Annotated in this window: 53 protein-coding genes and 1 riboswitch (1 of these 54 only partly in view); of the genes, 20 read left to right on the top strand and 33 right to left on the bottom strand. The window is 43.4% G+C overall.

The window, feature by feature from the left end; translation table 11 throughout:
* The 3 genes from CFE23_RS08940 to CFE23_RS08930 form a co-directional block, all read right to left on the bottom strand.
* Positions 1-467: the 5' end (the start) of a TonB-dependent receptor plug domain-containing protein gene (locus CFE23_RS08940; protein ID WP_291086877.1), read on the bottom strand. The gene continues 1768 nt to the left of window position 1, outside the view; 467 of the gene's 2235 nt are visible here — the first part of the coding sequence; the start codon lies at positions 465-467; its stop codon lies off the left edge, out of view.
* Between the two features lie 73 nt (positions 468-540).
* Positions 541-1446, bottom strand: coding sequence for a FecR domain-containing protein (locus CFE23_RS08935; RefSeq protein WP_291086875.1), 906 nt, complete (start codon positions 1444-1446; stop codon positions 541-543).
* 3 nt (positions 1447-1449) lie between these two features.
* Complete coding sequence (locus CFE23_RS08930) at positions 1450-1968, bottom strand: sigma-70 family RNA polymerase sigma factor (protein ID WP_291086873.1); 519 nt, start codon at positions 1966-1968, stop codon at positions 1450-1452.
* Between the two features lie 298 nt (positions 1969-2266).
* Here CFE23_RS08930 and CFE23_RS08925 point away from each other — a divergent pair, with 298 nt between their 5' ends.
* The 3 genes from CFE23_RS08925 (at position 2267) to CFE23_RS08915 (ending at position 6162) form a co-directional block, all read left to right on the top strand.
* The gene (locus tag CFE23_RS08925) at positions 2267-3667 is read left to right on the top strand and encodes a LamG domain-containing protein (protein WP_291086871.1); all 1401 of its coding nucleotides are present in this window, start codon (positions 2267-2269) and stop codon (positions 3665-3667) included.
* Between the two features lie 187 nt (positions 3668-3854).
* Positions 3855-5192, top strand: coding sequence for a signal recognition particle protein (ffh, locus tag CFE23_RS08920; protein WP_291086869.1), 1338 nt, complete (start codon positions 3855-3857; stop codon positions 5190-5192).
* An 85-nt stretch (positions 5193-5277) separates the two neighbouring features.
* Positions 5278-6162: a tetrahydrofolate dehydrogenase/cyclohydrolase catalytic domain-containing protein gene (locus CFE23_RS08915; RefSeq protein WP_291086867.1), complete on the top strand. Its 885-nt coding sequence runs from the start codon at positions 5278-5280 to the stop codon at positions 6160-6162.
* Here CFE23_RS08915 and rluF read toward each other — a convergent pair.
* From rluF to CFE23_RS08895, 4 genes are all read right to left on the bottom strand, one after another.
* Positions 6159-7103: a 23S rRNA pseudouridine(2604) synthase RluF gene (gene rluF / locus CFE23_RS08910; protein WP_291086911.1), complete on the bottom strand. Its 945-nt coding sequence runs from the start codon at positions 7101-7103 to the stop codon at positions 6159-6161. The genes CFE23_RS08915 and rluF overlap by 4 nt on opposite strands.
* 191 nt (positions 7104-7294) lie before the next feature.
* Positions 7295-8137, bottom strand: a complete 843-nt coding sequence (locus CFE23_RS08905; RefSeq protein WP_291086865.1) for an alpha/beta hydrolase — start codon at positions 8135-8137, stop codon at positions 7295-7297.
* Between the two features lie 34 nt (positions 8138-8171).
* The gene (locus CFE23_RS08900; RefSeq protein ID WP_291086863.1) at positions 8172-8954 is read right to left on the bottom strand and encodes a C4-type zinc ribbon domain-containing protein; all 783 of its coding nucleotides are present in this window, start codon (positions 8952-8954) and stop codon (positions 8172-8174) included.
* A 3-nt stretch (positions 8955-8957) separates the two neighbouring features.
* Complete coding sequence (locus CFE23_RS08895) at positions 8958-10052, bottom strand: Nif3-like dinuclear metal center hexameric protein (RefSeq protein ID WP_291086861.1); 1095 nt, start codon at positions 10050-10052, stop codon at positions 8958-8960.
* A 52-nt stretch (positions 10053-10104) separates the two neighbouring features.
* Between CFE23_RS08895 and lpxK the strand changes: the two genes are divergently transcribed.
* Entirely contained in the window at positions 10105-11112 is a 1008-nt protein-coding gene (gene lpxK / locus CFE23_RS08890) for a tetraacyldisaccharide 4'-kinase (RefSeq protein WP_291086859.1), read from the top strand.
* Positions 11113-11150: 38 nt separating this feature from the next.
* On the opposite strand, the gene CFE23_RS08885 is transcribed toward lpxK, so the two are convergent.
* The gene (locus CFE23_RS08885; protein ID WP_291086857.1) at positions 11151-15938 is read right to left on the bottom strand and encodes a glycosyl hydrolase; all 4788 of its coding nucleotides are present in this window, start codon (positions 15936-15938) and stop codon (positions 11151-11153) included.
* A gap of 233 nt (positions 15939-16171) precedes the next feature.
* Here CFE23_RS08885 and CFE23_RS08880 point away from each other — a divergent pair, with 233 nt between their 5' ends.
* Positions 16172-16987, top strand: coding sequence for a purine-nucleoside phosphorylase (locus CFE23_RS08880; RefSeq protein WP_291086855.1), 816 nt, complete (start codon positions 16172-16174; stop codon positions 16985-16987).
* On the opposite strand, the gene CFE23_RS08875 is transcribed toward CFE23_RS08880, so the two are convergent.
* The 5 genes from CFE23_RS08875 to CFE23_RS08855 form a co-directional block, all read right to left on the bottom strand.
* Positions 16984-18474 carry an ATP-binding protein gene (locus CFE23_RS08875; protein ID WP_363331577.1) on the bottom strand — a complete coding sequence of 497 codons (1491 nt, stop codon included), beginning with the start codon at positions 18472-18474 and terminating at the stop codon, positions 16984-16986. The two genes, CFE23_RS08880 and CFE23_RS08875, sit on opposite strands and share 4 nt — an antisense overlap.
* Before the next feature lie 34 nt (positions 18475-18508).
* A complete protein-coding gene (gap, locus tag CFE23_RS08870; RefSeq protein ID WP_291086853.1) occupies positions 18509-19510 on the bottom strand; it encodes a type I glyceraldehyde-3-phosphate dehydrogenase in 1002 nt (333 codons plus the stop codon).
* Positions 19511-19688: 178 nt separating this feature from the next.
* Positions 19689-20558, bottom strand: a complete 870-nt coding sequence (gene lipA / locus CFE23_RS08865) for a lipoyl synthase (RefSeq protein ID WP_291086851.1) — start codon at positions 20556-20558, stop codon at positions 19689-19691.
* 75 nt (positions 20559-20633) lie between these two features.
* Positions 20634-21041 carry a hypothetical protein gene (locus CFE23_RS08860; protein ID WP_291086849.1) on the bottom strand — a complete coding sequence of 136 codons (408 nt, stop codon included), beginning with the start codon at positions 21039-21041 and terminating at the stop codon, positions 20634-20636.
* Positions 21038-21265: a hypothetical protein gene (locus CFE23_RS08855; protein WP_291086847.1), complete on the bottom strand. Its 228-nt coding sequence runs from the start codon at positions 21263-21265 to the stop codon at positions 21038-21040. The genes CFE23_RS08860 and CFE23_RS08855 overlap by 4 nt, the downstream gene beginning before the upstream one ends.
* 132 nt (positions 21266-21397) lie before the next feature.
* On the opposite strand from CFE23_RS08855, the gene CFE23_RS08850 reads away from it, so the two are divergent.
* Positions 21398-22357: an ion channel gene (locus tag CFE23_RS08850; protein WP_291086909.1), complete on the top strand. Its 960-nt coding sequence runs from the start codon at positions 21398-21400 to the stop codon at positions 22355-22357.
* Positions 22358-22408: 51 nt separating this feature from the next.
* On the opposite strand, the gene CFE23_RS08845 is transcribed toward CFE23_RS08850, so the two are convergent.
* Both CFE23_RS08845 and CFE23_RS08840 read right to left on the bottom strand, forming a co-directional pair.
* A complete protein-coding gene (locus CFE23_RS08845) occupies positions 22409-22948 on the bottom strand; it encodes a YceI family protein (RefSeq protein WP_291086845.1) in 540 nt (179 codons plus the stop codon).
* Between the two features lie 12 nt (positions 22949-22960).
* Complete coding sequence (locus CFE23_RS08840) at positions 22961-23329, bottom strand: hypothetical protein (protein WP_291086843.1); 369 nt, start codon at positions 23327-23329, stop codon at positions 22961-22963.
* A gap of 89 nt (positions 23330-23418) precedes the next feature.
* Here CFE23_RS08840 and CFE23_RS08835 point away from each other — a divergent pair, with 89 nt between their 5' ends.
* The gene (locus CFE23_RS08835) at positions 23419-23811 is read left to right on the top strand and encodes a hypothetical protein (protein WP_291086841.1); all 393 of its coding nucleotides are present in this window, start codon (positions 23419-23421) and stop codon (positions 23809-23811) included.
* Between the two features lie 36 nt (positions 23812-23847).
* Positions 23848-24687, top strand: a complete 840-nt coding sequence (locus tag CFE23_RS08830) for a DUF5777 family beta-barrel protein (RefSeq protein WP_291086839.1) — start codon at positions 23848-23850, stop codon at positions 24685-24687.
* A gap of 74 nt (positions 24688-24761) precedes the next feature.
* Here CFE23_RS08830 and CFE23_RS08825 read toward each other — a convergent pair whose 3' ends face one another.
* The 7 genes from CFE23_RS08825 to CFE23_RS08795 form a co-directional block, all read right to left on the bottom strand.
* Positions 24762-27650, bottom strand: coding sequence for an FG-GAP-like repeat-containing protein (locus tag CFE23_RS08825; protein WP_291086837.1), 2889 nt, complete (start codon positions 27648-27650; stop codon positions 24762-24764).
* Between the two features lie 78 nt (positions 27651-27728).
* The gene (locus CFE23_RS08820; protein WP_291086835.1) at positions 27729-30209 is read right to left on the bottom strand and encodes an FG-GAP-like repeat-containing protein; all 2481 of its coding nucleotides are present in this window, start codon (positions 30207-30209) and stop codon (positions 27729-27731) included.
* 27 nt (positions 30210-30236) lie between these two features.
* The gene (locus CFE23_RS08815; RefSeq protein WP_291086833.1) at positions 30237-31382 is read right to left on the bottom strand and encodes a hypothetical protein; all 1146 of its coding nucleotides are present in this window, start codon (positions 31380-31382) and stop codon (positions 30237-30239) included.
* A gap of 150 nt (positions 31383-31532) precedes the next feature.
* Positions 31533-32078, bottom strand: coding sequence for an acyl-CoA thioesterase (locus tag CFE23_RS08810; protein ID WP_291086831.1), 546 nt, complete (start codon positions 32076-32078; stop codon positions 31533-31535).
* Positions 32078-33448 (bottom strand): DNA recombination protein RmuC, encoded by a 1371-nt coding sequence (gene rmuC / locus CFE23_RS08805; protein ID WP_291086829.1) that lies wholly within the window; start codon positions 33446-33448, stop codon positions 32078-32080. The genes CFE23_RS08810 and rmuC overlap by 1 nt, the downstream gene beginning before the upstream one ends.
* A 258-nt stretch (positions 33449-33706) precedes the next feature.
* Entirely contained in the window at positions 33707-33976 is a 270-nt protein-coding gene (locus tag CFE23_RS08800; protein WP_291086824.1) for a hypothetical protein, read from the bottom strand.
* Between the two features lie 285 nt (positions 33977-34261).
* Positions 34262-34612 carry a hypothetical protein gene (locus tag CFE23_RS08795; protein ID WP_291086822.1) on the bottom strand — a complete coding sequence of 117 codons (351 nt, stop codon included), beginning with the start codon at positions 34610-34612 and terminating at the stop codon, positions 34262-34264.
* 107 nt (positions 34613-34719) lie between these two features.
* On the opposite strand from CFE23_RS08795, the gene CFE23_RS08790 reads away from it, so the two are divergent.
* From CFE23_RS08790 to CFE23_RS08780, 3 genes are read left to right on the top strand one after another with little or no spacing between them, the layout of a single operon-like run.
* Positions 34720-35286, top strand: coding sequence for a pseudouridine synthase (locus CFE23_RS08790; protein ID WP_291086820.1), 567 nt, complete (start codon positions 34720-34722; stop codon positions 35284-35286).
* 42 nt (positions 35287-35328) lie between these two features.
* Positions 35329-35778: a tRNA (cytidine(34)-2'-O)-methyltransferase gene (locus tag CFE23_RS08785; RefSeq protein ID WP_291086818.1), complete on the top strand. Its 450-nt coding sequence runs from the start codon at positions 35329-35331 to the stop codon at positions 35776-35778.
* A gap of 43 nt (positions 35779-35821) precedes the next feature.
* Positions 35822-37438 (top strand): class I SAM-dependent methyltransferase, encoded by a 1617-nt coding sequence (locus tag CFE23_RS08780; RefSeq protein ID WP_291086817.1) that lies wholly within the window; start codon positions 35822-35824, stop codon positions 37436-37438.
* Between the two features lie 12 nt (positions 37439-37450).
* Here CFE23_RS08780 and CFE23_RS08775 read toward each other — a convergent pair whose 3' ends face one another.
* The 5 genes from CFE23_RS08775 to CFE23_RS08755 form a co-directional block, all read right to left on the bottom strand.
* Positions 37451-37927 carry a DUF1572 domain-containing protein gene (locus tag CFE23_RS08775; RefSeq protein WP_291086815.1) on the bottom strand — a complete coding sequence of 159 codons (477 nt, stop codon included), beginning with the start codon at positions 37925-37927 and terminating at the stop codon, positions 37451-37453.
* 227 nt (positions 37928-38154) lie between these two features.
* The gene (locus CFE23_RS08770; RefSeq protein ID WP_291086813.1) at positions 38155-38655 is read right to left on the bottom strand and encodes a hypothetical protein; all 501 of its coding nucleotides are present in this window, start codon (positions 38653-38655) and stop codon (positions 38155-38157) included.
* Positions 38656-38695: 40 nt separating this feature from the next.
* The gene (locus CFE23_RS08765; RefSeq protein ID WP_363331574.1) at positions 38696-39487 is read right to left on the bottom strand and encodes an ABC transporter ATP-binding protein; all 792 of its coding nucleotides are present in this window, start codon (positions 39485-39487) and stop codon (positions 38696-38698) included.
* Positions 39484-40500 (bottom strand): iron ABC transporter permease, encoded by a 1017-nt coding sequence (locus tag CFE23_RS08760; RefSeq protein WP_291086811.1) that lies wholly within the window; start codon positions 40498-40500, stop codon positions 39484-39486. The genes CFE23_RS08765 and CFE23_RS08760 overlap by 4 nt, the downstream gene beginning before the upstream one ends.
* Complete coding sequence (locus CFE23_RS08755; RefSeq protein WP_291086809.1) at positions 40500-41642, bottom strand: ABC transporter substrate-binding protein; 1143 nt, start codon at positions 41640-41642, stop codon at positions 40500-40502. The genes CFE23_RS08760 and CFE23_RS08755 overlap by 1 nt, the downstream gene beginning before the upstream one ends.
* 179 nt (positions 41643-41821) lie before the next feature.
* Positions 41822-42012, top strand: a riboswitch (cobalamin riboswitch).
* 25 nt (positions 42013-42037) lie between these two features.
* Between CFE23_RS08755 and CFE23_RS08750 the strand changes: the two genes are divergently transcribed.
* Together CFE23_RS08750 and CFE23_RS08745 are read left to right on the top strand one after the other, a co-directional pair.
* The gene (locus CFE23_RS08750; protein ID WP_291086807.1) at positions 42038-43873 is read left to right on the top strand and encodes a TonB-dependent receptor; all 1836 of its coding nucleotides are present in this window, start codon (positions 42038-42040) and stop codon (positions 43871-43873) included.
* Between the two features lie 3 nt (positions 43874-43876).
* A complete protein-coding gene (locus CFE23_RS08745; RefSeq protein ID WP_291086806.1) occupies positions 43877-44908 on the top strand; it encodes a DUF5074 domain-containing protein in 1032 nt (343 codons plus the stop codon).
* A gap of 49 nt (positions 44909-44957) precedes the next feature.
* Here the strand turns inward: CFE23_RS08745 and CFE23_RS08740 are convergent, their stop codons facing one another.
* Positions 44958-46433: a S41 family peptidase gene (locus CFE23_RS08740; RefSeq protein WP_291086804.1), complete on the bottom strand. Its 1476-nt coding sequence runs from the start codon at positions 46431-46433 to the stop codon at positions 44958-44960.
* Positions 46434-46546: 113 nt separating this feature from the next.
* On the opposite strand from CFE23_RS08740, the gene CFE23_RS08735 reads away from it, so the two are divergent.
* From CFE23_RS08735 to CFE23_RS08720, 4 genes are all read left to right on the top strand, one after another.
* Complete coding sequence (locus CFE23_RS08735; protein ID WP_291086802.1) at positions 46547-47059, top strand: sigma-70 family RNA polymerase sigma factor; 513 nt, start codon at positions 46547-46549, stop codon at positions 47057-47059.
* Entirely contained in the window at positions 47046-47486 is a 441-nt protein-coding gene (locus CFE23_RS08730; RefSeq protein ID WP_291086800.1) for a hypothetical protein, read from the top strand. The genes CFE23_RS08735 and CFE23_RS08730 overlap by 14 nt, the downstream gene beginning before the upstream one ends.
* Before the next feature lie 66 nt (positions 47487-47552).
* Complete coding sequence (locus tag CFE23_RS08725) at positions 47553-48080, top strand: DUF4252 domain-containing protein (RefSeq protein WP_291086798.1); 528 nt, start codon at positions 47553-47555, stop codon at positions 48078-48080.
* Positions 48080-48616 (top strand): DUF4252 domain-containing protein, encoded by a 537-nt coding sequence (locus CFE23_RS08720; RefSeq protein ID WP_291086796.1) that lies wholly within the window; start codon positions 48080-48082, stop codon positions 48614-48616. The genes CFE23_RS08725 and CFE23_RS08720 overlap by 1 nt, the downstream gene beginning before the upstream one ends.
* Before the next feature lie 46 nt (positions 48617-48662).
* Here CFE23_RS08720 and CFE23_RS08715 read toward each other — a convergent pair whose 3' ends face one another.
* From CFE23_RS08715 to CFE23_RS08695, 5 genes are all read right to left on the bottom strand, one after another.
* Positions 48663-49106: a sterol desaturase family protein gene (locus CFE23_RS08715; RefSeq protein WP_291086794.1), complete on the bottom strand. Its 444-nt coding sequence runs from the start codon at positions 49104-49106 to the stop codon at positions 48663-48665.
* A 1-nt stretch (position 49107) separates the two neighbouring features.
* Positions 49108-49947 (bottom strand): phytoene/squalene synthase family protein, encoded by an 840-nt coding sequence (locus CFE23_RS08710; RefSeq protein ID WP_291086792.1) that lies wholly within the window; start codon positions 49945-49947, stop codon positions 49108-49110.
* A 6-nt stretch (positions 49948-49953) separates the two neighbouring features.
* Complete coding sequence (locus CFE23_RS08705; protein ID WP_291086791.1) at positions 49954-51420, bottom strand: oleate hydratase; 1467 nt, start codon at positions 51418-51420, stop codon at positions 49954-49956.
* A gap of 55 nt (positions 51421-51475) precedes the next feature.
* Positions 51476-52375 (bottom strand): MerR family transcriptional regulator, encoded by a 900-nt coding sequence (locus CFE23_RS08700; protein ID WP_291086790.1) that lies wholly within the window; start codon positions 52373-52375, stop codon positions 51476-51478.
* Between the two features lie 161 nt (positions 52376-52536).
* Positions 52537-53310 (bottom strand): helix-turn-helix transcriptional regulator, encoded by a 774-nt coding sequence (locus CFE23_RS08695; RefSeq protein ID WP_291086788.1) that lies wholly within the window; start codon positions 53308-53310, stop codon positions 52537-52539.
* Between the two features lie 77 nt (positions 53311-53387).
* Between CFE23_RS08695 and CFE23_RS08690 the strand changes: the two genes are divergently transcribed.
* From CFE23_RS08690 to dnaE, 3 genes are all read left to right on the top strand, one after another.
* Positions 53388-54125 (top strand): hypothetical protein, encoded by a 738-nt coding sequence (locus CFE23_RS08690; RefSeq protein WP_291086784.1) that lies wholly within the window; start codon positions 53388-53390, stop codon positions 54123-54125.
* On the top strand, positions 54125-55618 hold the full coding sequence (locus tag CFE23_RS08685; RefSeq protein ID WP_291086782.1) for a DNA polymerase Y family protein: 1494 nt from the start codon (positions 54125-54127) through the stop codon (positions 55616-55618). Before CFE23_RS08690 ends, CFE23_RS08685 begins: the two co-directional genes overlap by 1 nt.
* On the top strand, positions 55618-57671 hold a 2054-nt coding region (gene dnaE / locus CFE23_RS08680), incomplete at its 3' end, for a DNA polymerase III subunit alpha (protein ID WP_291086781.1). The genes CFE23_RS08685 and dnaE, both read left to right, overlap by 1 nt.

Genomic DNA, 57671 nt, shown 5'->3' with positions numbered 1-57671 from the left:
CCATTCCACAGAAAGAGGTTCTGATCGTGTGTCCCACCGCGGATGTTGATGTTGGTAACGGTTTCATCTGCACTGTAGATTCCGGGAATCTGCTGCATGGTCTGTAACACGTCGGTGTCGGTAAGGCCGGGAAGGATTCCGAGTTTTTTTGGTTTAATCAAATAGGCTCCGTCCGCCTTTTTAGAAATTCCAGTGGTGAGGTATTTTTCAACCGCCACTTCATCAAGCGATACCCTGACTTCCTTTTCCGGAGGTGGCACTTCCACTACCGGCTTTTTGGAAACGGTGATGTAGACGCCTGCAACAACTTCAAAGTGAAGATCGGTGCGATTTTCAAGGTAAAAAATTTTTTTTGCTAACGGTAACGCCGGGTTTGGTGGGAAAATCGACACATTGGCGACTTCTTCCTCTATGAAATTAAAGTGAACGCCATACGCTTTCTCAATATCGCCGAAAATCGTTTTCAAAGGCTGTTTTTGCTGGGCGAAAACTGATGCCCAACACATCAAAAAGAATGCGCATACCAACAGCCCTTTTTTTTTAATCATTCCTTTCCAGGATTATTTCTGATTTTCCGTTCTTTTTATAGTGAATCCCAAAAGTTTTGCTGATAATTTCCAGTGCGGTGTCCAACCTGTTGGATGGAATTAATCCGATGAACGTCTGATTTTGACTTACTCCTGGATCGATTTTTATTTTGATGTTGTACTGACGCTCCATTTCAGCCGCAATACCGTCGAGTTTTTCATATGCGAAAGCCATTTCTCCATCCATCCATTCCGGCCTTTCGGCAGTGTTCGCCGGAACTGCAACAGCATTTCCATCTTCAAAAGCAACTTTTTGTCCTTTGGTGATCAGGATGGTATTTGTGCCGCATTGTACGCGCACTTTTCCTTCAAAACAAGAAACCTCAAAACGATTTTCCCTGGACCGGACATTGAATTGTGTTCCTACGACAGTCACTGTTCCGGCAGTGGTAATCACGTCGAATTTCTTTCCTTTAGCTACTTTGAAAAATGCTTCGCCATTGAGATTCAGCTTGCGGTGGTCTGCCCAATCGTCGCCGTCAAAGTCGGCATTAGAACCTGCATTAAGTATCACTTCCGAGTGATCCGGAAGCTCAAAAGCCGTTTGTTTTCCAGCATCTGCGTAAAATTTCTCCGGTGTGGACTGACGCATGGCAAACCATATCCCAAGGCCAACAACCAGCACCGCTGCCACACGTAGGAATAAGTGACTTCTTTTTAGGGAAATTACTTTAGGCTTTTTCGCGGCAATGACGTTTTGATACATCATGTCCTGATCAAATCCAGGCGTTTCCAGCTGTTGCGAATAACGCGCGATTTTTTCATACGAACTGAACTCGGGCGTTTTCTCAAAAGCGATCCGTTCCTGTTCCGTCATTTCACCGGCCAGCCATTTGGCTAAATCGTGTTCCTGCTCCATAATCTAAATGTTATCTATTTCTTTTCTCAGCGATACCAATGCGCCGCTGATTCTTTTTTCTACAGCTTTTATGCCGATGCCGAGCATTTCGGCGATTTCGGAATATTTTTTTCCGTCAATCCGATTCAGCAGGAATGCTTCCCGTTGCGAATCGGTGAGGTTGGCAATGGCTTTCTTAAGCTTTTCACCAAATTCATCATGCTCCATCACATAGTCCGGACTTTCCTCAGAAATACCGCTTTTGCCCGCACTTTTGGAGTAATTAAGAACGACCTTCTGGTGTGCTACCAAATTAAGCGACGCATTATTAGCAATCGTGTAGACATAAGCCTTCGCTTTTTCAAAAGGCACGGACCTGCAATTTTCCCAAAGCTTTATAAAAGCATCCTGCGCGATGTCATTGGCGTGTTCTTCATTCCCGTATTTGTAAAACAGATAATTCCTGACTGCTTTGATATTTGACCGGAAGAAAGCGGAAAAAATCCGTTCCTCGCAAACACCGGCAGTTTTAGTTTCGTCCATTTAATAATTACTTTGAAAAGCAAAAATATGGTATATAACAGTTCAATTTTGATTTACCCTAATTTTCATTGCGTTTTTTTGAGCGTTCTGCGCTTGGGTTTTCCTTGTCGGAAAATTTTTCAATTTGGGAAGGCAGTAGCCCGGATGAAAGCGGCATCCTTTTTTTTCATTTTTTTTGAAAAAAAAGATATAGCATACAGCCGGAATAAGCTCCTGAAAAAAGAAAGCTGATAATCCCAAATATTTATGGTAGGGTTTTTTTGGGTAAAACTGTTTGGTGAATAATTAATGCGTACTAATGAAAAGGATTTTTGCGTGGATATTGTTTATTTCAACTTTTGCCGCAGTTTCGATCGCGTGCCAGGAGGATGAAAATGCAATGGTGCAAAACCCGCAGAACCTGAGCAGCAACTCGCAGCTGACGTCATTGTTGCGGCGTGTTGCAGAAGCTACTGCTGGGGATAACGTGATTGACAGTACTTCGTGCTTTTCCGTTAAAATGCCTTTTACAGTGAATATTGCTTCAGGGCAGGGACAAAATGTGGTCAATTATTTTGTCGACGTTACGGATGCGGCGTCATTGGGTGAATTAAAGGCAACAATCGCCGGATTTGAAGGTGAGGATCATTTCAGTTTGGTGTTTCCGGTCACGATTGTCTATAATGACGGGAGTCAGTTGGTTGTAAATGATGCCAATGAAATGCACCAGCGGAAAACAGAATGTGATGCAGGAAATCCAGCCAATCTCACCATTCCGTGCCTTTCGGTTGTGTATCCGGTAACCGTTTTTAGCTACGACAGTAATTTTCAGGTTGCTGACACTTTTACTTTTGACAACGACAGTATGCTGCTTGCTTTTCTCGACAGCCTGCAGGCGGATCATTATTATGCAATTGATTATCCGGTGCAGGTGACTGTTGGCGGAAATATAATAGAAATTGGGAATAATGCAGCGTTCCTATCAGCGATGCAGTCTGCGATAGAGACTTGCAATCCGGTGGAGACTCCCTGTGGTAATCCCGGCATACTGACCGATAGCCTAATCATATATATGCCAATTGCGGACGAGGCGAAGGATTTGATCAGCGGACAATACGCCTTGAGCAATGACAATTTTCCTGCTGTTTTTTCAGAGGATCGTGACGGAAATGCTCACGGGGCAGTGTCTTTTTCTGGTGCTCCTTTGGACTATTTAAAGTTAATGTCGACAACAGGGAATAATATTGAGCAGGGTCCGGTTTCGTTCAGTCTTTGGTTTAAGATGAACAACACGAACCCGTCCGATTTTGAGCATTTGCTTGAAAAATCAGATGGTACTTCCGCCGCTCAGAACGATTTTGGCCTCGCGGTTTATGACCTAAACAGGCCCTTGTTTTATACGAATCTGCAGCAGATTTATAATGTTTGGGATGGTTCCTGGAATGTCGATGCTGATAATGCCGGCTGGCATCATCTCGTGGCGACGGTAGAAACAGGCAGTGTTCAATCCAAGATAAAATTGTATCGTGATGGTAATTTCATAGGAGCATCGCAAACGCCGCAGGGTATGTTTGTCAATTCACAGGTGTTTGATTACTATTTTGGAAGGAACTTTAAAGGTTCGCTCGATGATATCAGGGTGTACAGCAGGCTGCTCAGTGCGGCTGAAGTCCAGATTTTGTTCGAACTCGAAGGCGACATCAATACGTGCGTTAATTAGTAGTTTATATTTTTTGGTTTGTTTTGAAAACCAGCCTCGGTTAAAGGCTGGTTTTTGTTTTTTATGACAATTTTCATAGCTGTTGTTTTTAAATCGATAAAAACGTGTGAAGCGGTTTTTTTTGTTGGTCATGCTGTTTTGAGGATCGACAGGATTACGCTATCTTTGCGCCTTTAATGATAAAATTATGTTTGATAATTTAAGCGAGAAACTCGATAAAGCTTTTCATATCCTGAAAGGACACGGAAAGATTACGGAAATTAACGTTGCAGATACCCTTAAAGAAGTACGTCGCGCCCTGATTGATGCGGATGTCAACTTTAAAATTGCCAAAGACTTTACCACTACAGTTAAAGAGAAAGCGATTGGCCAGGATGTATTGACAACGTTACAACCGGGACAGTTGCTCGTAAAACTTGTTAAGGACGAGCTGACCGAATTGATGGGAGGCGATGTTGCTGGAATTAACCTATCGGGCGCGCCAACAGTAATCCTGATGTCAGGACTACAAGGTTCAGGTAAAACGACCTTTTCAGGAAAATTAGCGAATTATCTTAAGACAAAAAAGAATAAAAAGCCGCTTTTGGTCGCGTGTGATGTGTATCGTCCGGCGGCAATCAACCAATTGCATGTGGTTGGAGACCAAATTGGGGTTGAAGTATATTCCGAGTTGGGCAACAACAACCCTGTAGAAATTGCTCAGAATGCAGTCAAGTATGCAAAGGAAAAAGGATACAATGTTGTGATTGTCGATACCGCAGGTCGTCTTGCTGTTGATGAGGAGATGATGACGGAGATTGCCAATGTGCACCGGGCTTTAAATCCGCAGGAAACTTTGTTTGTGGTGGATTCGATGACTGGACAGGATGCGGTGAACACTGCGAAAGCATTTAACGATCGATTGAATTTTGATGGCGTCATCCTTACTAAGCTTGACGGTGATACCAGAGGTGGGGCGGCATTGACCATTAAATCGGTAGTGAATAAACCAATCAAGTTTGTCGGTACCGGTGAAAAAATGGAAGCCATTGACGTGTTTTACCCCAGCCGTATGGCAGAGCGGATTCTCGGAATGGGTGACGTTGTGTCGTTGGTGGAAAGGGCACAGGAGCAGTTTAATGAAGAAGAAGCTAGAAAATTACAAAAGAAAATCGCGAAGAATGAATTTGGTTTTGACGATTTCCTTACCCAAATCCAGCAGGTAAAGAAAATGGGTAATATGAAAGACCTCGTGGGAATGATTCCCGGCGCTTCCAAGGCCATGAAAGATGTTGAAATTGAAGACGATGCTTTCAAGCATATTGAAGCCATAATTTACTCAATGACGCCGGTAGAAAGAAAGCGGCCAGCCATCATCGACATGAAGCGGAAAACAAGGATTGCAAAAGGATCCGGACGAAAGATTGAGGAGGTCAACCAGCTTATGAAACAGTTTGACCAGATGAGCAAAATGATGAAAATGATGCAGGGCCCGGGAGGTAAAAACCTCATGAAAATGATGGGCGGCATGAAAGGAATGAAATAACGAGTTAGGGTTTAAGGTTCAATGCGAACTTTAGGCCCTAAATCTTTTTACAAATAATCTGACCAAAGCAACCAACGAATACAAGATGATACTACTAGACGGCAAAAAAACTTCGGAAGAAATTAAGAAAGAAATTACATTGGAGGTAGATGGCATGAAAGCGCGCGGTGAAAAGGTGCCCCATCTGGCCGCCGTAATCGTTGGAAACGATGGCGCCAGCCTCACCTATGTCGGGAGCAAGGTAAAAGCCTGCGAACGCGTTGGATTTGAGTCGACCATGGTTCGCATGCCAAGCACAACCTCGGAAACGGAATTGTTGAAGAAAATCAAGGAACTCAATGAAAACGATGCTATCGATGGATTCATAGTGCAGTTGCCTTTGCCAGATCAGATTGATACACAAAAAGTATTGATGGCTATTGATCCCAGCAAAGATGTCGATGGCTTCCATCCCGAGAATTTCGGAAAAATGGCGCTGGACATGACGACTTTTATTCCGGCAACACCGTTTGGAATTTTGGAGTTATTGGAACGGTATAATGTTGAAACGAAAGGAAAACATACTGTTGTAATTGGCAGAAGCCATATCGTTGGGCGGCCAATGAGTATTTTGATGGGCAGGAAGGGATTTCCTGGTAATTCCACGGTTACACTAACACACAGCTATACCAAAAATATCGCTCAGATTACCACGCAGGCGGATATCATCATTACGGCATTAGGAGTGCCAAATTACCTTAAAGCTGAAATGGTGAAGGATGGTGCCGTAGTCATTGATGTGGGTATCACGCGGGTTGCCGATGAAACTGCGGAAAAGGGATATGTGATCACTGGTGACGTTGATTTTGAGAACGTCAGCAAAAAAGTGTCGCATATTACACCGGTTCCAGGTGGTGTAGGACCAATGACCATTGCGATGTTGTTAAAAAACACGCTTCTCGCCAGGGAACAGCGTCGCGCAAGATTCTAGTAATCGTCTTTCTTTTTATATCTCGGGTCGTCTTTCTTTATAAATTCGACTTTCGGTAGCGGTTTTTTCTGCGAAAATTTTGAATTTGAAACGGTCCGCTGATTATCATTTTGCGTGGTTTCCGTTTTTTTAATGATGATCGGTTTGCGTTCTGTAGGCGTTATCTTTTGGTTATTGTCTCTTGATTCTTTCTTCTCAAAGAACTTAGGTAAACTCGCTTCTTCAGTCTTGCTGGAAGGCTCAATCAATTGGTTCAGTTCTGTTATTTCCGCCTCAGAGAGGTCTCTGTAACGTCCTACGGGGACATCAAGTGTAATGTTGATGATCCGTATCCTTTTTAACGTGATGACTTCATAGTCGAGGTATTCGCACATGCGGCGGATCTGGCGGTTTAATCCTTGTGTCAGGATAATCCGGAACGTAAATTTATCGATTTTTTCGACGAGACATTTCCGGGTAACGGTGTCCAGAATGGGGATACCATTGCCCATACGCTGCACAAAACGTTCAGTAATAGGTTTGTTTACGGTAACGATATATTCTTTTTCGTGGTTGTTGCGTGCGCGCAGGATTTTATTGACGATATCGCCGTCATTGGTCATGAAAATCAGGCCTTCACTCGCTTTGTCGAGCCTTCCGATTGGAAATATGCGTGTAGGATAGTTGATGTAATCGACGATATTTTCGCGTACTTCGAGATTCGTCGTACACTCAATGCCAACGGGTTTGTTGAAGGCGAGGTAAATCGGTTTCTGGTTTTTCTCCCGGATTAGCTTTCCATCAATGCGGATTTCGTCGTCGTAAGATACTTTTGCACCCATTTCAGCGACCGCGCCATTAATGGTTACACGTTTTTCCTCAATCAGCTTGTCGGCCTCACGGCGCGAGCAAAATCCGGTTTCGCCGATGAATTTATTGATGCGTCTCAGGTTTTCTTCCATCCGACAAAGGTAGTAAAGGGATTTTAATTTGGAAACGGTTTGCGGATCGAACACAAAATCCTTAACGCGGTCCTGAAGGTTTGGGAGTGCGGCATCTTTTTTATGGACCACATGCAAATAAAAAGAAACAGTATTGTCCAATTGAAAGCGAAAGCTTTAAATGAAAGATACCGAGCTTGTCTCGTAAGGGATTATGTTTCCAAAAAATCAACAATCTTTTGGTATAATGCGTCATCGTGCAGGCTGTGTCCCAGTCCTTTAGTCTCAATCAGCTGCGCGTTTTTCCAGGAACCGGCGATTTTCTCTGCCTCGGAAAACGCGACGACAACATCTCCGGTATCGTGTACAATCAATCCGTCAATTTCAAGTGTTTTTGCGAATGTTGTTGCTGAGAATTCCGAAACAGACATGTTGAAATGGGCGATTAAGTGATTTTCAAGGAGCGATACAGACCGTTTGTTCAGGCTTAATAGGGTAATGTATTGATCGATGATGGTCTGTAAGTCTGATGGTGCACCAAGAATCACCAGTTTTTTAATCGAAGTGTTCTGAAATTTATACTGGTGATAGATCGTGGCAGCACCGCCGATGGAATGGCCGATAATGGCTTTCGGTTGGAATGCGCTGACGGCCTCACGAATGAACTCGGCGTATCGCGGGACATTAAATTCCTTTTCCTTGGTCATGCCATGTGCCGGCGCATCAATCGCAACCACCGTGCAGCCGGTTTTTTGAAGGAATTTCAGTAGTTTTTCCCAGCGCGCAGCGTTGCTTTCCCAGCCATGAACGAGCAGGATGGTGTTCTCATTGCCTTGCCACGAATAGCTTTGGAATGTGTATTTATCAAAACGAAATTCTCTTTTTCTGGCTTTTTTCAATACTTCCGGAAGATTTTCTGAGCTTAATTTTCCGGTACGCGGTTCACTGAAAAAGCGGTAGGCCAGTCGTTGTGCTTTTTTCGGATAGACGAGGCTTAAGAAGTTGATGTAGCCTCCGATAGACTTGGTGAGTAGAAAAAGTTTTAATTTTTTCATATAAAAAAACCCCCGTTTCCGGAGGTTTGAATTTTTATTGGAAATCGGCAAAAAGCTTTTCCATTTTTTCTTTTTCTTCGTCAGCGAGTGCACTGTCCACTAAGATTCTTCCGGAATGCTCATCGGTAATGATTTTTTTCCTTGAAGCAATTTCCACTTGTGTCTGTGGCGGGATTGTAAAGAACGAACCCGCTGATGCGCCTCTTTCAATAGAAACGACTGCAAGACCATTTCTTACGCTGCTGCGGATCCTGTTATAGGCAGTCAACAATCTTTCCTCGATTAAAGCAGTGTATTCAGCTGATTTTTGAGAAAGATAAGCTTCTTCTTTCGAAGTTTCAGCCATGATTGCATCAAGCTCTGACTTTTTATGGTCCAGGTGTGTTTGTTTTTCCTCGAGTTTCTCAGCAGATTGCGAAACGATCTGTTTTTTGTATTCGATAGACGCTTTCATTTCCTTAATTTGCTTTTCAGCCAATTGGATTTCAAGCTCCTGGAATTCCACTTCTTTGGTCAAAGAATTAAATTCCCTGTTGTTGCGGACACTTTCCTGTTGTTTTGTATACTTTTTGATGGCTTCTTTATGCTCATCGATGGCATTTTTCTTTGCTTTAATCTGGTCTTCGATGACATCAAGTTCAGATTTCAATTTTTCAGAACGAGATTTTAACCCGGCAACTTCATCTTCAAGATCTTCCACTTCTAAAGGAAGTTCCCCCCTTACATTCCTGATTTCGTCGATACGGGAGTCAATAAGCTGTAAATCGTAAATTGCCCTTAACTTGTCTTCAACACTCAATTCTTTTGTAGTCGCCATATATTATAAGTACTTAACTGGATTTGTATTTTCTTCTGATAAAATGAATGCAAAATTAGGCATTTTTTTGATAAGATAATCAACAATATAATTTTTTGTATAGCGCTCACTTTCGAAATGTCCGATATCGGCTAAAAGCAGCTTTCCTTCGGCTTCATAAAACTGATGGTATTTAAGGTCAGCGGTCAGGAATGCATCGGCGCCGGCGCGGATGGCATGCCCGATTGCAAAGCTTCCGGAGCCGCCAAGCACGGCCACTTTGTGTACATTTTTATGGCGGAAAGCACTGTGGCGAATGCCGTCGGCACCCATTTTATCCTTTACGAAATGCAGGAAATCCATCTCATTATAAGTTGTCTGCAATTCGCCAATCATACCTAAACCAATGTTTTGGTGGTGGTTTTCCAATGAATAGATTTCGTAAGCGACTTCTTCATAAACATGGTTTTCAAAAAGCGTCTTCAGGATTTTGGATTCCAGGTGTTTTTCAAAAATGACTTCGATTTTTATTTCGGGCGTACGCGTCGGTTCGCCTTTTTTGCCAATGACAGGATTGCTGTCTTCATTTCCCTGATAGGTGCCGATACCATCTGAGTTGAAGCTGCAATTTTCATAGTTTCCGATGCTTCCTGCGCCGGCAGCGAATAATGCATTGCGCACTTTGTCGGCGTTTTCAGCAACAGTATACGTGACGAGTTTTCCGATGAAATTTTGTTTTGGTACCAAAATCTTCGTGTTCACCAACCCTAAGGCGTCACAGAAGATTTTATTCACGCCCTGTTGGTGGTTGTCCAGCGCCGTATGTACTGCGTAGATGGCAATATCGTTTTTAATGGCCTTAATCACAGTGCGCTCAACGTAGTTTTTGCCTGTGATTTTCTTAAGCCCCGCAAATAGTATCGGATGGAAGCAAACGATGAGATTGCAATTTTTAGCAACGGCTTCATCAACCACGCTTTCGAGCGCATCGTGACAGATAAGTGCGCCTGTAGCTTCGTTTTCTGCGGCTCCTATGAGCAGCCCGACATTGTCAAAATCTTCGGCGTAGGCGAGTGGTGCCATTTCTTCCAGGACAGAAAGGATTTGTTTTATCTGCATAATTTTAAAACGTACTAAAGTATCCAAAGATAAAATATTCTACTTTCGTGAAATGGATTTGCTGCGAAAAATACTATTTCCGTTTGCCATACTTTATGGATGGATTACCGGCATCAGGAATTTTCTTTACGATATCGGGTTGCTGAAATCAGTTTCTTATGGCGTACCGGTAATTGCCGTCGGGAACCTTAGTGTGGGCGGCACGGGGAAAACACCACAGATTGAATACCTGATCCGCCTGCTTTCGGCACAATACAAAGTGGCAGTTTTAAGCAGGGGATATAAGCGGAAGTCAAAAGGTTTTGTGTTAGGCGATACAAATGCCAATGCAGAAATCCTTGGCGATGAACCATTCCAATACCATCAGAAATTCCCCGAAATCTATGTCGGTGTGGATGCGGATCGCAGAAATGGAATTGAACAATTGCTGAAATTAAATCCAAAACCGGATGTGATTTTGCTGGATGATGCGTATCAGCATCGAAAAGTAAAGGCAGGATTTTACATTCTCTTAACAGCTTATGGTGATTTATACGCTGATGATTATATGCTGCCAACGGGAAATCTTCGTGAGGGCAGGAGCGGAACAAAGCGTGCCGATGTCATCCTCGTGACGAAATGCCCGATTGGACTCTCTATTAAAGAGCAGGATGGTATTCGTGAACGCTTGCGTACTGACCATAACCAAAGCGTCTTCTTTACTTATATCGATTACGACGATAGGGTTTTTGGACAAGCCAAGGTACTTCCTGTGTCCGATCTGATTAAAAGGGATAAAACACTTGTCGCCGGAATTGCAAAGCCGCAACCATTTTTTAAGCACCTACAGCATGATAAAGATACCTTGTTGACGTTTCCTGACCACCACCATTTTTCGAGCGAGGACATCGATAAAATAAAAAAATCGGCAGGTGATAAACTGATTATCACTACAGAAAAGGATTATGTCCGATTAAAAGACAAGTTGCAAAGTGACCAGCTTTTTTATCTTCCGATTCAAACCGCGTTCTTTTCCGGTAGTGCGGACTTTGACTCCAAAATAAAAACGGCCATGAAATAATTCACAGCCGTTTTTTGCAAAAACTAACTAATTAACATTTACTTTATCATCAGTTTCCTTGTTATAAAGTTGTCGCCGATGTATATTTTTAAGATATAAAGTCCGCTCGAAAGATCTTCGATATGGATTGTATTATGGCCATTAAGAGATTTTGTTATCTTACTTCCCAATACGGAATAAAATTCGATTTTAGAAACAGGAAGTAACGAGGAATCGATATTTAAAATATTATCCGCAGGGTTAGGATACAAAGTTACGAAGGCGTCTAAAGCTGGATTTTCGACACTTAACGCACAAGTATCTCCAACTGTATAGCTGAAATATTTTGTTACTGCCAAGCCACCTGCGAATGCAAATTTAACGCCATAGCTGATGGTAGATCCCAATGCCTGACCCGTAATCGTTTTAGAGAACTGCAGTCCGCCGATATTGGTCATCGGGGTCTCCGAAAACGGGGTTTGGCGCCATAGATAGGCGATTACGCCCGATTTGTCCGTGTCGAGCATTTCGAAAGTGATCGTCACATCGGTGCCATTGGTTACAAAAGCATAGTGATAGCCGGTGGAAAAAGCGCCCTGCTGTGCGTCATCACTGGTGCCGGAACAGGCGGTGCTTGTATCCAATGCGGTTGTCGCTTGCAGGATTATGGAATTGTTTGCTGCGTTATTGCCTGATGCGTCGCTGGCATCAATACTGAACGTATAAAGTGTTGCTGGCGCAAGGTTCGTAATCATCAGTGATTTCTGGACACCGGAAAGGCTGTTTACTGAGGTTGAATTGGCACCATAGGATACATTGTAAGTAACACTTCCGGAATTGTCGGTTCCATTTAAAAGGAGCTCAATGGCAGACGCGGTAACAGTACCAATTGATGCCGTGAAATTCAACGGTGCCTGCGTGTCCGGACCGCCGGAACCGCAATCGCTGCCAACGACGTAGGTGAAATACTTTGTTACAGAAAGACCACCGGCAAATGCAAATTTACACGCATACGTTATGGTTTGTCCCAGCGTCTGGGCCGATAGTGTTTTTGAGAAAGTCAGGCCTGATGTATTGTCCATTGGTGTTTCAGTAAATGGGGATTGTTTCCACAAATAGGCAACCACGCCTGTTTTATCGGTGTCCAGCAATTTAAACGTGACCGTTACATTGTTTCCGACGGTTTCAAAAGTGGCGTCATAGCCTACGGAGAAGGACCCCTGCTGTGCGACGTTCGATGTTTCCATACAGGACATCAGTTCTGAAACCGTGACGCTGATGGACTGTGAGGTGCTTTGCGCCGTACCATTGTCTGTCGCTACGGCGGTAATGGTATGCGTTCCTACCGAAGCGTTTGTCCAGTCAAAACTGTACGGAGCAATCGAATCTTCTCCGAGCAGCGTCGCGCCGTCAAAGAAAGCAACAGCAGTAACATTGCCATCGAGATCGGCTGCAATGGCATTGATGGAAATCGGAGTGCCTTCAACGTATGTCGCATTGTTTAAAGGCGAAGTGATTGAAACCGTTGGTGCGGCATTTCCACTCGAGGAAACCAATATCAGTACTTCGTCGGAATCGGAATAAGTACCGTCACTAACAGTAAGTTGGCATTTATAGATCCCCTCGATTAAGTTCGAGATTACAGGTGACGCTATTGTATTGTTATCAAAGCTGATGACCGATGGACCATAAACCTGTTCCCAGTTAAAGGTGAGGGACTGGCCCTCCGGGTCATTGCTCAACGAACCATTTAATGATGCCGTTGTATTGGGTAAGACCACCACAACATTTTCCCCGGCATTTGCAACAGGTGGCACAAATGCTAATGGCGCAGCATAAGCAAAAGCCATTGCGCCAAGGTTGAACTCGCCATTGACGGCAGAGAATCTTAAAATGTGTTCGCCTTGTGTCAGCGGTATATTATTGATTAGTTTATTTGCCCAACTGTTCCAGTTTCCGGTTGCAGGCAGGCTGACATCGGCGGTAACAGCTACTCCATCGACTTCAAAATGAAACGGTCCGCCGCCATTTGAGTTTCCTGATGCATAACGAAGCGTGGCGTTATACAAGCCGGAAGTCTGTACATTTATGGAATATTCCATCCATTCCCCGGCAGTGATCCAGCCCACTGTGTTGCCTTCGTTCGTGTCTACCGTAGCGTCGACATATTCAGTGGCGCGATAACCCCCTTCATTATTCTGCGAAGAATCATTGTACGAAATGTTTTGCCCGATACCACCTTCAAATGCATCATAATTTCCTGGCTGGATGGTTCCCGGAATCGGGAACGGTGCGCCTAAAAACGGAACCTGTTCTCCAACCTGAACCTGGATGATGTTGGTAACATTAAATGAATCGCCCGAATAGACTTTAGCGTACATGCCGTGCATGCCCAACGTCAGGTTTGCAGCCTGCATTTCGTATGGTGCGGTAGTGTCTTCACCGATTAAATTTGCACCATCGAAGAAAGCCACTTTTGTTACTCCGGATCCCGTGGTTACCGCAGTAAGGTGGACGCTTCCATTCGGGTACGCCTGATAGAAATCGGAAGACAAAACGCCGTTCACATCAGTATCCCTGCTGGTTGCCATAGAATTGGCAGGAACATGTAATATATAGCCATCTGAAAAGCTAACGTCGATAGCAGAATCTCCATAATTATGTGCGACATAATTTGTAACGCCATTCGTTGTAAATGTTGCCGCTATGGGGTAGTTGGCTGTGATATTCACATTTACGGTGCCTAAAGCATTCATCGAGTGCAACCAGTGGTAGGTTTGTGCATCCGATATGCCAAATTTCAGTTCCCTATCAGGATAAGAGTCGTACAAATTGATTGCTGCCTGCGGATTGATGAAGGAAAGATATTCCCAGTACACATCATGCCAGAGGTTTGCGTTGGCTTCGTTGCTTAGAATTCCGGTGTTTGCTGAAATTTCATTCCAAAGCGATTGGACATAGGTTTGGTTTTGTCCCAAATACAGCGACCCACCGTGAATCGGGTACATTTCTATCCCGTATGCTGCTGCGATGTCTCCCGTCCAGAATGTCTGGTTGTCGTAGCCATTTCCCCAGACCCTCGAAGCAAGGCTGTATCCGTAACCAGGTTTAAAAGTCCGGTGGTTTACATCAAACCAATATTCTTCGATGGCGGTCTGTTCTGTGGTATAAATATAAATTCCCAAGTCCCTGATGGCTGTATTTTCTGTAATCGTGCCCCAATGAATCAGCGAGGAAGCGAACTGCATGCTTTCAGAAGTGGACTCCTGGTCGTTTCCGAAAGGAAAAGTGGCAAAACCGTTCGCCCAACTGTGGCCGGCATATGGGCTGAAGTTCCTCAAATAAGGAAACATCGAATCGTTCCTGTCGCTTGACGCGGCGTCCCGAACCAACATATTAATCATCGGGCCCCATTGCGCTGCCCAGCCAGGCTCAAATTGTTCCATAAACGCCGCAGCATGGATGAAATAGCCCCAATGGAAATGGTGGTCATTGATATTCGAATCCTGTCCGTGGCCGGCTGGGTATCCGATTATTGTCGACCAGGTGCTGTTGTAATAAAACAGGAACGCCACCTCACCCGATTGGGGTTTGAGCCAATCTTCGAGCCTTTCTTTGATTGTTGCTACGATTTTATTCCGTGCTTCGGTATCGCCCATTTCGTCGGCAACCCTGGCTGTTTGTATCAGGCGGTTCATCACTTGTCCTTCGTTATAGGAATCCGTCCAGGTGGCAAGGCCGTCGTTTTCAATCTGGGAAATTTTGGTGTCCAGCTTCGCTGGATTGAACCCAGGGCTGTAATTATCAAGATAAGGGAGTGTCGGCAAAATACCTTTAAATGTATTTTCGACAGTAAACGTATTGCCATCAAGGGTTTTTATTTCCCCCCTGATGGAACTGTAACTGTAACCACCTGGCTGTGCTGATGCTGATGCAAGATGGGCCCATTGGTGTGGGAGCAATCCCAGCAGCACATTCGTTTCAATACCTTCTTTGACGTCAGTCGTAACGTTGAAAGTAGTGGTCATTTTTGCCGTAGCCTGATCGTAATTCCAGGATGAGGTGGTGTTTGTTGGGAAAACGTAAGCATATTTTTTATATTGGTTTGCTACGGTAGTGATGTCACTCGCACTTGGCGGAATGTAAGCCATCGACCAATAGTTTTTGTTGTTTAGTGTTGAGGTGTACACATTTCCAGCCTGCGTCCAAACACTTCCGACTGGTGCATACACTGCAAAGTCAGCGCCCTGATGTGAATTCGTGATCACGAGCATTTCGTTGTTTATCGTGACGGTGCCTTCTGTAATGGTTAATTGGGCAACATCTGTTGTGTTTTTGGTAAAATAAATAAATGGCATCCCAATTGCTGCAGTGGCCTCGAACTTGTGTGTGCCGCCAGCCCAATTCATGGTGACGGTCCAATCTGAATAGTCCGCTACTTTTGTAATGGAAGAACTTAATCCGGTGACGCCTATTGTAATCGGTAATGCATCATCAAACGGCTGGCTGGCGCCATTCGGTGTTGATGTTGGTACAATGTAGCTTACGACAAGGCCTTCATTTACTGTGCGCATCGCCAACGGGTAATTAAAAAGATTCGCCGCGTGGTTCTCTTTCAGTAGTGCCGACCACCAGTCGTTTGTGGGAACAGGCTTCCCGATGGCGTTACCCGTAATTTGCGGAGAACCGGATGGGAAGGCATTTCTGCCGGCCGAGTCTGTTCCGGGGAATGTATTGGTGTATCCTCCGCTTCCGACGGTGGTGAATTGCGCATGCAGGGACACAGCCAGCATCAGACAAAAAGAGAGTATTATCGCTTTAATGTTTTTTTGGTAATTATTTAGCATAAGTTTTTTATTTCCTGCAATTTACGGTGGGATATTTAAGAAATATGGAATTGTGTACATATATAAACCATACAGCATGCGTTTTGGCGCTGCAATAAAGTATATATCAACTATACTTTACCCATACAAGAGACCAAAGGCCTATTTTTAATTACCGTAATTGATTCTAACAAAATTGTGGGTCAGATGAATAATATTTGTATAATTTTGGAAGCGTTAATAATTATGAAATCATGTGGGAAAAAGTACAGGAAACGGTAAACTATATCAACGAAAAGACCAATCAATTTACTCCGGAGTATGGAGTAATTCTAGGATCGGGACTTGGTAGCTTTACTGATGATATCGAAATTAAATATACAATTCCGTATACGGAAATTCCGAATTTTCCCGTGTCCACGGTACAGGGACATAAAGGCGCTTTGGTATTCGGTACAATAGGCGATAAAAAGGTTGTGGCGATGCAGGGCCGCTTTCATTATTATGAAGGCTATGATATGAAACAGGTAACATTTCCTGTGCGTGTGATGAAGTATATCGGAGTCGAAAAGCTTATCGTTTCCAATGCGTCCGGAGGCGTCAACCCAAACTACACTGTAGGTGCTGTTGTAATATTGCATGACCAGGTCAATTTGCTCCCGGAACATCCATTACGTGGTGTTAATGATGAACGTTTCGGACCTCGTTTTGTGAATATGAGTGAACCATTTTCGGTAAAGATGATTTCGAAAGCCAAAGAAATTGCGTCCGTACTGGGCATTAACGTTCATGATGGAATATATCTTGGGTTACAGGGTCCGACATTTGAAACGCTGGCGGAGTATAGGATGGTAAAGGCGCTGGGTGCGGATTGTGTGGGCATGTCCACTGTTCCGGAAGTGATTGTCGCCCGTCATATTGAATTGGAAACTTTTGGCATATCTGTTATTACGGATATGGGTGATGAAGAAAGTATTGGCACAATTACCCACAAAGAAGTCCTTGAAGCGGCCCAAAAAGCCGAACCTCTTGTCAGAAGCCTGATAAAAACACTTATTCTGGAGTATTAGACTGGATTTTCCTTTTGAATGTATTCCGCAATCGTTGCGAAGAATTTCTCTGGTTCAAAAGGTTTTGTGATCACTTCATTCATTCCGTAAGACAACAGCATTTCTCGGTTTTCAAGTAAGGAAATGGCAGTAAGGGCAATGATTGGCGTTGTGGGATCAAACTCGCGGATTTGCTGCGTGGCAATTGTTCCATTGATGCCCGGCAAATGTACGTCCATTAAAATCAGGTCATAACGGTTTTTTTGAGTGACCGATACGGCGTCTTCGCCTGTTTCAACAATATCGCACAGCATTTGTTTTTTTTCCAAAAGCCTCCTCGTAATCATTTGATTGATTTTATTGTCTTCAACCAGCAGGATTTTTTTTGCAATAAAATCACTGTCATTAAAATCGTAACATGGAGCAGGCTGTTTCATTCCTTCTTTAAAATCGAGTGTAAATGAGAAAATAGTGCCTTGTCCGATTTTGCTGGAGAGGTTAATGCTTCCGCCCAAAATGATAATCAGGCGCCTTACGATGGCGAGGCCTAGGCCTGTTCCACCATATTTCCGATTAATCTCAATTGATCCCTGCGAAAAGCTTTCGAATACGCTTTCCTGCTTGTCTTTCGGAATGCCGATTCCAGTATCAGAAACTTCAAAGAACACTGTGGCTTTGCGGTTTTCGGACTTCAATAATTTTATTAGGACGTGAACGGTGCCTTTTTCCGTAAATTTTATAGCGTTATTTACAAGGTTAATGATGATCTGTGAGAGTTTTGTTGGGTCGCCAATCAGGTTTTCCGGGATGTCCGGATCAACCTCAAGCACAAATTTATTGTTGTTATTTTGCGCCTGTTCCTTCATGGAATGGTGGATCCCGGTAACCAGTTCCTTGAGGTTAAAATCTATTTTTTCGACTTCAATATTCTTGGATTCGATGCGGTTGATTTCAAGAATCTCATTGATGTAATTCAGGAGGTAGTTCCCTGAAAATTTAAGGGAATTCAGGTAATCTATCTGTGAAGGCTTTGGTTCTTCCTCAATGAGCAGGTGCGTGATCCCGGTGATGGCATTCAATGGTGTCCGTAATTCGTGGCTTACAGTCGATAGAAATTCAGATCTTGCCGTTGAAGCACGTTCCGCTTTTTCTTTCGCGAGTAACAGTTCGCTGTTCTTTTCCTGCAAAAGGGCGTTAGTCTGTTTGCGGATAATGTTATTTCGATACAACGAAAGGCTTAACAAGGAAAGAATCGAGATTAATGCCAAACTTAAAATGCTGACCAGTTTCGAAAATTTACTACTCGATACGACATCCTGATTTTTAGAGACTTCTTCAGGTTTCAGGCTTTGGGGTGTAGTGATGGAAGGCGAAAAAGTATCCTTTTTTGCGGCTGTATTCTCGGCTAAAAGCAAATGGATCGAAGTATTTTCTTTCCGTTGGGTAGCGGCAGAAACATCCCAACTGCCACAAAAAATAAAAAGTAAGAAAATAGTTATTAACCTCATTGCATTGTCCCTTGTTAAAGGCAATAAATATAAATTATTTCTTAAACAAAATCCCAATTAAATCGATAATTCTTGAGGAATATCCGACTTCATTATCATACCATCCGACTACTTTAACCATTTTGTCAATTACGGACGTGAGCTGCGCGTCGAAAAGACAGGAATTGCGGTTGCCAATCACATCGACTGAGACGATGGGATCTTCGGTATAGGCAAGAATCCCTTTAAGTTCGGTATCGGACGCATTCCTGAAGGCGGCATTAATTTCTTCAATACTGACTTCCCGTTTTACGTAGCATGTAATGTCTGTCAGGGAGCCGTCAGGCACAGGCACCCTGATGCCGCTCCCGCCAATTTTACCATCATATTCCGGAAAAATTTTGGTCAATGCTTTTGCTGCGCCCGTTGTTGTGGGCACTATCGATTGTGAGGCGCCGCGTGCCCTGCGAAGGTCTTTGTGGGGTTGGTCATGCAGACTTTGGTCGGTTGTGTAGGAGTGAACGGTAGTGATGTAGGCTTGTTCAATACCACAAAGGGCGCTGATGACTTTAATCATGGGTGCCGCATTGTTCGTTGTACAGCTTGCATTTGAGATGATGGTTTCGCTGCCGTCGAGGATGTCTTCATTTACGCCAAGTACTACGGTTTTGATGTTGTCTACTTCAGATGGTGCTGAAAGGATGACTTTTTTAGCGCCGGCCACAATATGGGCGTTGATTTCGTCGAACGTCTTGTATTTTCCGGTGGATTCTACAACGACGTCGATATTCAACGATTTCCAGTGAATGTCTGCAATATTTTTTTCGTGGAAGAATACGTATTTTTCTGTGCCGACAAGAAGGTGTTTTTCGTCAAAGGAACAATCATATGGAAGGATGCCATGAATGCTGTCGTATTTGATCAGGTGCGCCATGGTCTTGTTGTCGGCGATGTCATTGATGGCGATGACTTCAATATCGGGATGGTTTAGTAAAAGGCGGAATAGATTTCTTCCGATGCGTCCAAATCCGTTGATTGCGATTCTTGTTTTGGTCATTTTATGGAATGTAAACTGTGGGAACAAAGGTACGAACTTAGCACAGATCCCGCGTTAAGGATTGTAGCGAAAATCTTTTATTTTCGAAGCGCAGCGGAGCAAATAAAAATTGCAGCGAAAAGCCTGGCCCGAAGGGAACGCCATAAAAATAAGTAAAACGGATGTGTTAAATTTTCTATTAAAGAATGTGCTTTTGAGCGTGATACGACGAACGCACCAACGCGCCGCTTTCGACATGGCGGAATCCCATTTCCTTACCGATTTCCTCGTATTTTTTAAATTGTTCCGGAGTGATAAATTCCTTTACGGGTAAGTGTTTTTTTGAAGGTTGCAGGTACTGACCGATGGTGACGATGTCCACATTGGCATCGCGCAGGTCGCGCATCGTCTGGATGACTTCTTCTTCCGTTTCTCCCAAGCCGAGCATAATACCTGACTTTGTCCGTTTGATGCCATTGTCTTTCAGGTATTTCAGAACGGCAAGGCTGCGGTCATATTTTGCCTGGATGCGCACTTCGCGCGTGAGGCGCCGAACGGTTTCCATGTTGTGCGATACGACCTCGGGATTGGCTTCTACGATGCGGTCTATATTTCGCTCTATTCCCTGAAAATCAGGAATCAAAGTTTCTAAAGTGGTTTGTGGATTCATCCGCCGGATGGCTTTTACCGTTTCGATCCAGATGATGGAACCGCCATCCTTGAGGTCATCACGATCGACACTGGTAACCACGGCATGCTTGATGTTCATGATCTTGATGGAGCGGGCTACTTTTTCCGGCTCATCCCAGTCTACGGTTTCCGGACGCCCAGTCTTCACACCGCAGAAGCCGCAGGAGCGGGTGCATATATTTCCCAGGATCATAAATGTTGCCGTGCCTTCGCCCCAACATTCTCCCATATTGGGACAACTCCCTGAAGTACAAATGGTATTGAGCTTGTATTTGTCTACAAGTCCGCGAAGTTCAGTATATTTTTGCCCGATGGGCAGTTTTACCTTAAGCCATTTTGGCTTACCTGTGGGGAGTGCGTGATCAAGTACGGTTTCCATAGCAGCATTTTTATCGGGTACAAAGATACGGAATTGTATTCAGTTTACAGTTCAGGATTCAGAAGTGAAATGGCACTAATTGGTGCTATGTTTTAGCTGATAGGTCCTGTTGAGGTCCGGGCGGAATAGCGTCATGACACCGTTTTCAATTGATGCGGTGAAGTAAAGCGTATTGTCACCGGCGCGCCTGCATTCAAACGTATTTGTTGCTGTTTCTGACCATACATATGTGTTTTCGGTTGTTAACGGACAGGGAACGTCAGCGCTTACTGAAGATTCATTGTAGAAGTAATCCACGCCGAATGCCAATCGCAGGGAATTTTCACAGCCTGTGAGTGCAACCGGATTGTTTCCTGCCGTGTTTCCGTCGTAGGCTTTGGTGTTTTTCCAAATGCCCAAAATAGAGTCGTCGGATTTTTCATTTTCGGTGCTGCACGCTAAAAACAGCAGGGCTAAAAATGGCAACTGGAATTTTATCCTCATGGTTTTTGCTTAAAGATTTTCGTTGGAGCATACTTAAAGATGGCATTTAAGATCCCCAGGATCAGCCCTGAAACTACGCCCACAAAAAAACTTTTTCCGAGCCATTTCCATATGGCGTTGGGTGAATCAAAATCCAGCTCAAACAGCCCGGTTACGAGGAAATAGGTGGTGCAGCCTGCTGCGAAACTAAAAAACGCATACTTAAAATAATATAGTCTGCTCATGATGTGAGGTTTTGGTCAAATTTAAAAAAAAATGTGGTTTTCTGATATAGGGACGAGCCAAATTGGTTTTGGAGTTGAAAAATCCCTATGAAGAAGTCGGCGATTTTTTTTAGTTTTACCGAAACGCAAATTATGTCATTGCTCAGGAAAATAAATGCAAAAGCCACCGCGGATGCCAACACCGGTTTTGGGACGAATCCGGGCAGTTACGGAGGTCGGTTTATCAATAAGGATGGTACTTCAAACATCAGCAAGCGCGGCATGCCGTTTTTTAACAGGATTAGTTGGTACCATACGATGATCAGTATGCCCCGATGGAAGTTTATGGCCATCCTGTTTTCGTTCTATATTCTGGTAAATTTTGTTTTCGCCTGTATTTATTACCTGATTGGTGTAGAATACCTTGACGGAATTGAAACGACAGGGAGTGAGCTTGTAAAATTTGGAAAGGCTTATTTTTTTAGTGCGCAGACCTTTACGACTGTGGGTTATGGCCATATCAGCCCCAATGGATTTCTCACCAGTTCGCTGGCCGCAGCAGAGGCGTTGGTCGGGTTGTTGAGTTTTGCGATTGCTACCGGCTTGTTCTTTGGGCGGTTCAGCAAGCCGATTGCACACCTTAGGTTTTCCCATCATGCGTTAATTGCCCCTTATCGCGGCGGAAAAGCATTGATGTTGCGGTTGACGCCGTTTAAAAATACGAATTTCTCTGAAGCCGTGGCCAAAATTACCCTTGGAATGAGCGTGGAGGAGAATGGTACGCCGACGAACAAGTTTTACTCGCTAAAATTAGAGTTGGACAAAATCAATGCGTTGACACTGAGTTGGACCTTAGTGCATCCGATTACGGAAGAGAGCCCTTTGTTCGGTTTCAGGAAAGAAGATTTCGATGCTACAGAAGGCGAATTGCTCGTGTACATCAAGACTTTTGACGACATGTTCAGCACCGACGTTGTCGCCCGGACATCCTATACTTTTAACGAAATTGTATATGGCGCAAAGTTTGACATGATGTACACCGAGAATGAGGCGAATACCAAAACCATCCTCCATCTTGATAGGCTAAATAGTTTTCAAAAAGTTGAAATTTAATATCAAAAGAAAAGCGCTCAACAGAGCGCTTTTTATTGTTTGAAAGTAGTATTACTTCACTGTGAATTCACATTTTACACTGACTTTATTCGACACTTTACTTTTTACTACCGAAGGAATCGCAATGGCGTAATCGTCTGCGTTGACGGTAAAATTAGAAACGATCTCAATTCCCGCATCTGTTTTTCGGATTTTAGCAGGAATGGTAATGTCCTTGGTTTTTCCATGGAGTTCCAGTTTGCCTTTGATGGTGTAATCTTTTGCTGTCGATGTCAGTTTTGATGCGTCAAAATTTTCGATTTTTCCTTTGAAAGTAGATTTCGGGTATTTGTCACTCTCGACGTAGTTTTCATTAAAATGTTCTTCCATTAAGGCTACTTTAAAACGAAATCCTTTCATTAACGCCAGGCTCGCAATCTCGCCTGTTTTTGGATTAAGTACGCAGGTCACGCCTTCGTTTTTGGCTTTGACTTCTTCAAATGCAGGAACAGAAGCTTCGAAAGTAATCTTACCGTTTTTGGTAATCATTTTGTCCTGTGCTGAAGAAAAAGCGGCGGAGAACAACAGTAAAAAGGTGATCATTTTTTTCATCGTAATTGGTTTTTATTGTTCAGGTAATCCATCGGTTGCCCATTGGTTGATGATATCGATATTTTGCTGGGGCATTCTGGGTCCGCCATTTGGCATCAGTCCATCTTCCCCGTTTTGCCTGGCGATACGATTTAAAAGGCCTCTGTTTAAAACCGCATTTTTCACATCCTCGTAAGTAGTTAACTGCATAGGGGCTCCATTAACAGGTGGCGCGGTATGACAACTGAGGCAGTTATTGGTAATGATGGATTTTACATTAGCTTCGTACGTTACGGTTTCCGGCAGCGGTATGTTGTCAATCAGGTCATCCGGGCTGTCATTATTGCACGAGGTAAGAAGTACCGTGGCAAATGTTAATTTAAATAGTGTTTTGATGGTCATGTGCATAGTTTTTTGTTCAAAAGTAAATAATAAAGTTAATCGAAAGTGAGATATAAAAAAATAATTAAGTTTGTAAGAAAAAAATATTTATGAAAAAGAAATTACTCATTGGACTTTTAATTTTAGGTGTTATCGCCTATGGAGGCTATCGTTACATGTATCATGGCCATCGGGACATCGCTTCAGAGGCGGCTGGGTTTTCAGTCTCGGTTGCGGAATTGCAGCAAGAATTCTCGAAGAACCCCGAATCCTCCAATAAGAAATATCTGGATAAGACTATAGAAGTATACGGTAATATCACTGAAGGGGATTTATCAGACCACACTTTAATTGTCGATGAGAAATTATCGGCCACTTTAATGGATTCGACACAAACCAACAGTTTAGAAGTTGGAAAGCAAATTAAAATTAAAGGACGCTTCCTCGGTTATGACGATCTTTTAGAAGAGTTCAAGCTGGATCAGGCCGCGATTTCCCAATAGCATTATTTTACATCAACTATCTAACATCAAATTTCTATGAAAAAATTACTACTAGCATTTTTATTTTTGCCCGTCCTCACGTTTGCGCAGGATGATTTGTTGTCCGGAGTGGATTCTGTGGCCACAAAGGAAACGGTACAGTCAGCATTTAAGGGACTTAAAATCGTCAATATTGAATCCACAAAACTGGCTGCAAAAGGCGATTTGTATTTTATTGTTGCGCACCGGTTTGGCTCCATTAAGGACGATTTTGAGGGATTTTATGGATTGGACAACGCGATGACCCAGCTAAAGTTTTTATACGGGCTTACCGAATGGCTTACCATAAGTGGTGCCAGAAGTGAGATGGCTTATGATTTTTCATTAAAGTATGGTTTGCAAAGCCAGATTAAAGACGGCTTTCCATTTGCTATTGCCGGTTTTAGCAGTCTCGCAATCAACAATACCCTAAAAGAAAGCAATTATCCGAAGTTAAAGTTTGATAATCGATTGATTTATGTACAACAATTGCTGATTTCAAGAAAATTCAACGACAAACTGTCACTGGAATTGGCGCCAACTGTTTTCCATGAAAATTTTGTGGACAACGACGACCAGAATAATACACAGTACGCCATCGGAATGGGAGGAAGGTACAAGCTTGGAAAAAGATGGTCGGTGAATGTAGACTATGCTGCTCATCTAAATAGGGCTTCCAATTCCATTTATAAAAATCCTTTGTCAGTGGGTGTGGATCTTGAAACTGGCGGGCATGTTTTCCAAATGCACTTCACCAGTTCACAGCAGATACACGAAGCGGGATTCCTTGGACAAACGACCGGGGACTGGGGGAAAGGGGATATTTTCTTTGGATTTAACCTGGCGCGGGTATTTTAACTTTCTAGACGACTACAAAAAAAAACCGCTCCGGATAAGGAGCGGTTTTTTTATTTCCCGTTTATGGTGAAAATTTATGATTTTACAAATTTTTGAGTGTATTGCCTACCGTTTACATCGAGAATTTTGATGATGTATGTTCCGTTTGACAAAGTGTTTACAGGAATGGTACTGTTAACTGATTCTTTTTTCAGGATCATTTTTCCGGCCATATCAAAAATTTCGGCTTTAATGATTGCCGCATTTGATCTTGATTTGATATTAAGGATATCACTTACAGGATTTGGAAATATGACGAATGCATCATTTTCTGCCTCTGTTATCGTCAGTGGGAAGGCACCTTCGTTTACAGTAACCATGCTGTCAATAGAGGGATTATTAATGACGTCAATGGTACCGCTTGGCCAGTTGATGACAATTTTATCAATTGTTGTGGCACTGCCGATCCCGAAATGTGCATTTATTGAGTTCATGTACCTGAAGCCGTCGCCACTTCGGATGTCCCGAATTTGTTTGCCCCATGCACCGTATATTTCAACCCTTGCTGCAATTCCGTTTTTGTTGCTTGTGGTTCCTTTAAGCCCTACTTTCAGCCAATGGTTTCCATTTGGCACAGCATACCGAATGGTAGCGCCACTTTGAAAATCAAGAAAACCGTCATTGTTCAAATCTCCTATGGGTCCGGGATTTAGATTGGTATAGACGGTGGGGAGGAATGTCATATCGCCTTGGTTGAACATTATTTTTCCCCCCGCGCCAAAGATATCGACCCATCCGTCGTTGTCAAAATCGTAGGCGACATAGTCCTGGTTGTTGCTGGTGTCTGATTCCCAGCCTGATCCCGCGGTAACATTAACAAACGGTTCTTCTACATTATTTGACGTATCAAGATCATTTCGGAAAAATTTACCACCGACTGATCCATTTTTACCAATCATGATGTCCATGTCGCCGTCATTGTCAAAGTCGGCAATGGCAGAGGACCAGGTCGTGATTGGTGTAACATTAATTCCTGCCAGCGCAGAAATGTCTGTGAAAACACCATTTCCATCATTTCTATGCAACTCACATGGAGGACCAGAGCATTTAGAGATAAACATATCGACGTCACCGTCATTATCATAATCTGTCCAGAGTGAAGCATAATTTCCACCGCTCGGTGTCACGCCAAGAGAATAAGCTCCAGGTGTGGTACCAGACTGGTAGTAGGTCATTGTGCCATCTCCGTTGTTAAGGTAATAGACATTCGGGTCAATATCATGACATGAAAAAGCATCCAGATTTCCATCATTATTGATGTCAACAAAATTGGTCCTTTGACAAAAAATGTACTCTCCAGGTGTTTCGCTGGTGTAGGCTGTTCCGGTTTCATTTGATTTCCAGAAAGTAAGTCCGTTACTGCTGCCCAATAGCAAATCATTGTATCCATCTTTATTTAGGTCACCGGCGGCCATACTCCAGCCGGGCATGTTGCTGTTTCCTGGTACTGTGAAACTCCCTACGGTAAAAATTCCATTGGTGTTCTGGTAGTGAATTTTCAGGGCGTTGGTGTTTACGCTGACAATATCGTCGAGTAAATCACCATTCATATCTGCAACACAGATATTATATCCGGTATTTGGAATGGTGGCAATTGTTTGTGAGGTGTAGTTTACCGGAACAATTATTTGATTTTCAGTTAACTCGAAATCAAATCCATCTGAGCTCCATTTATTATCCCATGCGATGTAGTACGTTGTTCCACCCACGACGTCAAACGTCTTTTTTGAGAGATTTGAAAAACTATTTCCTGAATCACAAGCGATATTCCCTGAGTTGTCATCGCTGGCAAAGCATGTCAGTGTTCCGGTACATGATCCAGTGTAAACATTAAAGTTTGTGTCCTTGCAAATATTTTGTGGCAGATCTGATGTAATGGTGACATGATAGTCCTGTGATGGCGTATACACATACCATTTTCCCTGTGTGGCGGTAGAGCAGGTTGTGCTCGCATTTGTGCCATTTACCACGTCTACGGTAATTGTTCCGGCAGTGATAGCGATTGCGCTGGCACACGGCGTAGGTGCCTCAGAAAGCTGAAAGTCAAAACCATCAGTTCCACCTCTACTATCCCAGGCAATGTAGTAAGTGGTTCCTCCAACTACATTAAACGACTTTTGTGATAGGTAAGAAAAGGTATTTCCAGAATCACACGCAATAACGCCGGAGTTGTCGTCGCTTGTAACGCACGTAAGGCCTCCCGAACAAGATCCGGTATACACGCTGAAAAAGGTATTTTTGCAAATATTTTGAGGCAGATCCGAGGTAATTGTAACAAAATAATCCTGTGTAGGCGTATAAGCATACCATTTTGCCAACGGCGCGGTCGAACAGGTAGTATTGACATTTGTTCCGTCGATGGCATTTATGGTCACTGTTCCGGCTGAAATTGAAGTAGCGTTATAACATGGGCTTGGGACAAATGGTGCCTCAATTATTTGAAAGTCAAAACCATTTGTATTCCATTTGCTGTCCCACGCAATATAGTACGTTACGCCTGCCAATGCATCAAAAGTCTTTTTTGAAAGATAGGTCTGGTTTGTATTTGGGGCAACGTTGCAGGCAATGGTACCCGAGTCATCATCTTTGGCGTAACAGCTTAAGGCACCGCAGCTCCCGGTATATACTGTAAAGTTAGTGTCACCACATATGTTCTGGATTAGATCTGATGTCACTGTGACGCTATAGTTTGCGGTGGGCGTATAGGCAAACCATTCCGCGAATGATGCGGTTGAACAGGTCGTACTAATATTAGTCCCGTCAATCTGTGCAACGGTGTAAGTGCCTGCAGTAACTGTCAGTGGCGCCGCACAGGAATTTTGTCCATAGGAGGAATGAAATCCAAAGCAGGCCATTAGTAAAAGCAAGAGTCCGAAATTACCCACGAAGGATAATTTCGATTTAGCGTAGTTTTCTAAATTCATATTACTATAGTTTTGATGGTTGATTAAATATGTTCGAAAAAAAAGCGGCTTGTATATTTCCAAGCCGCTTTTATCAAATTATGATTTTACAAATTTTTGAGTGTATTGATGGCCATTTACATCCAACACTTTCAACATATAGGTTCCATTTGAAAGGCTGTTTACCGGTATACTGCTGTTCACCGATTCTTTTTTGAGAATCAGTTTACCGGTCAGGTCATATATTTCCGCTTTAATTATCCCGGCATTTGATTTGGTTTTGATGTTAATCGTGTCGCCTGCTGGGTTTGGGTAAATTATAAATGATTCATTTTCGGCCTCAGTAATTGCAAGAGGGAAAGACGCTTCAGTTATTTTAAGCATGCTGTCAATCGCAGGATTGTTGATGACGTCAATTGTTCCACTTGGCCAGGTAATCACAACTTTATCGATTGCAGTTGCGCTACCGATACCAAAGTGAGCATTTAATGAACTCATGAATTCAAATCCCTCACCACTTCTGATGTCACGCATTTGTTTACCCCATGCACCATATATTTCAACCCTCGCAGCTATACCATTACTATTACTTTGAACGCCTTTAAGCGCCACTTTAATCCAGTGATTCCCATTTGGTACTGCATATTGAATTGTATTTCCAATCTGGATATCCAAAAAGCCGTCGTTATTGAGGTCTCCCACGCCACCAACGCTAATTGCAGGGTATTCGCTTGGAGCAAAAGTATTATCTCCCTGGTTAAACATTATTTTGCCTCCACTACCTAATACGTCGACGAATCCATTGTTGTCGAAATCATACGCAATGTAATCCCTGTTATTGGTACCATCTGTATCCCAACCTGAGCCTAAAGTAATATTGGTGAAAGCTTCTTCTGTGCTGTTAGAGGTGTCAAGGTCATTCCTGAAAAATTTGTGCCCAACCGCTCCGTTCGAGCCAATGATGATATCCATGTCACCATCGTTATCAAAGTCAGCAATTGCAGAAGACCATGACTGGATTGGGGTTACATTGATTCCGGCCAGCGCAGAAACATCGGTAAAAACACCATTCCCATCGTTGCGGTGTAACTCGCACGGAGGTCCTGAGCATTTAGATATAAACATATCGACATCACCGTCGTTGTCGTAATCTGTCCAAAGAGAAGCATAATTTCCGCCTCCTGGAGTAATTCCTAAAGAATAGGCCCCCGAGGTGACGCCAGATTGGTAGTATGTCATCCCTCCCGTTCCATTGTTAATATAATAGACATTTGGATTGATATCGTGGCAGGAGAATGCATCGAGATTTCCGTCATTGTTAATGTCAACAAAATTTGTTCTCTGGCAGAAAATGTACTGGCCCGGAGTAACGCTGGTGTATGCGGTACCCGTAGCATTTGATCTCCAAAATGTAAGGCCGTTACTGCTTCCAAGTAGCAGGTCATTGAATCCATCTTTATTGTAATCGCCGGCGGCAATACTCCAATCAGGTTGGAATCCCGTTCCCGGAACCGTGAAGTTTCCGACTGTAAACGTGCCGTTGGTATTTTGATAATGAATTTTGAGTGCATTGTTGCTTACGCCGACGATATCATCCAATGAATCACCGTTCATATCGACTACGCAATTGTTAAAGCCGCTATTAATGGTGCCGATGTTCTGAGCGGTATAGGTTACTGGATAAACGATAGGTGCTTCAATAAGTTCAAAATCGAAACCGTCCGCGGAATACTTGTCATCCCAAACAATATAATATATGGTACCCGCCGTAACATTGAAGGATTTCTTGGACAAGTTAGAAAGGTTGTTTCCGGAGTCACAAACTAAAATCCCTGAATCGTCATCGCCGGATACACAAGTAAGGCCTCCAGAACAAGATCCCGTGTATACACTAAAATTGGTGTTTTTGCAAAGGTTTACAGCCAAGTCCGATGACACCGTTACGTGGTAATCCTGAGACGGGCTGTAAGCGTACCATTTTGCTTGCGATGTTGAAGAGCAATTCGTATTGATGTTTGCTCCATCTATCGCAGCCACTGAAGTTATTCCCGCAGTAACTGCAGTCGCCGTAGAACAGGGACTCGGAACGAAAGCAGCTTCGGTAAGCTTAAATGCAAAACCGGTAGTGCTCCACTTGTTATCCCAAACAATATAGTAAGTTACGCCAGCCATCGCGTCAAAAGTCTTAGTTGACAGATAGGACTGGTTGTTATTTGTGCAAATAATATTACCCCCGTCATCATCCTCAGCGTAACAGGTCAAACCATTGCACGTTCCGGTATAAACGCTGAAATTAGTGTCTTTACAGCTGTTTTCAGGCAGATCCGAACTAACAGTTACACTATGGTTTACAAGAGGGGTATAACTGTACCATTCTCCAAGCGCCGCGGTAGAACACGTCGTGGAGATGTTTGACCCGTTTATCGCATCCACAGTATAGTTTCCCTGGGTGATTGGAATTGCGGTCGCGCAACTGTTTTGTGAATAGCCAAACTGTATGCCGGCAAAAGTTGTCAATATCAATAGCTTAAGACTACAGACCAGCGATATCTTTGTTGTTTTGTAATTTTTTAACTTCATTATTTTTAGTTTAGGTTGGTTCTTAAATTAATTACAGCGGTCCAGTGTGTTAATCCAGTCACGCATCAAGGCAACACCTTCTTCGTGGATTACCGTTCTTCCATGAAGCGGCATTCTGTAAGTTTCGTCTGTAGTGTTGATCCTGTAATACAACATCGACTCTTCAGGTCTTCCTCCGGTAATGATTTTACCCAAAGAGGGTGAAAATCCCTGCATGTCTTGGGTGTTGACGCAAACCCCCATATTCACCAGATTGTTCTTTGTTTCGGAAAAAGCAAATCGCATAGGCCTGTAATCGCAATGGCGATCCACACCGTGACAGTGCGCGCAGTTAATGTCTACATAGCTGCGGGCACGCAATTCCAAAGGTTTTGAGGTGTCATTGTAATCGATCGTAGTGTTTTCCGCGGTCGGAAATGTAAAATTGCTATCCAGATAACCTGCTTCAATCCATTTTGTCAACTGGTTCTTGGTTTCAGTTCCATAGTTGTAGTCGAAATTCAGGTTTTGTGGCTTAATCCCAATCGGTATAAACGTAACTACATCATTGATGTCTCGCGATTTATGACAGATGATGCACTGCGATTCGTTCGGAATTCTGTAATTGGCGGTTTTAACCACATTGTTTTCATCTTTCCATGTTATATCTGTAAAACTTCCATCAAGATCAAGCGTAGCTTCCGTTTGCTCGGCATTCCACTTGTAATCAGCAAAAATCCAGCCGGTTGATTTGCGAATCATAATCCGGGTTTCAATAATCCTTGTCCCGCCGGGTGTCGCAATGTTTTGCACGTTGTCATAATAGAAGTTCTTAATTAGCGCCGCGCCTACAGGAAGTTCCAAAATTGTTCCATCGCTGTTGAAAGTGGCTTTGGTGTTTTTTGGCATCCAGACAAAACGTTTTTTGTGGGCGTAATCCGAAAACAACGAACTTGCCGGTGCATAGGGAAGCACGTCCAACGATGGTTTCAGGTTTTTCAACGGACCATCAAAAAATTTATATTCTGATAGTGTGGCATAGGGTACCTGTGTCAAGTCCACGGTAACCGGCGAAACCGGAGTGGGTTCCACGTATTCATCGTCGTCATCATTTTTCGAACAGGCGATAAACGTTGTGATTAAAACTGCGGTGAGCAACAATAAATAAGGTAAAAGTTTGTAATTCTGTCTCATATGTTTTTTAAAAAGCTGACCAAAAATAATAAATTTTTGTTAACGCAGCCATAGTAAATGTGTTATATATGTAGTATTGTTGATAAGATATTGAAGATATCTAATCTATTGTCGCAAAATCTCGCAATCGTAAAAAAACAGTTGTCGGGCTCAAAACCCTACCTGCACATTGTAGTCCTTAAGTTTTTCCAGTGCTGATCGGGATTTGTAATCAAAAATTTCTTCGTGGCTGTCGCGTTCTCTTTTTTGTGAAATCTGTTTGATACAGCGGTAAAAACGACGCACATCTTCAAAGTCTGACAGTATCAACCCCGGAACTTTTGCGTTCGTGCCGTCTTTGTCCTTGGCGACCATTGTAAAATAGGAGGAATTGCAATGTTTGACCGTTCCTGTACGGATATTTTCCGATTCCACACGTATGCCGATGATCATCGAGCTGGTTCCAGTATAATTCACACTGGCTTTCATTGTAACCAATTCCCCGATTTCTATGGGGTTTAGGAAATCTACCGTATCCACTGAGGCAGTAACACAATAAAAACCTGAAAATTTTGATGCACAGGCAAAGGCAATTTGGTCAAGCAGTGACAAAATATATCCGCCATGGATTTTGCCGCTGAAATTTGAATGCGACGGCAGCATCAATTCCGAAATAGTGACGTGCGACGCCGAAACCGGTTTGTATATTTTTTCCATCAGGATTCGATTTGATCATTTTCATCGGCTTCGGCGCGCCGCAAAATATTCTCTGGAATCGCTTTCTTCGCCTTGGCGCCCATTTTCCGGAGTTTTTCGACGCTGGTAATCAGGTTTCCTTTGCCATCGATCAATTTGTTCATCGCGCCCTGGTACTCCGTTTTAGCTTCGTCCATCTTCTTTCCAATCTTCACCAGATCCGTGACAAATCCTTCAAATTTATCGTACAATGCGCCCGCCTGCCTAGCTATTTCGAGTGCGTTTTCCTGCTGCTTCTGATTTGTCCACATGCTGTCAATCGTACGAAGCGTCGCAAGCAGTGTAGACGGTGTCACGATGACGATATTCTTTTCAAAAGCGCGGTTGTAGAGCGTGGTATCTTCATTCAGCGCAGTGGCAAAAGCAGACTCAATGGGAATAAACAGCAGTACGAAATCCGGGCTTTCCATTTGGTACAGATCATGATAATTTTTATCGCCAAGCTGTTCCACATGCCTGCGTACTGAAAGCACATGGTCTTTCAGGTAGGTAGCTTTCAGGGCATCGTCTTCTTCATTTATATAACGTTCATAGGCTGTCAGCGTCACTTTCGAATCTACAATCATTTTTTTGCCGTCGGGCAGGTTGATGACCACATCGGGAAATACGCGGCTTCCGTCTTCATTACTATGGCTTTGCTGTACGAAATATTCCCTTCCTTTTTCCAAACCTGATTTTTCAAGTACGCGCTCGAGGATCAATTCGCCCCAATTGCCCTGCATCTTGCTGTCGCCTTTCAGGGCTTTGGTAAGGTTTAGTGTCTCTTTGCTCATTTGCTCATTCATTTCCCTAAGCCCGAGGATTTGCTGGCGCAGCGCCGCGTGGTAATCGATGCTTTCCTTGTGGGTGTCTTCTACTTTTTTCTCAAAAAGGTGTATTTTTTCATGCAGCGGTGACAATATATTTTTAAGGTTTTCACGGTTTTGCTCGGTAAATTTCACTGATTTTTCCTCGAGTATCTTATTGGCAAGATTTTCAAATTCTTTTGTAAATTTTTCCTGCAGTTTTTCGACTTCTGCCTTTTGTTCGGAGTGGCGCTCCAGCAGGTTGTCAAAATCCGTTTCCTTTTTTGAAAGTTGTATCGCGAATGCTTCTTTTTCTGTACGTATGTGTTCCCGCTCCTGAATTAGTAACTGCAATTGCTTTTCCATCGCCGCCTTTTCATTTTTCAATTGGGTGTCAATATAAGCGTATTGGGTATTCAGGGAGATTATCTTCTCCTCGAGGCTGGTTTTGTCTGCCTGAAATCGCGCAGAAAATAGGAGTTTCCCGATAAAGATTCCGACGGCGAGGGCAATAATAAAGACGATCAGCGTAGTGACAATTTCCATTTTGTGTGGCGTTTGTTGTGAAAAGTAAAAGTAACGAAACAAATTAAATGGACGGCTATCTGATTTTGATTAATCGTGGTTTTTGCAATTGGGGCGCCGCAGTAGCCCTGATCGTCCCGACGCTTCGGCAGGCATCCTTTTTCTTTTTTGTTTAAAAAGAAGAAAATACAGTGTAGAGCAGGAACAGCTCCCGGAAATAAAAAAGTTCCGCACCAAAAAAATGATGCGGAACCAGCAGTATATAGAGAATAGATAGACTTAGTGGATGCTGAATTGCTTATCAAATTCCTTGTTGGGAATGCGTTTGGCAGAATAGCTGTTGTAAATCAATGACCTCATTTTTCTTCTTTGGCGAATAATCATCGGAAGGTTGATCATGACACCGACGACGCAAATCAACATCAATATTACCAAAAGGCTCATATATATAAGGTAATTTAACTCGGCAGAATCCCTGAAATCATTTATAAAAAAGTAACCCGATACAACAAATACACCTATCGACAGCATTAAGGATAAAGTTTTCATAACGTTTGGTTTTATAGTTCCTAATCTTTTTACTAAATTACTTCAAACGTGTATCTGCAGGATTATAGTATTTTTACATTGTGTTATAATTTAACAGGAAATTAAGAAGAAGCATCGTTTCCGGTTTGTATCCTACACAAACACTTCTACTTATGTTTTTCTGAAAAGACTGTTTACCAGTAAGATACTATACTTTTACGGTTTTTCATTTTCGCTGACGAAATCGGATAACGCTGCTTACTGTCTAAGCATCGATTCCGTTTCCTTTTTATCGCATACCAGAAATCATTCGTTATCCATATTTCCGCGGTTGATGTGGTTTTCCGGGTGCGAATTAGGATAGCGGTTGGTTGCAATGTCTGAATTGCGGTCTTTGTTTTCAACCTGCGACCTCATGTCGCCGTCATACGATTTGGTTTCCTTACCGTCGCCGTTGCTTTCGTTTTCGGTCGTTGTGTCGGTATTCCTTGCGCGTTGGACATTGTGCTCGTTGCCTTTGTCGTCAGTTTCAGTTTCAGGTTGTAATTTGGATTTTGATGGGTTGTAATCTTTTGGAATATTCTCCCCACTGAATCCTTCATTGACTTCCTGTTCGTTGTTGATTTTTTTGTTTCCAAGGTCTTTATTGTGGTCCATGATGCAATATATTTAGCGTTTATAATTACTGAATTTACGCGTTTATCTGCGCAAATCCTTTCTGTTTAACATACATTTAAAGTAAAGCTGATTTATCTTTGCCATATATGGAGCACCATCATTACATTATCCACAAGCCATACGGTTATCTCAGCCAATTCATTTACGAGTTAAAACGGAAGAAAAAACTCTTGGGTGAATTATATCCTTTCGCAGCAGGCACGATGGCCATTGGCCGTCTCGATGAAGATTCAGAGGGATTGCTGCTGCTCACCACCGATGGCATGATGAGCGAGATCGTACGCGGAAAGAAAGTTGAAAAGGAATATTATGCACAGGTGGACGGAGTGATCACACAGGATGCGGTTGATAAATTGATGAATGGTGTAGAAATCGGCTTTAATGGAAAAAAATATACCACCCGTAAATGTAACGCGAGTTTGTTAGACGTACCTGACTTGCCGCCACGGGGGCAAAAAATCCGGGATGAGCGCCATGGCCCTACAAGCTGGGTATCCATCACTTTAAAGGAAGGAAAATTCCGGCAGGTTCGAAAGATGACAGCAGCTGTGGGATTTCCGACGCTGCGGCTGGTGCGCGTGAGGATCGGGAATGTGTATCTTAACCATTTGAAATCAGGAGACGTGCTTGAAGTGGCGTCATTTACACTCTGATAACGTTTTTTTCCGATTGTCTTATCATCAAAATTATATCATATGTTGAATATTGTCCTCGTTGAACCTGAAATCCCAAACAATACCGGAAATATTGGGCGTCTTTGTGTGGGTACTGAAAGCCGCCTGCACCTGATTCATCCTTTTGGATTCAAGATTACCGATACGAGTGTGAAGCGCGCCGGACTCGATTACTGGGTGCATCTCGATAAAACCGAATACCAGGACGTGGCGGAATGGATGGCTGCCGTACCGGACTTATCGCGGGTTTTCCTGTTTAGTTCGCATGCGCAGAAGAGTTACCTGGACAATGATTTCCGGGATGGCGATTGGCTGGTGTTCGGAAAGGAAAGTGTGGGATTGAGCAAAGAAGTATTGGCGCAATTTGAAAACCATTTGAAAATTCCCATTTCACCTTTGGTGCGGAGCTTCAATATCGCCAACGCGGTGGCATTCGTAGTCGGTGAAGCGAAAAGGCAAATCATGAAATAGCAAATTGTTTTTTCTTATATTTGGGATATCCAGCCAATATGTTATGATAGAAAAGAACGAACTCCGCAGCTCGATTTTCAAGCACCTCGACGGACTTGCTACCGCGCCCGTTGCAGTAGCACTGCAGAAAAAAGGCATCACTGACTACCTGCTTGAACACAAAACAGCTACTCTTTCTGACCTGGTTTCTCTGTTTAAAGCCAACGAGGGTTACCTCAATGTAGGTCTTCGTGTCCTGGCTTCGCAGGGATTTATTGACTATGATGTCGATAATGCTTCAGATGTTATTTCTTTCCGGACCAACGAAAAGAGCGAAACCGCATTTGGACTGTTTTATCTCTACGAAGATGTGGTGGAATTGCTTCATTTTTCATCAGATTTCCATCCAAGGATTTTTGAGGAGGAGCCTTTCAGGAAGCTTGATTTGATATTTGAAAAGTTTAAGTCTGGCTATGGCCTGGAAATGTCCGACGATTCCCTTAAAAATGAGATTCAGCGGCAGGTATTGAAACATATCGAGGGCTATCTTGTTGGCCCCACACTGGTGCGTTTGGGCATGAATGGGATGTTTCATAAATATTTCATGGAGATATCTTTTCGCCCCGAAGAATACCACCGTTCCCCTGACGAATTCAGGAAAATACTCGATTTTTTTGTGCATCTCGGATGGTTTATGGAGAAGAAAGGAAACTATCAATTTACCGACTCCGGATTGTTCTTTGCGAAAAGGGCTTCTGCTTATGGCGTGACGGTATCCTACCTGCCGACGTTTGCCAAAATCGAATCACTGATGTTTGGCAATCCGTCCATCTTGAGGATGCAGCCGGACGGCAGTGAAGAAATCCACGTGGACCGCGAGATGAATGTCTGGGGAAGCGGCGGTGCCCATGACACCTATTTTAAGGTGGTGGACGAAATCCTGATCCGCCTTTTTAACCTGCCCATTGAGCAGCAGCCAAAGGGAATACTGGATATGGGTTGCGGAAATGGCGCGTTTTTACAGCACATTTTTGAGGTGATAGACAGGCAGACACTGCGTGGTAAAATGCTTGATGACCATCCGCTGTTCCTGGTGGGTGTCGATTACAACCAGGCCGCCCTGAAAGTAACGCGTGCCAACCTTATCAAAGCTGACATCTGGGCAAAAGTGATCTGGGGTGATATTGGCCGTCCTGATATCCTTGCGGAGGACCTGATGGAAAACTATGCTATTGACTTAAAGGATTTGCTGAACGTGCGTACGTTTCTTGATCATAACCGCATTTGGGAAGACCCGAAACATATCAGCGAGGGCCGCATCAGCAGTTCGACAGGTGCCTTTGCACACCGCGGAAGGCGAATCAGCAACGCACTTGTAGAAGACAATTTGTACGAACATTTGCAGAAATGGTCGCCCTATGTTAGTAAATTCGGTTTGTTATTGATCGAGTTGCACACCATTGATCCAAAACTCACCGCAGCGAATTTAGGAAGGACAGCCGCTACCGCTTATGACGCCACACATGGTTTTTCAGACCAGTACATTGTAGAAATTGACGTGTTCAACAAGATCGCTTCTGAGGCGGGCCTGTATCCGGATCCGGAAATTTTTCGCCGCTTTCCGGATACTGATTTTGCAACAGTAAGCATCAACCTGTTAAAGGGAAGAAAACAGTCATAACTGGAATCTCTTTTAGATGCCCTTTTGCAATAGCTTTTTGATGATTACAACCTGGCCCAGGTGGTAGTAGCTGTGCTCAATCATACAATCAATATTGCGCAGGTAGCTCCCATATTGCTCGTAGACAAACGGCTCCGATAATTTTTCCGGCAGCATTTGTTCAACCGCTGACGCAAACTTTTCGGCGTCGCTCCAGAGTCTATCAAGAAAGTTATCCCATTGCTGCTGCGATTCCATTGGCGGGAAATCAAAACTGTATTTATCACTAATGCCCAGTGTACCGTGGCTAAAAACGGTATTCAATCCCGCGATGTAATAGTGGATATGCTGTGCTAAAACAGCGATGGTGTTCAGGTTTCCTACCTTTGCCGTTGCCATTTCCAGGCTCATCCCATACAATTGGTCTTTAAAATTGGTGTTCGCCACCCAGGTCCCGTCAAGAATTACTTCACGGAAACGTTTTGCAAGCTGGTGTGTGTCTTGTATCATTTTAGCTTGGTTTTTGATGTGATAGATGGCGTTGAAACTACTCTCTTGCAATGATAACGTTTATGGATAGTCCATATAGGTTATGGGAAAGACCTGTAACAATGCTCATCACAATATACACAGAATATAAGGTTCGCTGGTATAAAATTTCCCTATTCAGATGGTTCAAAAAGCTATTCATATTTTTTTATAATTGTAGCCGTTTTTAATAGGTTTCATTGGAATCGTTACTGCTTGTTTATCGCCTCCACAAAACTTCCAACAATGCGTTCCGCAGTATATTCCAGCGAGGGCTTCACGTCGTCGAAACCTTCCTTGAGTTGGCCTTCGTTAGTGAAGTATCCTGAAATCCCGGATTTGACTGCTGTGTCGTCTTTTCCGTAAATCTCTTTTACCGCAAACGACAACTTGTAGACCTTGGCTTCAAATACTATGGCGAGCGTATATTTTATCTTAAAAACGAATTTCTGTCCGCGGTTCATGTAATAGAAACCATTTTCTTTCACGGCATCGATTTTCAGCATGTTAGGCTTTTCATCGTAGACATCGTAACCATTTCTATTGTAATTAGAAGCCCAGCCTTTTGCGGTTTCGATAAGGTTTTCAAGTGGTACGTCCGGCATTGGGAATTCCATCGATGAAAAACCTGAGGCGGTGAGTTCCATTTTTGGCTGTGCGAATAGTAGGGTGCAGAAGCAGATCAGGGCTGCGGTGAATAGTTTTTTCATGAGGCGTTTTCTCTCAAAGATAAAACTTTATGCTTGGTTTTTAAAGCGAATCGAATGTAAATCGGCCCTTATCCGGATCAAATCGTATGCCGTCGGCGGCAAAAATCCGGTTTAGGGTGCCATTTATGATTAGCGCTTTTGGGGAATCCTGAATTATTTTTCCTTCCGACATCACGATCATTTCATCGCTTATTTCTGCAGCCAGATCGATATCATGTGTCGAGAAAAGTACGCATTTTCCTTTATCGGCGGCCAGTTTTTTTAATAAGGCAAATAATTTAAGTTTGTGTGGTAAGTCTAGGTGCGTGGTGGGTTCATCAAGGATGATGATGGGTGTGTCCTGGGCAAGTGCACGCGCAATCATTGCGTTCTGGAGCTGTCCGTCGCTGGCTTCATAGTGTTTTTTCGACAGCAGCTCCTGGACGCCCGTTAGCGTGATGGCCTCATTTACTTTATCCAGGTCTTCCGGTGACATTTTTCCGAGCCAGTTTGTATAGGGCTGTCGTCCCAGGGCGATGATTTCATAAATCGTCAGGTTTCCCGGCGGTAATTTTTCGGTCAGGACCACGCTGATCTGCTTCGCCAATGCCAATGGTTCAAACTGTGTCAAGGGCCTTCCGCTTAAGGTAATATTTCCTGAGAGTGGCTGCTGTATGCCTGTCAGCGTGCGGAGCAGTGTCGATTTTCCGATTCCATTGGCACCAACCAGCGCGGTCAGCGTCCCTTTATTCAAAGTAATATTTACCGCTGATGCGATCGCGACGGGCTGTTTTTTGTTGGTGTAACCAATGCAGAGGTCTTCGGTAACAATAAGGGACTGCTGTTCCATCATGCCATGAATTTTTGTTTTCGGACCAAAAGCCAGATTACGACCGGGGCCCCGATTATAGATGTGATGGCGTTGATCGGTAGCGTCAATTCGGTACCGGGAAACTGGCAGAGCATGTCACATACGAGCATAATGATCGCACCAAAAAAAAGGGTACTCCAGAACAATATCCAATGCTCGCTGGTCTGGAAAATCAATTTAGAAATGTGGGGGACGGCCAGGCCAACGAAAGCGATGGGCCCTGCGAACGCTGTGATGCTGCCGGCGAGCAGGGTAGTGGCGAAAATAATCACGAGGCGTGATTTCCTGAGGTCCAGCCCTAAGCTGTGTGCATAATTTTCGCCCAGCAGCATCGTGTTTAAGGGTTTGATGCTCAAAATGCTCAGCATAAGTCCTACTGTGACCGCAATGGCCAATATCACAATGGACGTCCAGGATAGATTTCCCAGATTTCCCAATGCCCAGAAGGTGAATTTCTGCAGTTGCTCTGCCGTACTGAAATACGTTAATACGCCTACGATGGCGCTGCTGAAGCTCCCGAACATCAAGCCGACAATCAATGTTGAAGTAGTGTCCCGGAGCTTTTGCGCGACAAATACCGCGAAACTGCCCAGGCAGGAAGCGAGGACTATGCCATACGATGATATCAGGAAACCCGCCGCAACTGGTGGGAGAAGTCCCGCGCCCATAATCACAAACGCAACACCGAGGCTCGATCCGGAGCTTAGTCCGAGTACATAAGGCCCTGCGAGGGGATTGCGGAATAAGGTTTGCATCAACAGCCCACTTATAGATAGACCAATCCCGGCAATGACAGCAGTGATGGCTTTTGGCAGGCGATAATTCAGGATGATAAATTCCCAGGTGGTTTTGGATGCATGTTGTCCGGTCAGGCTATTGAATACTTCGCTGACTGGAATTTTCAACGGGCCAAGGCTGAGGCTTAATACGAAAAGCAACGCGGTGGCGAAGGCCAACATGATGAATAGGGCAGTATGTCGCTTTTTATTTCGCACTATTGCAGTTGTTCAAAGAAATACAGTGTGTAATCCGGCAGCAGTTCCGGGTGCAGGATTTTCACCATGTCTTTTAAAACAAGGTCCGGGCGGTTTGGCGCTAGTTCATAGAAGATGACACCGCCGGTCTTTCCTTTTTTGGAGCTGAAAGAATAGATCCTGCGGTTCTTATATGAGTCAAATGCGGTGTAGTTGCCATTCGCAGCCGCCATTTCCTTTAAGGAGATGAACTGTCCTGGCCCAATCCAGTAGTCCGCTTTCTGGCCTTTTTCATACACGATTTCAAAAGGCAGCGACAAGCTTCCTGTACCGGGTGAGTTGCCCCACAGGTAATTTCCGCCCGCTTGTTTAATGAACTGCGCTCCCCAGCTGTTGCCTTCGGGCAGGTACCATTGGTTTTCATAGACTGCGCCCGCTAAAACGGTGGGTTTTAATGCGGCTTTGCGGACCAATTTTGTCGTTGCATTATAATCGTTTTCGATGACGGAGAATACCTGATTTGCTTTTGCATCCAGGCCGTATAGTGCGCCAAACAGCTTGATCCATTCGGCTTTTCCCAAGGGAGTCTGCTCATTCCAATCGCCATCCAGCAGGACTTTAAGTCCGCTTCGCTGCAGGTTGTCTAACGTGGGATTGTTGTTGTCGATGCCGTATCCGATGATGACATCCGGAGCCAAACCAATTAATACTTCTGTGTTGAGGTTTTGGTTTGAACCGAGTTCCTTAATCTTTCCGTCCTCGATACGCTTACGGATTTTTGGGGAAGATATGTAATCAAGGTTTGGGAATCCGGAAAGGGTGTTCTGTACTCCAAGGATTTCCAGGGAGGGTACATGGGTTGTCGAGGTCACGACGATAGATTTGATGGGGACCTGAATTTTGGAATATTGTTTCAGGCTGTCAGGTATCGTTGCGTTTTTGCTGTGCAGCACATAGGTGTATGCTTTGGTTGCTTTTGGCCAGGGATTTGATACCCGTACGACACTAAAACCATCATATTGATAAATGGCAAGGCCTTTCGCATAGCGGATTGTGTTTTTGGACTGTCCCGAAGGAATAGCATTTTGGTGCCGTTGGTTGTTGCAACCGGCCATCAGTAGCAGCAATGTTAAGGTTAAGCAACCCTTGACAAATGATTTCATGCATGTTCGTTTTCGAGAGCCAAAGGTAACACGATTATGATTTCAATGGGCAAAAAAAAACAGCCCGCTATTGATCTGCTTTTTGGCTTCGTGTAAAGCGTCGGATTTAGTGCTTTACAAATTTGCATGTAGCGGCTACGATTTAAAAAATAAAAAACAGATAATTTATGAATTGTTCTATCTTTGCCGCGAATTAAGGTTGTGATGGCACTGTTCCGCCATCGCATTAAAAGGGAATTAGGTTAAAAACCTAAGCTGTTCCCGCAACTGTAAGCTATCAAGCCTGATGTGACTACACCGCCACTGTGAAAACGGGAAGGCACACACCAGGACGCAAGCCAGGAGACCTGCCTTTTTTCTTAACGAATACCGTGCCTTCGGGAAGAAAGGCTGGAATGATGACTTTTAAGATACCGTTTTTATGCTGTTTTTTGCTTTTGTGCCAAATTGTTTGTGCGCAGGAATTGTCCGTTTCCCTGGATGAGGTTACGATTTCTGACAGCCAGTTAAAGCATTTCAGCGGAGCACAATCCGTATTGGTACTAAACGATTCCGTTATAGCGAAAAATCAGGTTTCTTTAACGGCATTGCTCAACCACACGACCGGAATTTATTTTAAGGAAAATGGCCTTGGCATGGTTTCTTCGCCGTCCTTCCGGGGTACAACATCGCAGCAGACCGCAGTGATATGGAACGGGATTAATGTCAATTCGCAGTTGAACGGGCAGACGGATTTTAATACGATTTCGGGTACCGAGTTTAATTCTGTTTCCGTTAGGGCAGGAGGAAGCAGTATTTTGTACGGCAGCAGCGGTATTGGCGGTGCAATCAGCCTGAACAACAGTGCCGTATTCGGTAAACGATTGGTGAATATAATCAAAAGCAGTTATGGCAGTTATCAAACGCTGTCGTTAAATTACCGGTTTCAGTACGGTACTGAAAAACTCAGTTCACAGGTTACCCTGTCCCGCAATAGTTCAGATAATGATTACAGTTACCCGCACGGCGGACTTAAAAATGAAAATGGGGAATACTACAATACCGGATTGAATGTGAATCTTGGATATCGGATTGATATTGCCAATTACCTGAAATTTTACAGCCGTGTTTACGACGGGGAAAGGCACTTTTCGCTGATTTCGCCATCGGATACGAAAACAAAATATAGGGATTTTAATGTTTGGAACCTCCTGGAATGGCAGCACTTTGCCGGACGTTTCGTTACGCGAACAAAGGTTGCGTTCCTGGCCGAGCAGTACCGATATTATGAGAATATTCAAAATGATTCCTACACCTTCGGGAAAGCCCAGACATGGATAGGGAAGTATGATTTTACTTTCCATATCACCAACCATATGGCGCTTAACAGCATTGTAGAATTGGTACAGAATAGCGGAAGAATTTCTACAACATCTACAGAAAAACGAGAGATTGCATCAGGGGCAGTGTTGTTTAGGCAACAACTTTCAGCACGATTTAATTATGAACTGGGGCTGAAGAAAGAAATCACTTCCAATTATCAGAGCCCTTTGCTTTTTTCTGCCGGCGTGGCATATGAAGTAGCTAAAAACCATAAGTTAAAAGCCAATTTCTCTAAAAACTTTCGGATCCCCACATTTAACGACTTGTATTGGGAAGGTTTAGGCAACGCAAACCTTAAACCCGAACAGTCTTTACAACAGGAATTGGGTAATGAGATTGCATTTAAGGACGTAACAGTTAATATCACAGGATATCATATTAAAATCCATGATATGATTCGATGGACACCTTCCAGCAATGGTATTTTTCGTCCTGAAAACACCAACAGCGTGGAAATATATGGTCTAGAAGCGGGATTGCAGTGGCGAAAGAAAATCGGTTTTCATCTTTTTGATGTTGGGGTAAACTATGCCTACAATCAATCCGAAAATACGGATACCGGAAAGCAGTTGATTTATGTTCCGTTTCACAAAGGAACTGCGTCGTTAGCTTATGATTTCAAGCGATGGTCTTTCACACTGCAGCATATTTTTACAGATAAAGTGTACACGCAGAGTGACAACAGTGCCGGAAAGATTGTCCCTTATTACAATGTCACTGATGCCGGCCTCGCTTGTCATTTAGGAAAAAAAGAGCACTATACGCTCGGCGGCGGACTGAAAAACCTCTGGAATGAACAATATCAAACGGTCGAAGGCAGGTTCATGCCAGGACGAAATTATTATATCCATCTAACCCTTAAATTTTAAACAATGAAATTCACAAAACTATTTTTTACTGCAGTCGCTGTTTCAATCGTATTGGCTTCCTGTGACGATACTGGAAATTCAACTCCTCTTGGCGCCTATGAAAATGGCGTATTGGTCGTCAATGAAGGCAACGGTACGGCAGGTTCCATAACGTATATCGGTAACGATAGGACGACCATCCAACAGGATGTTTATGGCGCTGAGAATGCAGGAGATGGTATCGGCGGGTATGTACAGTCGATTTTCTTCAATGGCGATGAGGCTTATATTATCTCAAATGGTTCCAATAAAATAACAATCGTCAACCGCTATACTTTTAAGGTCATTGACAAGATTGAAACCGGGCTATCCGTTCCGCGTTATGGCGTGGTCGCCGACGGTAAGGCATATGTTACCAACCTGGCCAGCTTTGGAAGCCTTACAGACGATTTTATTACGGTAATCAATACCAATACTCATGAAATTGAAAGTACTTTTCCGGTAAATGCTATCGCTGATAGGATTTTCTCGCAAAACGGCAAACTGTATGTTGGTAATGGAAACTACGGGGAAGGGCATTCTGTAACCGTGATGAACGCGGCCAATGGTGCCATCCTGCAAACGCTGGAGACAACGCTTTCGCCGACATCACTTGCTGAAAGTGACGGTATACTGTATGTACTTTGCTCAAATTATACTGACCCGAGTACGGTAGTAAAAATCGATCTGACAACAAACCAAATTGTGGGAACAATCAATCTGGCCAGCAGTATGGTGAATGCTCAAAACCTTGATATTGAAAATGGTAAATTATACTTCACGGTGAACTCAGCGGTATATGCTGCGCCATTATCGGCAGCAACAATCAGCGATGCACCATTGTTTACTGCAGACGCGCTGACATTATATGGATTTGCGGTAGAGAATGACAGGATTTATATTTCTGATGCTAAGGATTATGCGTCTGATGGGAAAGCACTGATCTACTCGCTGACAGGAACGCTCGAGAATCAATATACGGTTGGACTGATTCCCAATGGTTTTTATTTCAACTAGTTTCTGTAACTGAATAAAAAAAAAGGCTTTCGCGATGAAAGCCTTTTTTTTATTTCCGGATTATTCCGGTTGGGATATTTTCCAGGTACATGTCGGTCCCAAAACGCCGCATTGATTTCGAATCCTTGAGGTCCCGGTTAGCGTTTTCCGGATTCTGGTGAATCATCCTACCGCTGGCTGTAATCAGCCCGATGGCCGTACTCAGGAGCGGTTCGTTTACATCGCCGAGTTGCCCAAGATTATTTAAGTCTTCCATCAGCGGAACGTTAGGTGCAAGACCAGCACCATAATCTCCAAAACCATCTGCATTGGTCGTTTTGAAAACCAGCGGCTGCATTGCATATTTGTGTTTAGTAGAGATATTGTCTTTATTTACTAACGCAGGGGAATCATACAAAGTAATGGAGCCGACATTTTTTCCAGTCGTTTTGTCGCCAATCTGGACTACTTCTATGTAGGGTTTTAGTCCATTAATTACCAATTCGCTTGCTGATGCCGTGCCGATGGTGGTTAAAATATAAACCTTCGAGAGGTTCAGGCTATTGATACCAGCACTGCCAATACTATTTGTGAAATTATTGACTAAGGCCTGTGGATTTTGATCTTCGTAGGCCGCTTGTACTTGTGCATTCCACTGTTGCTTTGCGAATAGTTGGCCGTTAAACTGGCCTGTAATCATACTCGCAAGCCTTGTTGCGGTTCTTACGGATCCTCCCGAATTATAACGAAGGTCTAACACCAAATCGGTAGCGCCTTGTGCCTTAAACTGTCCAAATGCAGTATTTAACTGTTCATCAAAATTTGCTGTAAAGCCGTTATACGAAAGATAAGCGATTTTGTGGGTCCCTGCTGCAATGACACGGGCGTCGTAAACGGGATTTTCGGTAAGTTCTGTTTTCGTAAGTGACACCGACCGCCCATTTGGCGTAATGGCTCCACCGTTATAATCTGCGAGGCTTAAGGTGTAATTTTCAGCATTCAGCAACGCCAGATTATTGTCTGTCTGGCTATTGTAAAACAGCGGAACACCATTGACGGCATAAAATATATCGCCGCGCCGGATGTCCTTTGCAGCCGCATCGGAACCAGGGATAATGTAGCGCACCCAGCCAAAAGCTTCATTGGTACCTGTTTTTCGCTTCAATCCGTAGTCCACGCCGTTGTTTTTGGTAACACCTGCAAAAAGATTTTCAAGAACGGTGTAGTCGCTAACCATGACGCTGAAGCGGTCTATTGGATCAGTGGGGAATTTACTTACAGGCTTGTAAAGTAAATCCTGGAACAAGGCTTCCGGTGATGCAGCCGTGTCAAGGAAAGCATCCTTTTCTTCCGTACTTGCAAAACGATCATCAGCGAGATCGGGAACATCATCTTTCCACAGGTAATAAAGGTTAAGGCCTCGGTAGATAAAGCTTTCCACTTCAAGTCCGGAAGATACGTGGACGGTGTCGTCCATGTCTTCACATGATTGGAAAGCAAATAGACCTATGGACAGTAAAAACAGGTATTGATAAGTTTTTTTCATAGCAAGGGTACTTATTAAGTAAACGTAAATTTAATAACTTTAATATTATTTTCAATTCTTTGTAACAAAAAACGCCCGAAATCGTCTTGACTCTGAAGCCGATAATAAAATTGATGAACCCAAACGAATTTATAACACTTACGAATCCTATTCGGGATAAGGTTTTCAGGCTCGCGAAGCGCATGCTTGAGAGTCATGAAGAATCCGAGGATGCGTTACAGGAGGTTATGCTGAAGCTTTGGGCGATGAGGGATCGGCTGACCGCTTACAAAAGCATAGAAGCGCTTTCGATGACAGTAACAAAAAATTATTGTCTCGATCACTTGAGGTCCCGAAAATCGCCCTATTTTACTATCGTTTATGACGATTTTGCCCATCAGACACCAGTTTACCAAAAGGATAACGACGGCGAGGATAAGATGAAATTTGTAGGAAGAATCGTTGCCACTCAACTTAGCGAAAAGCAAAAACTGGTACTCCAGATGCGCGATGTGGAACAATATGAATTGGGGACGATTGCTGAAATTCTGGAAATGACGGAAGTGACCGTTAGGGTTACTTTAGCCAGAGCACGAAACATTATTAAAGAGAACATGATTAAATCGTATCATTATGGAGAAGCCTGATATAAAAATTTTGCTGGATAAATATTTTGAAGGAGAGACAACAATTGCAGAAGAAAATTATCTACGTGTACATTTCGCTTCGGCAGATGTGGCTCCGGAATTTGAAATGTACAAACCTGTTTTCGGTTTTTTTGAAGTTGAAAAAAGTATCGTGTCAACTGCCGTTGTTGAACTCCATAAGAAACAAAACCCTTGGCTTTCTATCGCTGTGGCTGCGGTGGTTTTCCTTTGCATAGGCAGCTTTGGATACCTGAACTTTTCAATCGCGAAGCAGCCGACAGATCTAGGCACATACGACAATCCGCAAAAAGCTTTCCAGGAAACTAAAAAGGCATTGGCATTGCTGTCTGTCCATGTAAACACCGGTGTAGAGAGTATGCAATACCTGCAAACTTACGAAAGCACCAAAAATATCGTGTTCAATTAACCAACAGCGTTGCCTGTTGCGCTTAAAACAGGAAAATCAACATTAATTAAAGAATAAAAAGTAATCATGAAAACACTAAAAAAATTAATCCTTTGTGCTGCGCTTATTATGCCTATGTTGTTCTTTGGCCAGAGCGCTTTTGACAAATTTGACGGTCGTGATGATATCACTGCAGTTATTGTGAATAAGAAAATGTTCCAGATGATGGGAAAAGTGGACAGTAAGGACAAAGAAACGCAACAGTATCTGAACCTGATACAGAAGTTGGACAACCTTAGGGTGTTTACCACAACCAATGACAAGACTACAGCCGAACTCAAGTCGGCAGCCGAAAAATACATTAAGACTTCCGGGTTGGAAGAGCTGATGCGTGTTAATGATAAAGGAAAAAATATCAGGATCATGATCAAATCAGGCGCAAAGGAAAGTCAGGTACGGGAATTGCTCATGTTTATTGAGGGTTCTGGTAAAGACGATACCGTATTAATGTCACTTACCGGCGATTTTGATCTTAATGAAATTTCAATTTTGACGGATAAGATGAATTTGCCAGGAGGCGACGTGTTGTCAAAAGGCACGAAAGGAAGAAAATAATGAGGCGGTTTTTGCTCCTCTTAAGTTACAGCCTGCTACTATTGGGCTGTAATGCTGAACCGTCGCTGCAGAAGTACTTTGTTAAGAAGTCAGAGCAGCAAAATTTTACGGTGCTTGACCTGTCTCCGGAAATATTTAAACTCGAAGGATCGAAGCTCAATCGCGATGAAAAAAGCGCCCTTAAATCATTTGATAAAGTAAATCTGCTTGTTTTTAGGGCAGACAGTACTGCGGGTAAATCATTTGATGTCGAGAGTAAAGCGCTGAAAAGTATATTAAAGGATAAAAAGTACGAGCTGCTGATGAAAGTAGGTTCAGGAAAAGACGGGGCATCGATAAGTTACATCGGCAAAGATGATGAACATATTGATGAATTTGTGATTTATGCGGCAAAAAAGGGAAATGGAATCGCTGTCGCCAGGGTTTTGGGAAAGAACATGAATCCTACCGGAGTAATGACCATCCTTTCGCTGCTCCGGAAGTCAAATATAGATACCAAACAACTTGAGCCGTTAAAAAACCTGATGAAAGGATAGCAGTATATCAGAATGGCTGAAAAAAAATAAGCACCTATTTAGGTGCTTATTTTTTGAAGTATTTAAAAGGCACGATTAGCATTCCAAAACACTCACCGTGTTCTTTTCCAATGTGCTTGTGATGCATTTTGTGGGCCCGTCGTACCGCCTTTGCGTATGGATTGTTTGCGTTTCGGAATAACTTGAACCGTTGGTGTATGAAAATATCGTGTACGATAAAGTACGTCAATCCATAAGCGAAAATGCCCAACCCGATGGCGAGTCCAATATCTAAGATATTATTTTGCCAAAGCAGGAAAAACCCAATGCTTACGGCGGCGTAGAATATGAAAAAAGCGTCATTGCGCTCGAACCAGGAATCATGGTCCTTCCTATGATGGTCCGCATGCAATGTCCATAAGAAGCCATGCATGATATACTTATGGCTGAACCATGCCATAAATTCCATGAAGAAAAACGTCACCAGGAAAACAAATATATACAACCACATATTAAATAAAATTTAATCGATAAGTTAAGTAACACTTCGCAAACAGACCGTATTTTTGATAATCCGGAACACGGATTCGTTTATTTTTAATTTCAGTGGAAGGGATTTTTTTCAATTTTGAAAGCAGGCTCCTGTAATAAACGTAGGCAGTATAAACCCCAAATTTTGCCTCCAAAGGCAGTGCGGAAATTCCTTCGTATCCCACTTTAAAATCAGCTTCTATTTCCGAAATAATTTTTTGCTTCGCGTCTTCATTCAGGTTGTTTAAGTCGGTGTCTGGGAAGTAGGTACGGTTCAGTATTTCATGATCCGTTTTAAGATCCCTCAGGAAATTTACTTTTTGGAAGGCAGAACCCAACTTCATTGCCGAATGTTCCAATGCGTTGTATTTTTGCGCATCCCCATTTACAAAGACTTTTAAACACATCAATCCCACGACGTCGGCCGACCCATAAATGTATTGCTCATAATCTTCTTTTGTTTCATATGTGGTCTTAAACAAATCAAGCCGCATACTTTTCATAAAAGAATCAATTAGCTGGCTGGGTATACTGTATTTATGCACCGTATGCTGGAATGCATTTAATATCGGATTCAGGCTGATTTTGTCTTTTATTGATGCCTTTAAATCTGTTTCAAACCGGTCTAAAAGCTCCGATTTGTTGAAATCGTGAAAGCTGTCAACGATTTCATCGGCAAAACGGACAAATCCGTATATATTGTATATATCCTGTCTTATTGATGGTGCGAGCATCCGCACAGCAGAGGAGAATGACGTGCTGTAAGCTTTCGTTACATCCCTACTGCAATTGAACGATATGGTGTCAAAAATTGATTTCATTACTGGTTACTTTTTTATATCGTTCCGTATCAGGTCTGCGGCCAGCTTTCCTGAAATTAACGCAGGCGGAACACCTGGACCCGGCACGGTCAATTGGCCCGTAAAATATAAGTTACGGATTTTTCTGCTTTTCAGTTTCGGCCTTAAGAATGCAGTCTGGAATAAGGTGTTTGCCAATCCGTAAGCATTCCCTTTATAGGAATTATAGTCGTTTACAAAATCATTTACGCAATAACTTTCTTTAAAAATAATGTTTTCTTCAATTGCTTCCCCAGTGACTTCGTGAAATCTTTTCATAATTTTTTTGAAGTATTCTTCACGTAGTTCGGGTGTGTCTTCAATGCCTGGAGCGATTGGGATCAGGAAAAAGGCGCTTTCCATCCCTTCCGGTGCGGTAGACGGATCTGTTTTGGAGGGGAAGTTTGCATAAAATAATGGGGCCTCAGGCCATTTAGGGGTGTCATAAATCTCCTGGGCATGCTTTTCGAAGTCGGTGTCAAAAAACAAAGCATGATGCGTTATGTTCTCAGTTTTCTTATTCAGTCCGACGTAAAACAACAACGCTGATGGCGCAAATGTCCGGTTTTCCCAGTATTTTTCAGAATATTGGCGGAAGGGTTTCTCGAGCAAAGTTTCTGTATGGTGGTAGTCAGCACCACTTAGTACGATGTCTGCAATGATGGTTTTGCCGTGGATAACAATTCCGGTAGCGCGGCCATCCTGTGTGAGAATCCGTTCTATGGGACTTTCCGTTTCAAATTTCACGCCAAGTCCTGTGGCCAGTGTATAAATGGCATCGACCACATCGAACATGCCAGTTTTGGGATGCCATGTACCCATGCCAAAATCAGCATAGTTCATGAAGCTGTAAAAAGAGGGGGTGTCCGATGGCTTTGCGCCAAGAAACAATACCGGAAATTCTAAAATACTGACCAGTCTGGGGTCGTTAAAACTTTTCCTGACATCAGCACTGATGTTGGTAAAAAACTGTCCCAGATTTTGTACCGTTTTTGAAGTGATTAATTCCAGCGGTGAATTTCCGGGGCGGTAGACTAAATCCGCCATGGCAATGGCGTAGTTGTTTTTGGCTTTGCCGATAAATTCGGAGAGCTTTTTACTGCTTCCGGCCTCGATCTTTTCGAAAGTATCACAAATTTGTGTGAGGTTATCCGCTATTTGGATGTTATTATTTTTACCAAAATAAACGGTATAGGCAGGTGACAGTTTTATGAGCTCGTAAAAGTCAGATGTTTTTTTACCAAAGTCGTTGAAGAACCGCTCAAATATATCGGGCATCCAGTACCAACTTGGTCCCATATCAAACGTAAAGCCTTCTTTTTTTAGCTGTCTTGCACGTCCACCAATGGATTTATTTTTTTCGTAGACAGTCACATGGTGGCCTTCTTTTGCGAGATAACAGGCAGCAGAAAGAGAAGCAAACCCTGAACCGATAATGGCAATATTCTTCCTCATAAATGTTTAACAAATATACTCAAAACAATGAACAAAATTCAATTGTTTCGAAATATTACAATCTTTTTATATAATCTGCAAAAGAGTGGATAATGGAGATACCTGAGTCGGGTTGTTTGTCAGAAGTGTACAATACTTTACATCCTGAAGCCCATAATGTTGCTCCGGTGCCTTCGAGTATTTCACGGCTGAATGCTGAAAAATATTCTTCGATGCTAAGGTCTTCGGGCAATAGCGTAAAATAGGTTACAAACGTGGCGTCTTTGTGGAATGCTAATGTATTTTTGAGGTCTTCAAGGGTAACATCGGCGCCGAGATACACGGTTTTATAACCATTCAGGATGGCTTCATAATGCATGTACAGCAATCCCATTTCATGGTTATCATTCGCGGGAAGATAAAAAATAAGCGTCCTGTCTCCGGTAATTAAAGTTTCAGACTGAATTTTATCAATATTGAGTATGAGTTTCTGGCGGATGAGGCTGCTTATGAAATGTTCATGTGCCGGTGTTATGGTCTGGGTTTGCCATAATACCCCAATTTCATTTAGCAATGGAATAAAGACATTGTTAAAAATTTCCCTGAAGGATCGTTGGGCGAGCATGCTGTCGTAAGTTTTCAGGAAGAGTTGCCGGTCAAATTGTAACATGGCCACCTTAAAACTGTTGATGGCATGGTTTTTTGAATTGTTTGGCGAAAAAATCTCCTTTACCAATGATGGAATTGTTTCTTCAGGATAGGTTGCAATCTTGGAAATTTTATATCCGTGATTGTGAAGTAACGTAATATTCAGGAGCTTTTGAAGGCTTTCCAGACTGTAAAGGCGAATGTTTGTTTCGGTTCTTGAAGGCTGAAGAATGTTATAGCGCTTCTCCCAGATACGGATGGTGTGTGCTTTAATGCCTGAAATATGCTCAAGATCTTTAATGTTAAAAGCACTCTTGGTATTGCTCATGTTGTCAATTTGTTTAATCAAAAATAGTAAAAATATAAACAAAAAAGCGAAAGGAAATGATCTTAAGATATAAATTAAAAATTTCCAAATATCGATTTTTATGAAAAGCCAGGGATTTGTTGTTTGAAATACAGTGTTTTACGTAAAATAATAAAGTATTTTTATCCTTTTCCCATCCCTTTTTTTAGGTCAATAATTTCTTTTTTTAATTCCAGAAACATTCCATTTACGCTTTCCCCACTCAGAGCTTCCGGCTTACTGTCGTTGCGACCGATATGTGCTACATATTCCCAGATTTCAAGGATATCTGACAGTTTGATTTCATATGGATTGTAAATGACATTGTCTGGTTCGACTAATAGAGACTCCGCACTTTTATCGTTCAATCTTTTATAGGTAATTCCTTCATTGAGTGTAATCAATATGTAAGTTTTGTTTTTTTTAATCTCTCCCAGGTTTTCAACATACCTGCCTACAATAAAAGAACTGTCTGTATGCGGTGGCATGGAATCTCCGCCCACAGGAAAGGCCCGGTGTTTTCCCGGTCCCAGAAAAGGCAGCGAGATCTGTTGCAGGCTTTCAATATATTCGGGATCAGCATAGCCAGTTAGATACCCGGCCCGTGCTTTATACGGTATGATTTCGATGAGATTCCGGCCGTTCCTGTCCACTTTTATAGGAAGTACAATGCGGTTATCATCGAGTTTTAATAATTCGTCAATCTTATATTTCCGGATATCGATGGACAACAACAGGTCAATACTAATACCGAAATGGCTTGAAATCTTTTTCAATATATCATAAGGAGGTTCCACCTTTCCACTTTCATAGGGCTCATACCTGGCACGCTTTATTTGCAGGCGTTCTGCCATTTCATGCTGGGTTTCTTTTCTGCCTTCACGCAGGTATCTGATGTTATCTGAAAAAAGCGACATTGTTAATGTTGTAAGTTACAACAACAAAAGTATGTAATTTTGCGGTATATAACAACATAAATATAAATTCTAAAAAAGTGCTGCCCAACATTGAAAAAAGAGAAATTGCAAAGCAACTCCAGGCAAAGATCAATGCCATGCAGGGTTTGGGAAAACCATTGGCTGGACTGTCGGAAACTGGCCTTTTTCCGTTTACGCGTGCTTTTCCCGGCAACATATTTCCGATGGGTGCCATTCATGAATTTGTGAGTTATGAACAGGCACACCGCGCTTCAACAAGCGGTTTCATATCAGCCCTGGCAGGAAAATTAATAAAAGATGAAGGTCTTTGCCTTTGGATTGGAAGTGATGGGGAAATTTTTCCTTCAGGGTTGAAATATTTCGGACTGGAGCCGGACCGCATCATTTTTATTAACACCTCCAAACCAAAGGACCTGCTGTGGGTAATGGAAGAAACACTAAAATGCGAAGCGATTGCCATTCTCATCGGCGAAATAAAAAATCTTGGTTTCACAGAATCCCGAAGGCTTCAGCTTGCGGTAGAGCGGAGTGGAGTCACGGGGTTTATACACCGATATCAGCCATTTCGGGAAAACGCCGTCGCCTGTACCACACGTTGGAAAGTAACACCTTTAGCCAGTGTAGCCATTGACGGCCTGCCTGGGGTGGGAAGGTGTTCCTGGGACATACAATTGCTTAAAGTCAAAAATGGCAGGCCGGATTCCTGGCAGGTAAGCTGGTCTGACGGAACATTTCTGTCATTATCTGATGTTCGCGACACCATACAATGGCACCCTGAACGCCACGCTGGATAATGACAAGGTATGCTTCCATATGGTTTCCTTATTTACTCACCGAGTATGCTGTCCGTAAAAGGCCTGCCCTTAGTGAAGTGCCGTTTGTAATGGCCTCTTCACAACGCGGACGCATGATTATTGAAGCGGCAAACAAACATGCGGCGCAAAAAGGGATTCATCCCGGAATGGTACTGGCAGATTGCAAGGCCATCCTTCCAGAATTACAAGTGCTTAAAACCGAACCCGGCAGGATGGAAAAGTTGTTGTATGCGTTGGCTGAATGGAGTATCCGGTACACGCCTTTTGCCGCTGTTGATTTACCTGATGGACTAATTTTGGATACCACAGGCTGCGCACATCTTTGGGGCGGAGAAAACGAATACCTGGAGTGTATTAGAATGAAATTAGCAGGCTATGGTTATACGATACAACTGGCTGTTGCCGATACTATTGGTGCTGCCTGGGCCGCGGCCCGATTTGGAACGCCTTTGACGGTGATACATTCCGGCCGGCAGCGTGAGGTTTTGCGACACTTTTCTCCAGCGGCATTGCGTTTGGATGTGGAAATTTTAAAACGGTTAAAAAAGTTAGGGCTGTGGCGCATTGATAGTTTTATGGACATGCCGCGCACCACTTTAAGGCGGCGCTTCGGACCTTCATTGGCTTTCCGGCTGGACCAGGCTTTAGGACATGAAATGGAATGGATCCTACCGGTAAAACCTATAGAACCTTATCAGGAAAGACTATGTACGCCAGAACTGATTGCCAGTGCCACAGGAATTGCAATCGCTTTGGAACAATTATTGGAGAAACTCTGCCGACGATTTAATGCAGAAGGCATGGGTTTAAGACAGGCTGTCTTTAAAGCGTACCGTGTTGATGATAATATTCAGCAAATCGAAATTGGAACAGGACATCCTTCGCAAAATCCAGTACACCTCTTTCGGCTTTTTGAGCACAAGATTGCTACTATGGCGCCTGCGCTGGGATTTGAATTGTTTATTCTGGAAGCACAAAAGGTAGAAACAGTTACTGAAGAACAGGGTGCGATATGGAATGTTTCGGGTCAGAATAACATCAAAGTGGCGGAATTACTGGATCGTGTCGCGTCAAGAACAGGCCAGAATGCTATTAAACGCTACATACCCGACGCCCATTATCTGCCGGAAAGGTCTGTAAAGCAGGCTATACCATTATGGGAAAAGCCTGCAAACGTATGGAGGACAGATTGGCCCCGCCCCATCCATTTATTGCACCATCCGGAAAGAATTGAGGTTACAGCGACCTTACCGGATTACCCGCCATTGTTGTTCCGTTATAAAGGAGTAGTATATACGGTAGCCAAATCCGATGGTCCTGAACGAATTGAGCAGGAATGGTGGCTGGCAGAGGGGCTTTATAGGGATTATTATTGTGTTGAAGATAACCTTGGTGCGCGATATTGGCTGTTCAGGGCTGGTCCTTATGATGCCGATATGCCCAAATGGTTTATTCACGGTTTTTTTGCATAATGTATACAGAATTACAAGTCACCACTAATTTCAGTTTTCTGCGCGGCGGCTCGCATCCCCATGAGATCGTGGAACAGGCTGCGTTACTGGGATATGGGCAAATAGCCATTGCAGATCATAATACGCTGGCCGGTGTAGTCCGTGCCCATGTCGCGGCAAAAAAGGCAGGAATACGCCTCATTATCGGGTGCCGGCTTGATTTAATCGATGGTCCTCCTTTACTCGCTTACCCCACGGATAAGGAAGCCTATGCCCGTTTATCAGGATTGCTTTCTATAGGGAATCTCAGGGCTGAAAAAGGCCAATGCGATCTTTATAAGGCAGATGTATTCTCTGCTGTGGAAGGAATGAAGTTCATTGTTGTTGCGCCCTTTTCACTTAATGAACAATTTGATTTTGATGAGGAATTCAAATCGTCACTCAAAGAATATCATGACATTATGGATGATGCGCTTTATCTGGGCATTACCCGTTCGTATCAGGCAAATGACAACAAGCGTATGCACCGCTTAGGCCAACTTTCCGTATCGCTCGGGATACCGCTCGCAGCGACCAATGAGGTGTATTATCACATTCCGGAACGCCGGCAGTTGCAGGATGTGCTGACCTGCATTCGCGAAAAATGTACAATCTATACGGCAGGTTATCGTTTGCACCAAAATGCAGAACGTTACCTCAAGCCGGTGGATGAAATGCAAAGGCTGTTTAAGCAATTTCCCGAGGCATTGTCGGGCGCATGTGACATCGCCAATGCCTGCCAATTCTCACTGGATACGCTTAAGTATATCTATCCTGAAGAGATCACATCAGAAGGCAGGACGCCTTACGAAGAACTTTTCAAGCTGACATGGGAGGGTGCCAGGGAACAATTCGGAGATCAAATCCCTGAAAAAATTGCCGCAGCGATCCAATATGAACTTGAGTTCATGGAGCGGAAAAATTATGCAGCTTACTTTTTGACTGTGCATGATTTCGTCCGATTTGCCCGAAGCCGTGGTATTTTATGCCAGGGACGGGGATCGGCAGCAAATTCAGTGGTTTGTTATTGTCTTGGGATTACATCGGTTGACCCGTCTAAATTTAAATTGCTTTTTGCGCGTTTTATGTCGGATGCGCGCGATGAGCCGCCGGATATCGATGTCGACTTTGAACATGAACGACGAGAGGAAGTGATACAATACATTTACGAAAAGTATGGCCGTGACCGTGCCGCCATTGTTGCTACCGTAACGCAGGTGCATTATAAAGGAGCCATCCGTGATGTCGCCAAAGCGATGGGAATGTCCGTTGATACCATTAACCGTCTTTCCGCTTCTGTATGGGAATTTCGTGACGGGCTTGATGGTGAGCGTATTACTTCCGAAGGATTTAACCTTGCTGATCCGCATTTGGCAAAAGTGCTCACGCTTACAAATGAATACTTAGGTTTTCCACGCCAACTGGGGCAGCACACGGGCGGTTTTATTATTACGCAGGACAGGCTTTCCGATTTGTGCCCCATCCTGAATGCCCGTATGGAAGATCGAACCAATATTGAGTGGAATAAGGATGATATTGAGGCGCTTGGTTTTCTTAAGGTGGATGTATTGGCACTCGGCATGTTAACCTGTATCAGGAAAGCATTCGATTTATGCAGGCAACATTATGGGGTTGAACTTACTTTGGCAGGGATTAATAAAGAGGACGATCCTGCGGTATATGACATGATCCAACATGCCGATACCCTTGGCGTATTCCAGATTGAAAGCCGCGCCCAGATGTCGATGCTTCCCCGGCTTAAACCGAAATGTTTTTATGACCTTATTATTGAAGTGGCTATTGTGCGTCCAGGGCCTATTCAGGGCGATATGGTTCATCCGTACCTGAGAAGGCGTAACGGACAGGACAAAATAGAGTACCCTTCTGAAGAGTTGGAAGATATTTTGAGCCGTACCCTCGGAGTACCCCTTTTTCAGGAACAGGCTATGGAAATTGCTATTGTTGCCGCCGGTTTTACACCTGCCGAAGCGGATGGCTTACGCCGCAGTATGGCTACCTTTAAAGCCAAGGGGAA

Origin of the sequence: Flavobacterium sp. BFFFF1, from assembly GCF_002256285.1 — a bacterium.
Taxonomy (GTDB): domain Bacteria; phylum Bacteroidota; class Bacteroidia; order Flavobacteriales; family Flavobacteriaceae; genus Flavobacterium.
The sequence above is the reverse complement of the archived record's forward strand: the minus strand, read 5'-3'. Positions and strand labels throughout refer to the sequence as shown.

Coding starts and splice junctions, on each gene's coding strand:
- CFE23_RS08790 (WP_291086820.1), top strand. CDS start 34,720: ATGGAGCACCATCATTACATTATCCACAAGCCATACGGTTATCTCAGC.
- CFE23_RS08710 (WP_291086792.1), bottom strand. CDS start 49,947: ATGAAATCAATTTTTGACACCATATCGTTCAATTGCAGTAGGGATGTA.
- CFE23_RS08765 (WP_363331574.1), bottom strand. CDS start 39,487: ATGATGGAACAGCAGTCCCTTATTGTTACCGAAGACCTCTGCATTGGT.
- CFE23_RS08700 (WP_291086790.1), bottom strand. CDS start 52,375: ATGAGCAATACCAAGAGTGCTTTTAACATTAAAGATCTTGAGCATATT.
- ffh (WP_291086869.1), top strand. CDS start 3,855: ATGTTTGATAATTTAAGCGAGAAACTCGATAAAGCTTTTCATATCCTG.
- CFE23_RS08745 (WP_291086806.1), top strand. CDS start 43,877: ATGAAATTCACAAAACTATTTTTTACTGCAGTCGCTGTTTCAATCGTA.
- CFE23_RS08705 (WP_291086791.1), bottom strand. CDS start 51,420: ATGAGGAAGAATATTGCCATTATCGGTTCAGGGTTTGCTTCTCTTTCT.
- CFE23_RS08750 (WP_291086807.1), top strand. CDS start 42,038: ATGATGACTTTTAAGATACCGTTTTTATGCTGTTTTTTGCTTTTGTGC.
- CFE23_RS08740 (WP_291086804.1), bottom strand. CDS start 46,433: ATGAAAAAAACTTATCAATACCTGTTTTTACTGTCCATAGGTCTATTT.
- CFE23_RS08815 (WP_291086833.1), bottom strand. CDS start 31,382: ATGAGACAGAATTACAAACTTTTACCTTATTTATTGTTGCTCACCGCA.
- CFE23_RS08800 (WP_291086824.1), bottom strand. CDS start 33,976: ATGAAAACTTTATCCTTAATGCTGTCGATAGGTGTATTTGTTGTATCG.
- CFE23_RS08925 (WP_291086871.1), top strand. CDS start 2,267: ATGAAAAGGATTTTTGCGTGGATATTGTTTATTTCAACTTTTGCCGCA.
- CFE23_RS08770 (WP_291086813.1), bottom strand. CDS start 38,655: ATGAAAAAACTATTCACCGCAGCCCTGATCTGCTTCTGCACCCTACTA.
- CFE23_RS08775 (WP_291086815.1), bottom strand. CDS start 37,927: ATGATACAAGACACACACCAGCTTGCAAAACGTTTCCGTGAAGTAATT.
- CFE23_RS08915 (WP_291086867.1), top strand. CDS start 5,278: ATGATACTACTAGACGGCAAAAAAACTTCGGAAGAAATTAAGAAAGAA.
- CFE23_RS08900 (WP_291086863.1), bottom strand. CDS start 8,954: ATGGCGACTACAAAAGAATTGAGTGTTGAAGACAAGTTAAGGGCAATT.
- CFE23_RS08685 (WP_291086782.1), top strand. CDS start 54,125: ATGACAAGGTATGCTTCCATATGGTTTCCTTATTTACTCACCGAGTAT.
- CFE23_RS08845 (WP_291086845.1), bottom strand. CDS start 22,948: ATGAAAAAAATGATCACCTTTTTACTGTTGTTCTCCGCCGCTTTTTCT.
- CFE23_RS08935 (WP_291086875.1), bottom strand. CDS start 1,446: ATGGAGCAGGAACACGATTTAGCCAAATGGCTGGCCGGTGAAATGACG.
- CFE23_RS08730 (WP_291086800.1), top strand. CDS start 47,046: ATGGAGAAGCCTGATATAAAAATTTTGCTGGATAAATATTTTGAAGGA.
- CFE23_RS08860 (WP_291086849.1), bottom strand. CDS start 21,041: ATGAGGATAAAATTCCAGTTGCCATTTTTAGCCCTGCTGTTTTTAGCG.
- CFE23_RS08810 (WP_291086831.1), bottom strand. CDS start 32,078: ATGGAAAAAATATACAAACCGGTTTCGGCGTCGCACGTCACTATTTCG.
- rluF (WP_291086911.1), bottom strand. CDS start 7,103: ATGGAAGAAAACCTGAGACGCATCAATAAATTCATCGGCGAAACCGGA.
- CFE23_RS08735 (WP_291086802.1), top strand. CDS start 46,547: ATGAACCCAAACGAATTTATAACACTTACGAATCCTATTCGGGATAAG.
- CFE23_RS08715 (WP_291086794.1), bottom strand. CDS start 49,106: ATGTGGTTGTATATATTTGTTTTCCTGGTGACGTTTTTCTTCATGGAA.
- CFE23_RS08895 (WP_291086861.1), bottom strand. CDS start 10,052: ATGCAGATAAAACAAATCCTTTCTGTCCTGGAAGAAATGGCACCACTC.
- CFE23_RS08820 (WP_291086835.1), bottom strand. CDS start 30,209: ATGAAGTTAAAAAATTACAAAACAACAAAGATATCGCTGGTCTGTAGT.
- CFE23_RS08830 (WP_291086839.1), top strand. CDS start 23,848: ATGAAAAAATTACTACTAGCATTTTTATTTTTGCCCGTCCTCACGTTT.
- CFE23_RS08720 (WP_291086796.1), top strand. CDS start 48,080: ATGAGGCGGTTTTTGCTCCTCTTAAGTTACAGCCTGCTACTATTGGGC.
- CFE23_RS08785 (WP_291086818.1), top strand. CDS start 35,329: ATGTTGAATATTGTCCTCGTTGAACCTGAAATCCCAAACAATACCGGA.
- CFE23_RS08840 (WP_291086843.1), bottom strand. CDS start 23,329: ATGACCATCAAAACACTATTTAAATTAACATTTGCCACGGTACTTCTT.
- CFE23_RS08835 (WP_291086841.1), top strand. CDS start 23,419: ATGAAAAAGAAATTACTCATTGGACTTTTAATTTTAGGTGTTATCGCC.
- CFE23_RS08880 (WP_291086855.1), top strand. CDS start 16,172: ATGTGGGAAAAAGTACAGGAAACGGTAAACTATATCAACGAAAAGACC.
- CFE23_RS08905 (WP_291086865.1), bottom strand. CDS start 8,137: ATGAAAAAATTAAAACTTTTTCTACTCACCAAGTCTATCGGAGGCTAC.
- lpxK (WP_291086859.1), top strand. CDS start 10,105: ATGGATTTGCTGCGAAAAATACTATTTCCGTTTGCCATACTTTATGGA.
- CFE23_RS08850 (WP_291086909.1), top strand. CDS start 21,398: ATGTCATTGCTCAGGAAAATAAATGCAAAAGCCACCGCGGATGCCAAC.
- CFE23_RS08930 (WP_291086873.1), bottom strand. CDS start 1,968: ATGGACGAAACTAAAACTGCCGGTGTTTGCGAGGAACGGATTTTTTCC.
- gap (WP_291086853.1), bottom strand. CDS start 19,510: ATGACCAAAACAAGAATCGCAATCAACGGATTTGGACGCATCGGAAGA.
- CFE23_RS08755 (WP_291086809.1), bottom strand. CDS start 41,642: ATGAAATCATTTGTCAAGGGTTGCTTAACCTTAACATTGCTGCTACTG.
- CFE23_RS08885 (WP_291086857.1), bottom strand. CDS start 15,938: ATGCTAAATAATTACCAAAAAAACATTAAAGCGATAATACTCTCTTTT.
- CFE23_RS08875 (WP_363331577.1), bottom strand. CDS start 18,474: ATGAGGTTAATAACTATTTTCTTACTTTTTATTTTTTGTGGCAGTTGG.
- CFE23_RS08795 (WP_291086822.1), bottom strand. CDS start 34,612: ATGGACCACAATAAAGACCTTGGAAACAAAAAAATCAACAACGAACAG.
- CFE23_RS08825 (WP_291086837.1), bottom strand. CDS start 27,650: ATGAATTTAGAAAACTACGCTAAATCGAAATTATCCTTCGTGGGTAAT.
- CFE23_RS08725 (WP_291086798.1), top strand. CDS start 47,553: ATGAAAACACTAAAAAAATTAATCCTTTGTGCTGCGCTTATTATGCCT.
- rmuC (WP_291086829.1), bottom strand. CDS start 33,448: ATGGAAATTGTCACTACGCTGATCGTCTTTATTATTGCCCTCGCCGTC.
- CFE23_RS08780 (WP_291086817.1), top strand. CDS start 35,822: ATGATAGAAAAGAACGAACTCCGCAGCTCGATTTTCAAGCACCTCGAC.
- CFE23_RS08855 (WP_291086847.1), bottom strand. CDS start 21,265: ATGAGCAGACTATATTATTTTAAGTATGCGTTTTTTAGTTTCGCAGCA.
- lipA (WP_291086851.1), bottom strand. CDS start 20,558: ATGGAAACCGTACTTGATCACGCACTCCCCACAGGTAAGCCAAAATGG.
- CFE23_RS08695 (WP_291086788.1), bottom strand. CDS start 53,310: ATGTCGCTTTTTTCAGATAACATCAGATACCTGCGTGAAGGCAGAAAA.